Genomic DNA, 57671 nt, shown 5'->3' with positions numbered 1-57671 from the left:
AGTCGACTGGCGACGACTCTGATCAGCGCAAACGCCCCGCTGCTGCCGCTCGTGCTCAACCGTGCCCGTTCGGCAAATACGGCATCGGATCGACAGGCTTGCCGTCGCGGCGCACTTCGAACAGTACCGCGACACGCGCACTGTCGACGTCGCCCATCTCGGCGATCTCTTCGCCTTGCTTCACGACGTCGCCCGTCTTCACGAGCAGCTTGCGGCTGTGCGAATAGGCAGTCAGAAAATCGGCGTTGTGCTGCACGATGATCAGGCTGCCATAGCCGTTCAAGCCCGTGCCGGCGTACATCACGCGCCCGGCCGCTGCGGCGCGGATCGGATCGCCCTCGTTGCCGCCGATTTCGATGCCGCGATTGTGGCCGGGTTCAAATGGCTCGATGACGGAGCCGTTGGCGGGCCACGCAAGCGTGACGTGCTGCGTGTGGCGATCGAGCGTCTGAGCGGAAACCGCACTTCCGTTCCCCGCGCCGCGAACGGCAATCCGCAGCGATTCGCCTTTTGCCAAGTGCGGCTTGCGCTTCAAATGATTCCATGCGATCAGGTCCTTGACCGCACAGCCGTGGCTCTTGGCGATGCTGCCAAGCGTATCGCCGCGCTTCACGACGTAGCTGATCCACTGCACTTGCGTCGACTGATCGCTCGCCGAATCGGCCGTGTTGTCCGCAGCGGCGGCTGCGCTCGGGGGCGTCGTGGTCGCCGTTGCGGCGGCAGGCGATGCGCCAGCCGCCACCGTATCGCTCGATGCGGGCGGCGCGACGGTCGCGCAACCGGCCATGATGGCCGCCATCGCGGCGCCGGCAATGAGCGCCATGCTTCTGTCGAAATGACCTCGTCTCATCTTCGACTCGAACTCCATTATTTCAAGGGTATCGCTGGTCAAGCGGCACCTGCGTGGCGCCTTCTGAACGCTATGCACACAGCTTCATCGCGACGGCGCCACGGTTACTCCGTATACGGCATGACGTATTCGAAATACAAAATGCGAAGTACGTCACCCCTCAAAATCCGCTGCTGCATTGTAAAGGCAGCATCTCAAAATTGACGCAGCCGGACTTGTAACCGACTGCAATCATCATTACAAATGCAACAGCCCCTTCTTGCGCGGCTCACATGGCGAATGCCGCTTACGCCGTTTCAAGCGAGGCTTCCGTCAAGACCGGAGCAACGCGTTCGCCTCCCATGCGATTCGCGACCGCACGCGCCGGCCCCGAACTCCCCGAAACGCGGAACACCGCGACGGCCGTCGTCAGCCTGCGCGCCTGCTCTTCAAGCGAACTGGCAGCCGCTGCTGCCTGCTCGACGAGCGCCGCGTTTTGCTGCGTGACCTCATCCATCTGCGACACGGCGACGTTGACTTGATCGATACCCGTGCTCTGCTCGTGCGCGGCCGTCGCGATCTCGTTCATGATCGTGCTCACACGCGCAATCGCCGCGACGATTTCATTCATCGTCGAGCCCGAGCGCTCCACAAGTTCAGCGCCCGCTTCGACACGCGCCGACGATTCCCCGATCACGGTTTTGATTTCCTTCGCGGCCGCCGCGCTGCGCTGCGCAAGCGAGCGCACTTCGCTCGCCACCACGGCGAAGCCGCGTCCTTGTTCGCCCGCGCGCGCCGCCTCGACCGCGGCGTTGAGCGCAAGAATATTGGTCTGGAATGCAATGCCTTCGATCACGCCGACGATATCGGCGATCTTGCGCGAGTTGTCGACGATCTCCTGCATGGTGCCGACGACTTCCTGCGTGAGTTCGCCGCCTTGCGCCGCGAGATCGGACGCGCCCTGCGCGAGCGAACTCGCCTCCTGGGCGTTTTGCGCGGTCTGCTTGACCGTCGACGTGAGCTCTTCGATGCTTGCCGCCGTTTGCTCGAGCGAAGCCGCCTGCTCTTCGGTGCGCTGCGACAGATCCGTGTTGCCGGACGCAATTTCGCTCACGCCAGTGTCGATCGAATCCGCGCTGCTGCGCACGGTGCTGACCGTGGCCACCAGCGACGCCTGCATCGTCTGCAGCCCTGCGGCAAGGCGGCCCATTTCGTTGTCGCTCGCGACCTCGACGCGCCCCGTCAGATCGCCGTGCGCGATGCGCTGGAACTGCGCGATCGCCGCGTCCACCGGATGCACGATCGCGCGCACGAGCATCGCGCGCCCGAGCCACGCGCACAGCAGCGACACCAGCATGCCCGCCGCAACGACGATGCTCACAATCTGAAAGCGATCCTGCGCGGCCTGGAAACGTTGAGCGCCACGGTCGAGCTGCACCTTCTCGAGCGCTGCCGTTGCCTTGTCGTAAGCGTTGTAGAGCGCGGGCAGCTTCTTGCCCTGCAATTGCTGGAAGGCCGCCTTGTCGCCCGATTTCAGCGCAGCGAGCGCGGGATCGATGCCGTCGTGCAGGAATGCGTCGCGCGCGTCCTGCAGGTCCTTGACGAGCGATTGCACGTCGGAATCGCCGCCGGCATGGCTCAGGTAGTGAGCAAGACGCTCGTCCGATACGCGGCGGTAGTCGTCCGCACGCTTGAGCACGGCGGCCGCGCCGTCCTGGTCGTTGATATCGCTGAGCGATGCGTACGTCGCCAACGCGAGGCGCAAGCGCAGCAATTGCCCGGCGCTGCCGTCTAGGTCGGCGACGGCCGGCGTATCGACCGTATACATCTGCTGCAGCGATGCGTTGCCGGCGCGCATCGACAGCAGCCCCATCGCCGCGCCTGCCACGAGCACGACCGCAAAGCACGAGACCATGAGGGTCAGCCACGCGCGAATCGAAAGGTTCTTCAGCATCAAATGATCTCCACGATGTGGTGGGAACGGCGGGTCCGCCGCTCCTCTCACGTTGCTCGCGCGCTGCACGCCCGGCACATGCGTAGCCGGCGTCCAAATTAAATGGGCGCCACATGGAATGGACTACGGCCGTTGTCAGGAAAACTTTACGGGCCATAAGCGTGGCGTTCTGCCACAGGGTCGCGCGCACCCCGGCGCATGACGCCATGCGCCGGGGTGCGGCTAGGGGAACCGGAGCAGCAAACCGCCGAGCCGGTCAGGCGATCTCGAACTCGATGCTGCCGATGCCTTCGATGCTCCCGCGCACGATATCCGGCCCCTCAGCCATATAAATGCCGGTGTACGAGCCGGTGGTGAGCAGCGTGCGCGCGGGAATGGTCTGCCCGCTCTGCAGGGCGCGCGTGACGAGCCAGACGACGAGCCGTCGCGGATCGCCCGCGGGATTGCTCGCCTGACCGCTGAAGATCTCCTGATCGCCGCAATGAAAACTGACCTTCGGCGCGACGAAATCGAAGCGCCGGTCGTAGCGCTTCGTCTCGCCGATCACGAGCGCGCCGTTGTTCTGCAGATCAGCGAGCTGAGCGAGCTTGTCGACTTGCGGCCAAGCCTTGAAGCGGCTGTCGACCACCTCGACCACGACCGACATCGAATCGATCGCGTCTAGCACGTCGTCGGTGCGCTCGGCGAAGGTGTTGTCGATGTCGGTGGCGAAGCTGAAGGCGATCTCGAGCTCGAGGCCGACGCGCGCGTAATCGGCGCGGCGTACGCCGGTCTTCGCGCCGAACACCCTCGACGCCGGCAGCGGTGCGCACTGCGGTTCGTCAGTGGGTGTCTTCGCGCCGATCTTGTAGCCGGCGCCGCCGCCGAGAGCGGCGATCGTCAATTGTTGAGCGAGATAAGCATCGGCGGGGCTGGCGGGAAGCAGGTCGTCCGCCAGTGTGTCGATCAGGGTGTGCGTGCGGCGTGCCTCGACGAGTCGCGCGGCGAGAGCTTGCATAGAGGCCATGGTGTGAGGTGTCTCCTTGCCTGCGTCGGAATCGAACGCGGATTGCGCGCCATCCGTTCGGTCGAATTGGCGCCTGGATACGAAATGATAGACATTGGATGCAAGTTCGGCTCCAGGGGTTCTCACTCCGTCGCGAAATTTTGCATTTGGTATACCATAAACGCGACATTTTCCGGGCGCAAACACTTTCTTTTTGGTCGCCAGAAATGGACGATATGCCTCGGGAGGCTTATAGTATCTGGGGTTACCCGGTCCTTGACGCGTGTATTCAAAATATGGCATCTAGTATATTGCATACCAAAATCGACGAGAGTCTGACCGAATCGGCCGCGTCCGGCACCGCTGAATTCGCCGTCACCCGCCCGGTTCTGCACGAATCGGTGACCAGCGCGCTGCGCAAGATGATCGTGGAAGGATCGCTTGCGCCAGGCGCGCGGCTCAACGAGCGGGAGTTGTGCGCGGTGCTCGGCGTGTCGCGCACGCCGTTGCGCGAGGCGCTGAAGGTGCTCGCCGCGGAAGGCTTGATCGACCACCAGCCGAATCGTGGCGCCGTGGTCGCCGTCATGACCGAGGAGGAGATCGGCAATACGTTCGACCTGCTTGGCTGCCTAGAGAGTTTCGCGGGCGAACTGGCTTGCGCAAAGATCGCCGACGCCGATTTGAACGAGTTGAAGGCGTTGCATTTTTCGATGCTGGCCTGCCACTCGCGCGGCGACTTGCCCGGCTATTACGAGTACAACCGGACGATCCACGACACGATCAATCTGCTTGCGGACAACGAAGTCCTGCGGCAAACCTACCTGGCCCTGAACCGCCGCGTGGAAGGATTGCGCTTTCGCTCGAACCATGACTCGCAGAAATGGGCGCGCGCCGTGGCCGAACATGGGCAGATGATCGAAGCGCTGGAGGCGCGTGACGGGGCGCGCATGGTCAGGCTGATGCGCCAGCACCTCGATGAGAAGAAACAGGCGGTGCTGAGTGCGATGCGAGCTGCCGCCGAGTCCGCCGCGTAACGCCCCCCGTCGCCTCTCCCGTTGAACGCTGACCGTCGCGCATCGGCGTGACGAATGTGACGCCCCGCCCACTCCTTCTATTTCGCGATCAATGCGACGAAGCCCCCTCGCTGTCGAGATGGTCCATCTGTGCCTGCGGATAACGCGTCCCCGCTACCGCGTCGGACGGAACCGCCGCTTCGATACGCGCCAGCTCTTCAGCCGAAAGACGCAAGTTGGCGGCCGCGATCGCGTCGGTCAGCTGGGTACGGCGCCGCGCGCCGACTAACGGCACGATGTCGTCGCCGCGGGACAGCGCCCAGGCAATCGCAATCTGTGCCGGATTGCTGTTGCGCTCGTCGGCAATCACGCGTAGCGCCTCGACCAGCGCCAGATTGCGCTCGAGGTTCTCGCCGCTGAAGCGCGGGCTGACGCTGCGGAAATCGCGCTGTTGCCCGCGCTCCTTCGACCACTGCCCACTCAACAAGCCACGCGACAGCACGCCATACGCGGTCACGCCAATTCCGAGTTCGCGGCAGGTCGGCAGGATTTCGGCCTCGATGCCGCGCGACATCAGCGAATACTCGATTTGCAGATCGCCGATCGGTGCGACCGCATGCGCGCGGCGAATCGTGTCCGCGCCCACTTCAGAGAGGCCGATCTGCCGCACATAGCCCTCCTTCACGAGATCCGCAATCGCACTGATCGTCTCTTCGACCGGCACGCTCGGATCGAGCCGCGCGGGGCGATAGACGTCGATATAGTCGGTGCCGAGGCGGCGCAGCGTGTAGGCGAGGAAGTTGCGGATCGCAATCGGACGGCTGTCGTATCCATTCCATGCGCCGGAAGGATCGCGCAGCGCGCCGAACTTGACGCTGATCTGCACGTTTTCGCGCTCGCGGCCGCGCAGCGCATCGCGAATCAGCATCTCGTTTGCACCCATGCCGTAGAAGTCGCCAGTATCGAGCAGCGTGATGCCGGCGTCGAGTGCGGCGTGTATCGTTGCTATGCTTTCGTTTTGGTCGGCGGGGCCGTACAAGTCGGACATACCCATGCAGCCGAGGCCGATTGCGGAGACTTGCGGGCCGTTGCTGCCAAGACGTCGGGTGTTCATGCGAATCGCTCCTTGCGGTTGAGAGAGGCCGATGCCGCAAGTCTAGGAGACTTTGAAACGGCACCGCACTAGAACGGCATTCTGCCGAGCGGTCGCCCCCGGATAAATCCGCGCCGCTGGAACAAATTGTTCGAGCGACATGACCAATCATCGGCCAAGAAGCTCGTTACGTCAGCGCCGAAACGAATCGATCGAAGGAACCCCTGCGCGTATGGACCATTTGCAGGCGATGAGAGTGTTTGCGCGCCGCGCAGTTGGGCAGCTTCACGAAGGCCGCCGAACAGCTGGTGGAGGTCTTGCCGGAGTGGAAAGCGGCGCCCCTGCCGGTGTCGATCGTGTTTCCGCATGGCAGGCATCTCGCGCCGCGTGTGCGGATTTTCATCGATTGGGTCGCGCAGTTGATCAAGGAGGCACACGCTGGGATGTGACTCTGCTGCGCGGTGCACTGCGCAAAGACCGCAACGGAGGCGCAAAAGTAAAAAGGCCCATCCGAGCCGTGCTGGGATGAGCCGAATCGCCGTCTAGCGGCGCAGATCGAAGGCACGCTGCAGCGCGAACGCCGCTGATTGCGCATCGATTTATTAGAAACTCGCGCGGCGCAAGAAGCGCCGCGCGTTGTCGCGTCAGATTAGAACTTGTGGCGGACGGCCACGCGGAACGCAACTTGGTTCTGCGTCGACGACGCGTACTGCGTACCCGGGATGAACGCGTTATCCAGAACCGTGCCCGTGCTGCTGCTCGAAGCGTGCTGGTAAGCCGTTTGGAAATAGAAGTCCGTACGCTTCGAGATGTTGTAGTCAGCCATCAGGCCAACCGTCTGGTACTTCGGATGCTGAATGCCCAGCGCCGCGTTGTAGTTCGTGTAGGTGTAGATGTATTGCGCACCCACGAAGAACGCCGGCGTGATCTGGTACTTGCCGTTGATTTCGAAGTTCTGGAAGCGCAGCGAGTGCAGCGGGTTGCCCGCCACCGCGAGCGGCGCGAGGTCGTTGGTGTTCGACAGGAGCGGGAGATAGCCGGTGCCGGTCGGATTCTGCATGTACGAGTTGGTGTACACGAAGCCAGCCGTTGCCGGGCCGAACGTATAGTTCACGCCACCGCCGAAGATTTGCACCTTGGTGGCCACGAAGTTCTCGTCGCCGCCGTTGTTGACCGCGCCGCTAGAGCTGCTCGACGGGTTATTCAGCTGCATGTAGGCGCCCGCGACCTGCAGGCCGCCGAACGAGTACGTCGCGCCAACGCTATACGCGTTGTTTTGCTTGAAGTTCGTGCTGTTGCTGAAGCTATACGTCGCACCGCCCTGGAAACCGGCGATGACCGGGCTCGCGTACTTGACCGTGTTGTTCAGACGGAACGAGTTATCCGTGTTGTCGTTGTCGTACGGGTGCGAGAGCAGATAGCCGCCCCAGTTGCCGTTCGCGGTGAGCGGCGCCAGGTAGTCGACCACCGAGTCGTATTGGCGACCCAGCGTCAGCGTACCGTACTGGTCGTGCGTCAGGCCGACGTAGGCTTGACGGCCGAACTCGAGGCCGCCTTGGCCGAGCTTGCCGGTGTTCACGTCAAAGCCGTTTTCCAACTGGAAAATTGCCTTCAGACCGCCGCCCAGATCTTCACTGCCCTTCAGGCCCCAGCGGCTGCCCTGCGCATAGCCGCTTTGCATTTCCCAAACGGAGTGGCCACCGGTGGTCGTGTTGACCTTGTTCGTGAAGTCCAGACCTTCATCGATCACGCCGTACAGCGTGACGCTGCTTTGTGCGAAAACCGGAGCGGCAAATGCGGACAGCACTGCGAGCGAAATGACGTGTTTTTTCATCAAAATCTCCAAACCTTTTGACTTGTTGAAAGTTCTTTACAGTCTGCTTATTTTTATGGCAGAGCTTTTAATGGCCGGTTGCCGTAATTTCATGCAACGCTGGAAGGATGTTTGCACGAGGAAAAGGTGGCGTCCATTCTGGTGCGTGTTTTCGCGCCGAACCGTTGCGATTTGCCAACTAAAGCCACATCAATCAGACGGATTGACGCGCCAATGGTCAGCCAAAACACTTAATCAATAAGGGATAACACTTAGTCGTGAGTTGCCCGCGCTACGGAGGTCTTGCGGGAAAACGAGACCAACCCAAAGTGCATTGCGGCCCGCCGCGGCGTAATGCCGGAGCAATAATTGCAATGACAGAATTAAGCAATTCGCATTGAAGCAATGCATTAACGAAGTCAAATCAATCCGGATTGCAAAATATTGCCGTGATATGTGGTGCGACTTTATGAACGACCGCCGGACTGTTTGCCGCGGTGACCGCTTTCTGGACGTCGTCCAGCCAGCCGAACACGACTGCCCCATACGCCGAATTGCCGATCGGCTTGCCATCGCCGGTGCGGAACATCGGATCGTCCTTCTGGAATCCGACCAACGCAAACACGTGGAAGCCGTATGCCGTCAGGTTGGCGCCGCTCGTGGGCCGGAACGCGTTGATCGAATTCGGCTCGACGCGGGTCGGCGTCGGGTCGATCAGATACTGCTGCTCGAGCGTGCCAATGAACTGGTGCGCGGAGACACCGCATTTCAATGGCTCGTCGAGCGCGGCAGCCGTACAGATAGCGGGAATAAGAGCGAAAAAGACAGCAAATAGCGTGCGTTTCATTGCGTTGTGAGGTCACTACAGTACATGCGCCCCCCCGGTACCGCTTGCCACGGCGCACGCCAATTTTTGAGATGAAAGGTCTGAGGCCGCACTTTACAGATGTTTACCACTCCATGCATGCCGTAAGCACGGCGCGCTTGCCACCGCCGCTAGCCGGACCTGCTACCTCGACCTCGGACGCCTCGCGCCCCTAGCTCACATTGAAATGCACGCGCACGTCCCGCTGGCTGCCGACCGCGCGACCATTCTCCATCGCGGGAAAGAAACGCCATTTGTGCAGCGCTTCGAGGAGGATCTGATTGAGCCGCGGATTCGACGTCGGCTTCACCAATTCGACTTCCGTGCTGCCATCCGCGTGAATGTCGAAACGCGCGACGGCTTCGGCGCGGAAGGCGTCCTCGCGCAAATCGTCGGGCAACATCGGTAGCGGTTGGGACAGCAGCCGCGCCTGCACGGTGCCGGCCGATGACGAAGCCGGCGACGCCTCCGAAGCACTTGCCGCCGCTCTGACCCCGGTTGCGGTCGCATCGGCAGCCGGCGCAGCCCGTGCCGGCGCGGCGGGCGACTCGACCGGCGGCGGCACGTTTCTTTGCGGCACGTTCACCTGCTTCGCGGGCTCAATCGCTTCGCGGCGGACGACGGGCGGCGTGGCTCGGCTTGGCTGTGGTTTCGACACTTGATGTTGCAGCGGCTCGCTCGCTTGCGGCACGACTGAAACCATGCGCTCAGGCGCAGGCGGCACAACTTCGACCAGCTTCATTTCGATCGTCTCAGGCGCAGGCGGCGGCCGCTCGTCCTGCACGAAAAGCCGCGCGAAGTGCGTGAGAAAAACCACCCACACCGCCGCCGCTATGGCAAACGCGAACGCGAGCCGAACCTTCGGCGCATCGCCCGCCGTCAACAGCCGCCTAAAACCGCTATTCACGATGCACGGCCACCAGAAAATGCTCGACGCCCGCGCGGCGCGCCGCCAGCATCGCCTGCACGACGACGCCATGCGCCGCGCCATCGTCGGCGGCTACGACGATATTGCCGTCGCGCGGCAACTGGCGCGCCACGGCCTGCGTCACCTGATCGACCCGCACCGCCTGCTGATTGACGAACACCTGGTTCGTGCGGCTGACGCTGAGCGTCAACGGTTTGTCCTCCGCCATCCGCTCGGCCACGCCTTGCGGCAGATTCACGCGCACCGCGTCGAGCCGCTGCATCGCCTGCGACGTCAGCATGAACGTCGCCAGCAGGAAGAACATCACGTCGATCATCGGAATGATCTCGATGCGTCCGCGCCGGGCGGTGCGAGCACGCCGCAGTTTCATGGCGCGCTGCTCCTAAGCTCTTGCTTGACGCGCACGTCCGCCAAGCGCGCGTTCGCGAACGATTCGAGTTCGTCCGTGAGCGCGTCGATGCGGCGCGAGAAGAAGTTGAACGCGAACAACGCGACAACGGCGATCACGATCCCGATCGCCGTCGCGACCAGCGCCTGCGCGACGCCGCCTGTGATGCCGGCCGGATTCAACAGCCCGCCGCCGATCAGCTTGAACGACTGCATCATGCCGACGATCGTGCCGAGCAGCCCGACGAGCGGCGCCGCCGTCACGATGGTTTCGAGCAGCCACAAGCCGCGGCCCATCTCGCGCTGGATCTGCGCGGCCGCCGCGTCGATCTTCGCTTCGAGCCGCCATAGCGGCGCGCCCCGGTCATCGAACAAGCGTCCGACGCGGCGAAGCGCGTGCCGCGCCGGCAGGCGCGCAAGCGTTGCCGCCAACCCGTCGTTCGCGGTCGCTTCGCCGGCGCTGTTGCCGGCTTGCTCGATCACATCCGCAAACCCCGCCGGCACGCGAGCAAACCGCCAGAACGCGTACGCGCGATCGAGCACGATCGCGAGCGCCGCAATCGCCAGCACCGTCAGCGGATACACGGCCCAGCCGCCCAGCCGCGCGGCCTCGGCCAGATTGGTCCATTCGTTCAAGGGTGTCCTCCTTTCTATCGATGCGCGCCGCGCGTCAGAACGTCTTCGTCAGGCCCGCGTAGATCGCGCGCTGCGGACCGTATTGCGGCGCCTGGACGCCGATGCCCGAGCCGCTGCGCAATTGGTAGACGCGGTCGAAGGCATTGACGAGCACGAGACGCGCCGAGAATTTGCCGATGATCGGCTCGTTGAAGCGCTCGATCGCGGCGAGATTGATCTGCGCATAAAACGGCTCTTTGTCCGTGTTCGCAAAGCCGCTGCGCAAGCCGCTGCCGACGGTCCCGTCGGCTGTCAGCGTCGTGTTGCCGAACGTGTAAGCGCCGCCGAAGGACGCCGTCACGCGCTGATCGTGATCGAGAAACACCCAGTTGCTGGCGATATAGCTGAGTTCCTGCGGCGTGAAATTGAACTGTGCCGACTCCACGTTCTTCCCCTGCGCCCGGCTGTACGCGACGTTCAGGTAGGCGGAGACGTTGTCTTTCTTGTAGCTCGTCGTGAATTCGACGCCGTACACGCGGCCATATTGGTAGTTGAACGGCGTGAAAATCAGCGCCGTGCCGAACTGGCCTTCGTCGAGCAGGTCGTGCGCGATCTTGTAGTACGCGTCGAGGCCGACCGTCAGGTTCTGCGTGAGCTTCTGCTCGACGCCGACATCGAAGTAATGGTCGCGCTCCGGCTTCACCGGATCGTTTTGCGTGTTGGCGCTCTGGTTGGTCGTGCCGTTGAAGAGGCCGATCGTCGACGGCGAAACCAGCTCGAACGACGGCGGCGTGAAATAGCGCGCGTAGCCGGCATGCAGCGTCGTGGCGTTGGTCGGCTGATAGACGAGGCCGATGCGCGGGCTCAACTGGCTCGCGTCGACGTACTCGTTCATCTTGTCGTAGCGCACGCCGTAGTTCAGCGTCAGCTTGTCGGTGAGCTTCCACTCGTCCTGCAGATACGCGCTGTACAGATACCCGGTCTTGCTGCTCGCATCGTTGATCGTGAACGGCACGTCGGAGGTCTGGTTGCCGTTTGCGTCGGCAGGAAAGACCGAGACGCTGTCGTTGAAGTCCGCGTGCTCCTGCTGGACCATTACGCCCGCGCGCACCGTGTGCTTTTCGTTAAGCCGATAGACGAAATCGGTCTGCAGGCTATTCGCCTGGTCGCTATGGAAATCCGACGACGCCACGCCATTGAACAGCAGGTCGCCGATCGGATCGGGATTGAACTGCGTGCGCGAATAGCGCGTAGAGAGCGCGATCTGATAGTCGAGCTTGCCGCCATTCGTGCCCTGCAATGCAAGCACCGCGAAGTTGTTCAGCTCCGACTGCGTGTCGTTCAGATTCGTCGAATCGAACGTCGGGACACCTTGCAGAGAGAATTGAGTCGGCAGCCCGGGCGTGTTCGGCAGTTGGAACCAGTTGGTCGACGCGCCGAACATCAGGCTCACGCGCGTAAGCGGGTTGATCACGTACGACAGGTACCCGAAACCGTTGCTTTGCTGCGTGTGATCGTGCGGCGGACTGCCGTCTGCCGTCGGCGACTCGATGCCGAGGTTGTTCACGCCGTGCGACCCCGAAAAATAGTAGCTGAGCGGCCCTTGCGAGCCGAACACATCGGCGCTTTCCTGCAGCGTCTGATGGCTGCCGCCATAGACGTCGATCGATCCGCCCTGCCCGAGATCGCCCGACTTCGTTTTGATGTCGACGATGCCCGCTGTCCGATAGCCGTATTCCGCGGGCAGCGCGCCCGTCACGAGATTGAGCTGGTCGATGATGCGCGTGTCGAACGACTGGCCAAAGCCGCTGATCGGCTCCGGAATAAGGATGCCGTTAATCCGGTACTGCAGGTCCGCGTGATCGCCGCGCACGTGAAGCTGCCCGTACGAATCGTTCGCGACGCCCGGCATTTGCAGCATGACCTGGTTGAGCGGGGTGTTCTGACCTTGCGGCATGGTGTCGATGTCTGCCTGCGTCACGTGATAGACGCTCGCGCCGATATCGGGCTGAAAGCCGTTGCGCGCGCGGTCGAGGCGCTGCGCATCGACGTTCACGTCGAGCGCGCTGTCGTCCCCGTCCGTTACGACGCCGGTTTGCGACACGTTGTCCGGTGCAGCGAGTGCATGCAATGAAGCCATCTGCGCCGACACCAGCCATGCCGCGCGCGCTATGAATTTGCGGTGGTTCATCTTTCTTGTTCTACGTGATGGGAAATCCTCTTGCCGCTATGGCGCCTCCGCATCGAGAGACGATATAACGTATCAATCAGGCGATGATATAACGTATCAAATTTGATCTGCAACAAGGTTCTTGTGCACCTTGGACTATGCAAAGCCGACCCCAAGCCGGTCCCCAGTCAAATTCTGTAATAATTTCGAAATACTTTCGCAAGCTGACACGGAACCATGGCTCGCCGGGCCGGTCCTTCAGACTTGTCTCGCAGATCGCTTATCTCGTCTGCCCCGCCGGCTTGGCGCGAACCGTTTCGGACGTACGCCGCCTAGCAACCCCCAATTCCCAGCCGGTCCCCAAGGTCGCGCTCATCGAGCGGCCCATGGGGACCGGCCGTTTCGAACAGCATGCAGAAATCACAACGCCTCGTCGAACTGGACTTCCTGCGCGGACTGGTGCTCCTCATCATCGTCGTCGATCACATCGGCGGCAGCATCTTGTCGCGCTTCACGCTGCATACCTACGCGTTCTGCGACGCCGCTGAAGTCTTCGTCTTTCTCGGCGGCTATGCCACTGCCACGGCGTATCTGTCGCTCGCCAAGAAGCACGACGAAACCGCCGCTCGCCAGCGCTTCCTGCGCCGCGCGCTCGAAATCTATCGCGCGTTCCTCGTGACCGCGGGCCTCATGCTCGTGATCAGCGCGGTCTTCGTCGCGCTCGGCGTCGACGAGGCGCCCAATCTCGCCTACGCCGATCTCGACAGCCTCACGAGCGCCCCGCTCCAGACGCTCTTCGATATCCTGCTGCTGCGGCGCCAGCCCTATCTGGCGTCGGTGCTGCCGATGTACGCGCTCTTCGCGCTGGCCGTGCCGTTCGTGTTGCCGCTCGCGCGCAAGAAGCCGTGGCTGCTCGCCGCCGCGAGCGTGGCGCTGTGGGCGGTTGCGAGCCGCATCCTCCCCTACCTGCCCGCCGCCGAAGACATGCACTGGGACTTCAACCCATTCGCGTGGCAGCTCATGTTCGTGCTGGGCGTGCTCGCGCGCTGCCAGCCGATCTACCAGCGCGTGAGCGCGTCGCACTTCGGGCCGCTCGTCAGCGCAGCGGCGCTCTCATTGCTTGCGGTGTTGTGGATTGCGAAGCTCTCCGGCATTCCCGAAGCGCTGCTTCCTGAGTTCAAGCAGAACCTCGAGTGGCTGCGCGTCGTGAATTTCCTGGTGATTGCGTGGCTCGTGGCGGACCTGATCCGCGCCGGCTGGGCCAAGAAGGCCGCGAATTGGCTGCCGTGGATCGGCACGGTCGGCCGCAAGGGCCTGCTTTGCTTCATCGCCGGCACGGCGATTTCGCTGATCGTCGATTCCGTCCTGTACACGATGACCGACGGCCTGCTCGACGTGCCGCTCGGCCTCGCCGCCGACGCCGTCGCGATCGCCGCGCTCTTGGCTGTCGCGAAGGTCTACGGGCCGCTCGTGCGCGTGCTGGCGGTGAAGACCGGCTAAGCGCCTGAGTGCGCCTCGCCGCCAGGGCCTGGCCCATTCACACGACACACGAAAATCGGCCCTGGCCGCGGATCGCCGCTGTTAGCATTAGGCGCGCCAAGCGCTTTGCGGCAGCCCGCTCCCATTTCGACCTCCATGCGCACACTCCTTTCCGCCCTTGCCGTGCTCGTTTGCATGACTGCGCAAGCGCCTTCGTTCGCGAGCACCGTCGCGGCGCGCTCGTTCCACTCGGAAGCGCTCGGCCGCGAATGGCCGTACACGATCTACCTGCCGACCGGCTATCGCGATAACGGCCCGCGCTACCCGGTGCTCTATCTGCTGCACGGCAATCACGGCGACGCCAACGACTGGATCACCCAAGGCCAATTGCAGGTCACGGCGGATCAGCTCATCGAGCGCAAGGAAATTCCGCCCGTCGTGATCGTGATGCCGCAGGCCGGCACCGATTGGTACGTGGATCGCAAGGAAAAGATGCAGACGGCGTTTTTCAGCGATCTGCTGCCCGAGATCGAAGCACACTACGCGGTCTCAAACCAGCGCAACGGACGCGCGATCGGCGGGGTCTCGATGGGCGGCTTCGGCGCGTTGCGCTACGCATTGCTCGCACCGGATGAATTCTGCGCGGTGATGCTGCTGAGCCCTGCGATCTACGCGGACGTGCCGCCGCTCACGTCGGCGGCGCGCTACGTCGGTGTATTCGGCGACCGGCAATTCGATCCGCGCATCTGGCACGAGCTCAACTATCCGGCGCTGTGGAGCGGCTATTTGAACCGTCCGTGGCGACTGCCGTTCTTCATTGCCGCCGGCGACGACGACCTCGTGATTCAGGCCGAAGCCGACGCGCTGTACACGCATCTGCGGCAGGCGAACAATCCGGCGGCACTGCGGATCGTCGACGGCGGGCACACGTGGGATGTCTGGCGCGGACTGATCGGCGCCGGGCTCAAGTACACACTGGCGTGTGTGAAAGGCAGCGTGAAGTAGGCGCCAGTGCCGGCGATATCGATTGCGCGCGGCGCATGAGCCAAGTCTTTGGGGGGGCGATAACCATAGTTCTTTGACGCCTGACAACTGGGGTTATATCGTCTCGCCGATGAAAGAAAGCGAACTGAACACCCTCGCCGTCCGCGTGCGTTTTGCCCGAGCCAAACTCCGGCTGACGCAGGCCGCCTTGGCAGAAAAGGTCGGGTTGTCACAACCCATGATTCGCAAGATCGAAGCGGGCTCTGAAACGGCGAAGGTGGTCGAGCTGGCAGTCGCTTTGGAAGTCCGCCCGGAATGGCTTGCAACCGGAACCGGGCCCGTCGCCAATGCCGATACCGCCGCAGATGAAAGCGGCGACGCACTCGAAGCCGCACTCTGTCGTCTCGCCAAAGCCGTCAAGGGTCTGACAGCCGCGCAAATTGAACACCTTGCCGCGGCTGTCGAGGCGCGAATGCCCGATGAGCCACTCGAGGCAAATAGCCAACAAGCCGCGCCAGCGGCTATTTTTAGAACGACTCAATAGTTTTTAATAATCCAATCTGGATCTTGAGATAAATCCTATATTTAAGGGAGTAAACATGGCAGTCCTAAATCGTATCGAAAACGGCTATCTACAAGTTCTTCGTGTCCTGACCGTGGCCGGCGCCACCATTGGCTTAGTCGGCGCGGTTGGCGCCGGGATCTATGCCGCATCCAACTTCAACTCGGAACCGAAGCCCGTTTCTCAGCACGTGAGCATCGACGCTGCTTCGTACAAGTTGCCCGCAGCGGGCAACATCGCTGATGAACAGGCGGATGCGGCAACCGACGGCACCCCTCCTTCCGCCCGTGATACCACCGATTCGCTGGCGGACAAGCTCGCCGGACAATGGACGCAGATGATTACCGCGCAAGGCAAGAAAATCGTCGGACCGGACTACGCGCCCCCGAGCGGGGCCAAAATGAGCGAGTTCTACTCGACACTTCTGCAAAAACCCAAATACGGACAAGAATTCATTGATGGCTGGCGCAACTACATCGATGCCGTTCTCACACGGCCCGACGTCGTCAAACACATCAATAAATCTAGGGAGACGTTTGTTGAAGTCGTCAACGAGGCTTCACAACACTACTTATTGACATATGAATTGGAACAACAACGAATCAAGAAGGAAAAGGAAGACGCGCAAGCCGCTGCTCAAGCAAAGAGGATTGACGCGATTGCGTCGTTGCCCGTACTCGGCGCCTTGTTCGGTGCGTTTGTCATATTTGCGCTGCTCCTGCTGCAGATTCGCGCCGAGCGCAGCCTTCGGCAAATCGCAGCGGTTCACGCGAATTCCGCAAGGTAACCCGCAAACCGGCTCCGCGACTCAGGGCCTGTTCACGTCAATCACAGGCCCTAGCGCACCCACTCGCTCCACAGCACGGTCAGCACGGTCATCAACGCCGGGCCGATGAAAAGGCCGATAAAGCCGAACGTCTGCGCGCCGCCGAGGATGCCGAACAGCACCAGCAGAAATGGCAGGCGCGTCGATCCGCCGATCAAGATCGGCCGCACGAAATGCTCGGCGATGAAGACTACGACGACGCCGAACACCACCACGCCGATCGCCCCGACCGTCGCGCCTTGCGCGAAGAGCCACAGGGCCGCGCCGCAAAAGACGAGCGGCGCGCAAAACGGCAGCATCGCCGCAATCGCCGTCAAGAGGCCGAGCACTGCCGCGTGAGGCACGCCGCTCACGAGATAGGCGACGCCCAGGAGCGCGCCCTCTCCCAATCCAACCACGACCAGACCGCTGACGGTCCCGCGCACCGCCGCCGCCATGCGCACCGCCAGGAGCGCACCATGAGGACCGAACGCGCGGCGCGTGCCCTTGAGCAAGTTGCGGCTCAATTGCGGCCCTGCCTGGAAAATCACGAACAGCGTGACGAGCGTGAACGAGAACACGACGAGCCCGTGCGCCGCCACCGTGCCAAAACGCCGGCCAAGCGTCACGACGGTGCCGCCGTGCAGCGCCTGCATCGCCGGCGACCCGTGCAACGGCAGCGCGAGATTGTCCTGCCACCACGACGCGACCTGCGATGAGCCGAACGGCAAATGGCCAACGAAGTCCGGCACCGGAATGCCGCTGGCCTCGACCGTTCTGAGCCACAGGACAAGCTCGTGCGTTTCGCTCACAGCCTGCGCAAACACGAGCACGAATGGCAGCACGACGAGCAGCCAGACCGCGGTGGTCACGATGATCGCGAACAACGTCGTGCGAAAGTGCGAACCGCAAAACGCCTCGAAGCGCCCCAACAGCGGCCATAGCGTGATCGCAATCACCATGGCCCACGCGACAGCAGGAATGAAATCGCGCATCACCCAGAGCGCGAGCAAGACGAGCGCCGCGTAGAGCACCGTCGAAGCGATGCGCTGGAACCTACGGTGGTTCGGTTCGATATCGGCGGGATTTTCTTCAGCCATGACCTTTCTTCAAGCGATTTTGTTTTGTTGCGATGACAACCGTTCGGCGACTGCGCGCGGGTTTGCGATAGCGCAGCGCGAACGGTCCGTTCGCGACATCTTAAAGGATCGCTTCAGATAGCCTCGTCTCCCGCTTCAGACGCCCGCCCCCAGTTCGCGGTCGAGCTCGACGATCGTCTGATACAGCACGCGCGTGCCGTCGAGCAGCTGCCGCGGCTCGATCCATTCTTCCGGGCAGTGGCTGCGCCCGTTCAGGCAGGGAATGAAGATCATGCCGATCGGGCCGGTCGCCGCGACATACACCGCATCGTGTCCCGCCCCGCTCGGCAGTCGCATGCTCGCGTAGCCGAGCTGGCCCGCCGCACGTTCGACGGCGTCCATCACGAGCGGCTGGCAGTCGGTCGGTTTCGCCCGGCTGACGTGCACGGCAGCCGCCGATACGCGCAACGCCTCCAGATCGCCGGCGGCCGATGCCATCAGGTCTTCCGGAAAGCGATCGAGTATCGCGTCGCTGTCGCTGCGCACTTCCAGCATCAGCTCGACGTGGCCCGGCACCGCGTTGGGCACGTTCGGCGTCATCGCGATGCGGCCTATCGTGGCCACCACATAATGCGGCGCGCCGTTGAGCGCCGACGCCATCCGGTACGCGCCGTCGATCAGCCGCGCGGCGCCGACCAGCGCATCGCGGCGAATATCCATCGGCGTGGTGCCCGCGTGGTCCGGCTGCCCCGTCACCGTAATCAGCACACGGCGAATGCCGACGATGTTCGTGACCACGCCGATCGGCAGCCCGCGCGCCTCCAGCACCGGCCCTTGCTCGATATGCAGTTCGACGAACGCCGCGGTGCTGCCCGGCGCACGCAGCGGCCGGTTCAGCGCGGCGGGTTCGCCGCCGATGCGCCGCAGCGCTTGCCCGAGCGTTTCGCCCGCCGCGTTCTTCGACGCGAGCATGCCCGCGTCGAGCACGCCCGAGAAGGCCCGGCTGCCGACACACGAAATGCCGTAGTCGCTCGGCTCCTCCGACAGAAAGTCGATCACCTCCAGCGGATGGTCGAGCGTGATGCCTTGCTCGTTCAGCGTATGAGCCACCTCGATGCCGGCCAGCACGCCGATGATGCCGTCGAAGCGCCCGCCGCCGACCACCGTGTCGCAATGCGAGCCGGTGACGATCGGCTTGGCGCGCCGCCCCGAGCCGGCGCGCCGGCCGATCAGGTTGCCGCCCGCGTCCTGCGTCACCGCAAGGCCGGCCGCGGCGAATTCCTCGGCGAGCCACGCGCGCGCTTCGGTGAACAGCGGCGAGAAGGCGCGGCGGGTCCACGGCACATCGGGCAGCGTGAAGCGAGCCAGCCGTTCGACGCGCGCATTGAGCCGCTCGGCGTTGAGCGGCGGAAACGGTGTAAGCGGTGGAAGCGGGATAGAGGTCATGAAATGTCCGTTCAGGCAAATTCAGGCGAATAAGGAAGCAGCCGAGGCGGCCACGTTCGTGTGCGGCTCCGGACGCAGGAAACGCCCATACCCCCGCGAATTGACGATCCTGGCTCCGTCGAAGACCTGCACGCCACGGCAATACGTGGCGGCGATCCGCACGCTGAACTCCATCCCTTCGAACGAGCTCCACTGCACCGCGGACAAGCTGTTCGACGGATCGAACCGATAGCGCTCGGGTTTGAGAATCACGATGTCCGCATCGGCGCCGACATCGAGCGAGCCCTTGCGATCGTGCAGCAGGAAGTGGCGCGCGGGGTTCAAGCTCAGTTGCCTGGCGACCATCGTCGGCGCGATGCCGTGCGTTTCACAGCCGGTCCAGAACGCCGGCAGCAGCGTCTCGAGCCCCGGCCCGCCCGATGAATTCTTGAACACATTCGGATTGCCCTTGCGTTCGAGCCCCCAACTGACGTGATCCGACGAGACGAACGTGCAGGCATCGTTGGCGATGTGCGTCCACAGCAGCTCGGTCTCCGCCTTCGGCCGGATCGGCGGATAGTGCTTGGTCTTCGCGCCGAAGCGCTTCGTATGGTCTTCGTGATTGAGCATCAGGTATTGGACGCAGGTCTCGATGCTCGCTCGATGTCCGGCGCGCCGGTACATCCCGCACAGCTCGAAGCCGCGCGAAGTGGAGACATGAACCGCATGCGCGCGCGCGCCGGTTTCCGCGCCGATCTCATAGATGAGTGCGGTCGCGAGATTCTCGATGAGCGGCGTATGCGCGCGCATGAACGCGTCCCAGCCGGTGTCGCCCGCTTCGATCATGCGCGCGACGTTCTTGCGCGTGAGCTCCTGCATCTGGTTGTGCACGCCGCACGCGAGCCCCGACGGCGCGATCAGCCGGAACGCTTCGTAAAGATCGTCTTCTTCGACGCGCGGAAAGCGTCCGGGCGTCGCCTCGAAGGTCGAGAACTTGAACGCGCACACGCCGCCTTCGATCAGGCCGGCCGCCGCCTGCATGCCGTGCTGGTCGTTCAGCGTGCCGAAAAGCGCCACGTCCACGTGGCAATCGCGTTCGACCTCGGCGATCTTCGCGTCGAGCTGCGCGCGCGACGCGACCGGCTCCGGGTCGTCGTACGGCATATCGACCATCACCGTCACGCCGCCGGCCGCCGCCGCGCGGGAGGCGTGCCCCAGCCCCTCCTGGTTGGCCTGGCTGCCGGAGTGCACCTGTCCGTCGACGACGCCCGGCATCACCCACTGCCCCCGGGCATCGACGCCATCGCGCGCCTGCGGCGCCGCGCCCGTGCCGCGCGCCGCCACCTTGCCGTCGCGCACCGCCACCCAGCCGTCCTCGACGATGCCCTGCGCATCGACGAGATTGCCGCGCACCACCAGATCGAAATCGCTCATCTTGGCTCCCGCCATGTTTTTGTTCGAAGCAAGTTTAGGCGGCGCTCTGTCAGAATGTCTCATGCCTATTTATCGCATCGACATAACACGGAGTTAATCCCTTGCGACTCAACCTGCGGCAAATCGAAGTGTTTCGCGCCATCATGCTGACCGGCTCGATCAGCGGCGCAGCCAAGCTGCTGCACGTCTCGCAGCCGGCCGTGTCGCGGCTGATCTCCTATGCGGAGCAAAGGCTTGGGCTCGCCCTGTTCGAGCGGATCAAGGGCCGTCTCTATCCGACACCCGAAGCACGCCGGCTCTTCACCGAGGTCAACGCCGTGTACCAGGGCGTCCAGCGCGTCAACGAGGTGGCCGAGGACTTGATCGAGAACCGTATGGGGCACTTGCGCATCGCGTGCAGCCCGAATCTCGGGCAATCGCTGATTCCGCGCGCGATCGCCCGCTTCTACGAGCATCTTCCGGACGTCAGGATCATCCTGCACACGATGATTCCCGGCGTGTTGATGCAGGCCGTGCTCACGCAGCAGGTCGAGCTGGGCGTCGCGTTCCTTCAGGAGACGCACCCGAACGTCGAGATCCATCCGCTGCACGAAAACCGCATCGTCGCCGCGCTGCCGGCCGATCATCCGCTCGCGAAGCGCGAAACGCTGCGCGTGCAGGATCTCGTCGATCAGCCGCTGATCGGCTACGGCAGCGACATCCCCCTCGGGCAACTCGTGCGGCGGCTCTTTCATGACGCGCAGTGCGTGCCCCAAATCAAGATGGAAGTGCAGCAGTCGCATGTAGCATGCGCGCTCGTGCAAGTCGGCGCGGGCATCGCGCTGATCGACGAGCTCACGGTCAGTGGGCCGGTGTGGCCGCAAGTCGTCGTGCGGCCGATCGTGCCGACCGTCACTGCGCCGGTCAGCGTGCTGCATCCGGTGCTCGAACCGCTGTCGCGGCCGGCGCGCGAGTTCATCGCCACGCTCGAAAGCCTTCGCGCAGCGGCCTGAAGGGACGCTTCGGCCGCTCGAGCGGCCCCTCCCAGGGATTACCCCAGTCTTAACACCGCGTTATGGGTCCGCCATAAAAAAGCAATAACGAGCAAAAATAAACGCTCCCTAGAATCCCCTTCAATCCTCGCAGCCACAAGGCTCCGAGCATGCCAATGCCCGCGTCTGGCGCAAGCGCCGCCGGACGCATCGACGCCTTCGCCGTCGACTCTCAAGCAACCGAAAACCAACAGGAAGGAAAACACCATGGGACGCATCTTGTCGTTGAAAGATGTCGAGGCCGCCGTCAAGGGCGGCTCGATCTTCGCGTGCGGCGGCGGCGGCTGGGCCGATCACGGCCGCGAGCTCGGCACGCTGGCGGTGACGATCGGCCGCCCCGAGCTTGTGACGATGGACGCAATCCCCGACGACGCGTGGATCGCGACCGCCGCGGCAATCGGCGCGCCGGGCGGCCTGACCGACTGGGAAATGCTCGGCGTCGACTATGTGAAAGCGGTGCAGCTCGTGCAGGAGGCGCTCGGCGCGCCGATCCACGGCCTGATCATCGGCCAGAACGGCATGTCGAGCACGCTCAACGGCTGGCTGCCTTCGGCGCTGCTCGGCACGAAGGTGGTCGATGCGGTCGGCGACATCCGTGCCCATCCGACCGGCGACATGGGCTCGCTCGGCCTCGCGTCGAGCCCCGAGCCGATGATCCAGGCAGCCGCCGGCGGCAATCGCGCCAAGAATGCGTATATGGAGCTCGTCGTGCGCGGCGCGACCGCGAAGGTCTCACCGGTGCTGCGCAAGGCGTCGGATATGTCGGGCGGCTTCATCGCGAGCTGCCGAAATCCGGTGCGCGCGTCGTATGTGCGCCAGCACGCGGCGCTCGGCGGCATCGGCATGGCGCTCGCGCTCGGCGAGGCGATCATCGCAGCGGAAGCGAAAGGCGGCGGCGCGGTCGTCGATGCGATCTGCAAGGCGACGCGCGGGCAGATCATCGGCAGCGGCAAGGTCGTGCGCAACACGCTCAAGTACACCGATGAGGCGTTCGACGTCGGCGTGATCGAGATCGGCGCCGGCGCGAATCGCCGCCTGATTCACGTGATGAACGAGCACATGGCCGTCGAGGACGCGCACGGCGCGCGCATCGCGACCTACCCCGACGTGATCACGACACTCGATGCCGACGGCCGTCCGGTCAGCGCGGGCCAGGTCCACGAGGGCATGGAGATCCTGCTGTTCCATGTAGCGAAGCACGACATTCCGCTGTCGTCATCCGTGCGGGATCCGGCGGTCTATCCGCCGGTCGAAAAGGCGCTCGGCATCCGCATCGCCGATTACGCGCTCGCTCAGTAAGGGGTACCGGAAACATGAAACGCGAATTCAACGTCACGTCCGGTTCCACGCTGCGCTGCAAGGGATGGCGCCAGGAAGCGCTGCTGCGCCTGCTCGAAAACGTGCTCGCCGTCGGCGAAGCGCCGGAGCAGTTGATCGTCTACGCGGCGCTCGGCCGCGCCGCGCGCGACTGGCCTTCGCACGACGCGATCGTCCATGCGCTCAAGACGATGGACGAGGATCAAACGCTCGTCGTCCAGTCCGGCAAGCCGATCGGCTTGCTGAAGACACATGCGCAGGCGCCGCTCGTCATCATGGCGAACTGCAACATGATCGGCCAATGGGCGAAGGCCGAGCACTTCTACGAGTGGGAAAAGAACAACCTGATCTGCTGGGGCGGGCTCACGGCAGGCGACTGGCAATACATCGGCTCGCAAGGCGTCATTCAGGGTACCTACGAAATTTTCTCGCGCATCGCCGAGCGGCATTTCGGCGGCGACCTGCGCGGGCGCTTCATCCTGACGGCAGGCATGGGCGGCATGGGCGGCGCGCAGCCGCTCGCGGGCCGAATGGCGAACGCGGCGATCCTCACGATCGAAGTCAATCAGGACAGCATCGACAAGCGCATGAAGATCGGCTTCCTCGAGAAGCAGGCGCGCGATCTCGACGAAGCGCTCGCCATGATCCGCGACGCGCAGGCGCGCCGCGAACCACTGTCGGTCGGCCTGCTCGGCAACGCCGCCGATGTCTATCCGGAGATCCTCGCGCGCGGCGTCATTCCCGACATCGTCACCGACCAGACCTCCGCGCACGATCTCGTCTACGGCTACGTGCCGTCCGGCTACACGCTCGACGAAGTGCGCGCGCTGCGCACGACCGATATTCCTCAGCTGATGAACGCGAGCCGCAAGTCGATCGTGCGTCACGTCACGGCCATGCTCGGCTTCAAGGACCGCGGCGCGATCGTCTTCGACAACGGCAACCTGATCCGAACGCACGCGAAGGAAGGCGGCGTCGAGCGCGCCTTCGAGATCCCGATCTTCACCGAGGCCTTCCTGCGTCCGCTGTTTTGCCGCGCGATCGGCCCGTTCCGCTGGATCGCGTTGTCGAACGATGCCGACGATATCCGCAAGATCGACGACCACCTGCTCGAACATTTCGGCCACAACGCGATCGTCGCCAATTGGATCAGGCTCGCGCGCCAACATGTGCCGTTCGAGGGGCTTCCCGCGCGCATCGCGTGGCTCGGCCACGGCGAGCGCACGGACCTCGCGCGCGCGGTCAACCGGATGGTGCGCGACGGCCGTCTGAGCGGCCCGATCGCGTTCACCCGCGATCATCTGGACGCCGGCGCGATGGCGCATCCGAACATCATGACCGAGAACATGCGCGACGGCTCGGACGCCATCGCCGACTGGCCGTTGCTCAACGCCATGGCGGCCTGCTCGTCGATGGCCGATCTCGTCGCGATCCACTCGGGCGGCGGCGGCTACAGCGGCTATATGACGAGCGCAGGCGTAACGGTCGTGGCCGACGGCACCGGAGAAGCCGACGCCCGGCTCGCGCTGTCGATGACCAACGACACGTCGATGGGCGTCATGCGCTACGCCGACGCCGGCTACGAAGAAGCACTCGACGAAGTCCAACGCAAGTCGGTTCCCCATATCCGGCTGTAGCCCTCTCTCCCGTCCATCGCCCATGAGCCAATCAGGAGCCACCTTGGAAAAGGCCGCCGCGTTATCAGTCGATGCGATCGATGCCGCTCGACCTTCGCCGCATGCGATCCACATCGGTCGGCGCGCCGTTGCCGCCGCCTCGATCGGCAACGCGCTCGAGTGGTACGACTTCTCGGTCTACGCGTTCTTCGCGGTCTACATCGCGCAGAACTTCTTCGGTCACGCGAATTCGAGCGTGCAGTTGCTGGAAGCCTTCATGGCGTTCGGCCTCGGCTTCGTCGTGCGGCCGCTCGGCGCGCTCGTGATCGGCGTCTATGGCGATCGTGCGGGACGCAAGGCCGCGCTGACGCTCACCATCCTCGTGATGGCGGCTGGCACCGGCATCATCGCGTTCGCGCCGCCCTATACGGCGATCGGCGTGGGCGCGCCGCTGCTGATCGTCTGCGGACGCTTACTGCAAGGCTTCTCGGCGGGCGGCGAGGTCGGCGGCGCGGCCGCGTTCCTGATCGAGCACGCGCCCGCCAACAAGCGAGGCAAATACGCGTCGTGGCTGCAGGCGAGCATGGCGCTGTCGAACATCCTCGGCGCGCTGGTGGCCACGGTCGTCACGCTGCTCTTCACGCACGAGCAGATCGGGGACTGGGCTTGGCGCATTCCGTTCGTGCTCGGTCTCGCGATCGCGCCGGTCGGTTTCTGGCTGCGCAAGACGCTCGATGAAACGCCGCACTTCCAGGCTGAAATGGAGCGCGCTCATCGCCAACAGGAGGCGCAGAAGGCGCCGCTCATGCAAGTGGTGCGCGACTATCCGCGCTCGCTCGCGATCGGCGCCGGCTTCTCGATCCTGTGGGCCGTCTGCGTCTATGCGCTCGTCATCTTCATGCCGACCTACGCGCAGCGCACGCTGCACTTCGAAGGGCGCGAGGCGTTCATCGCTTCGCTGATCGGCAATTGCTTCATGGCCGTGGTCTGCGTGTGGGCCGGCTCGCTGTCCGACCGCTTCGGCTGCAGGAAGGTGCTCACGGCAGGCGCGCTATTGATGCTCGTGAGCGTCTATCCGCTGCTCGTCTGGCTGCATGCCTGGCACACGAGCGCCGCCCTGATCGTCGTGCAGACCGCGTTCTGTGTGATGGTCGCGATCTTCACGGGCGTGGCGCCCTGCGCACTATCGATGTTGTTTCCGACGCGCGTGCGCTCCACCGGCATGTCGCTGTCCTACAACCTCGCGGCCACCGTGTTCGGCGGCTTCGCGCCGGCGATCCTCACGTGGCTCACGCAAAGCACCGGCAATACCTTCGCGCCTGCCTGGTACGTGATGGCCGCGTGCGTCGCCGCTTTGGTCTCGATCGCTTTCCTGCCCCGGCATGCCCTTCAATAACCGCGCATCACAAACCGTCCATCGTTCAACACAAGGATATCCGCCCGTGCTCCGCTCGATTCCCCGCCTGATCGTGGCCTGTGCGCTGCTGCACGCCACGCATTCCTTCGCCGACGTGCAGTTGGACGGTCGCTCCGCGACGCCCGCCGTCATCGCCCGCATCGCCGACGGCGAACCCGTCAGCATCGCCCCTGCCGCGCACAAGCGCGTCGAGGACGCGCAGCGCGTGCTGCTCGAAGCCGCGCAGGCCGGCCAGCAGATCTACGGCTTGACCGTCGGCGTCGGGTTGAACAAGGACCACGTGATGGTCGACGCCCACGGCAAGCTGACCGACGAAGTGCTCGATGCGTCGCGCCGCTTCAACATCGGCCTGATTCACGCGCACTCGGGCGGCGTGGGACCGGACATGGACATCCGCGTCGCGCGCGCCGCGATGGCCGCGCGCCTGAACGCCATGCTCGACGGCGGAGCGGGCGTTCAGCCTGCGATCGTCGACACCTACGCGCAGTTCCTGAATCGCGGCGTCACGCCCGCGATGCCCTCGGACGGCTCGATCGGCGAGGCGGACATCACGATCCTCTCGCACGTCGGGCTCGCGATGCTCGGCGAAGGCGAGGTCTACTATCAGGGCAAGAAGATGCCCGCCGCGGATGCGCTCAATGCGGCCGGCATCGCACCGATCAAGCCCTACGGCAAGGATGCGCTCGCGATTCTCAGCTCCAACGCCTACGCGGCCGGCATGGCGGCGCTCGCCCTCGACGACATGGCGCGCCTCGCGCGCACGACGAAGCTCGTCTACGCGCTCTCGCTTCAAGCGCTGAACGGCAACGTGTCGCCGTTCCTGCAAGACACCCTCGCGCTTCGCCCGTTCCCGTACACCGCGCGCGCGGGCGACGAACTGCGCACGCTGATCGCGGGCGGCAGCCTCTGGAATCGCGACGATCAGCGCCCGTTGCAAGATCCGCTGAGCTTCCGCTCGGGCGTGTATCTGCTCGGCGAAGAGGATCGCGTCTACGACGAGACCCGCGCGCTGCTCGGCGTGCAGCTGAATTCGTCCGACGACAACCCGGGCGTCGCCGTCGGGGTCAAGCCGAAATCCGAGCGCTATCAGGACAAGCGCGGCTATGTGGAGGCGAAGCCGGGCGGCGCGGTGCTGCCGAGCGCGAACTTCGAGCCGCTGCCGTGGGTGCTCGCCTTCGAGGAACTGGGCCTCGTGCTCGCGCACAATTCGCTCGCGTCGGCGCAGCGCATCGTCAAGCTGGACGATCCGCATCTCACCGGCCTGACGCGCTATCTCGGCACCGATAAGACCGTCCACGCATTCGGCGCGATGGAAAAGCCCGCGATGGCGCTCGCGATGGAGAACAAGCAACTGGCGATGCCGGTCTCGATGGACTACCTGCCGGTGGCGGGCGGCATCGAAGACATCGCGACCAACGCGCCGCAAGTGGTCGAGCGCGTGCAGAAGCAGATCGACAACAGCTACGCGCTGCTCGGCATCGAGCTGATTCACGCCGCACAAGCCGTCGACCTGCGCAAGCAACAGCAAGCCGGCTTCACGCTCTCGCCCGCCGCTCAGGCGCTCTATGCGGCGTTGCGCCGCCAGGTCACCTTCCTCGATCAGGACCGGCCGCTTACCATTGACTTCCGCGCGGCGGCGGACCTGCTGCGCAACTACCACGAATGATTGAGGCAAATGAAGTGAAACCCGTGATTCAGGCGTTCCACGATCCGGCGACGTCGACGATCAGCTATGTCGTCTATGCAGCACCCGGCTCGCCGTGCGCGATCATCGACTCCGTGCTCGACTACGATCCGCACGCCGGCCGCACGGCCACGCATTCGGCCGATCGCATCATCGCGTTCGTGCGCGAGCAGCGGCTCGAGGTGCAATGGCTGCTCGAAACGCATGCGCATGCTGATCACGTGTCGGCGGCGCCGTATCTGAAGGCGCAGCTCGGCGGCAGCATCGCGATCGGCGAGCAGATTCGCTCGGTGCAAAAAATGTTCGCTCCGGTCTTCGATTTCGAGCCGGGCTTCCGTCTGGACGGTTCGCAGTTCGACCGGCTGTTTCGGGACGGCGACACGTTTCGCGTCGGCGCACTGGAAGCCACCGTGCTGCATGTGCCGGGCCATACGCCGGCCGACGTCGCGTATGCGTTCGACGGCGCGGTATTCGTCGGCGACACGCTGTTCATGCCGGACGTCGGCACCGCGCGCTGCGATTTCCCGGGCGGCGACGCGCACCTGCTGTATGCGTCGATCCGGCGGCTGCTCTCGCTCGCCGGCGACACGCGGCTCTTCATGTGCCACGACTATCCGCCGAACGAGCGCGAACTACGCTGGCAAACGACCGTCGACGAGCAACGCGCAGCGAACATTCATGTGCGGGACACCGTCGTCGAAGCGGACTTCGTTGCGATGCGCACCGCGCGCGATACGACGCTCGGCATGCCGGCGCTGATCATCCCGTCGGTCCAGTTGAATATTCGCGCGGGCGCCCTCCCCGAGCCCGAGGCAAACGGCATTCGCTATCTGAAGATACCGTTGAACGTGCTTTGAGCACATCGACGCGATGAACAGGCAATGACCCAGTCATAACAAGGCAATAACAAGAATGATTCAAACGACCACGCCCGCCAACGGGCGGACCCATTCCAAGCCAACCTTCGATATCGTCGTCGTGGGCGGCGGCGCAGCCGGAATCGGCGTGACGGCAAGCCTGCTGAAGCGGCAGCCGCGGCTGAAGATCGCGATCGTCGAGCCGAGCGACAAGCACTACTACCAGCCCGGCTGGACGCTCGTCGGCGGCGGCGCGTTCGACATCCACAAGACGGTGCGGCCGACCGCTTCCTTGATCCCCGGCGACGCGCAATGGATTCAGGCGCGCGTGACGCGTTTCGCGCCCGAGCGCGATGCGGTGGAACTCGACGACGGGCGCGAGCTCGGCTATCGGCACCTGATCGTCTGCCCCGGCTTGCAGCTCGGCTGGAACAAGATCGACGGCTTGGAAGCCACGCTCGGCAAGCACGGCGTCACGTCGAACTACCGGTTCGATCTCGCGCCCTACACGTGGCAGCTCGTGCGCGCGACGCAGCGCGGCCGGGCGCTCTTCACGCAGCCGCCGATGCCGATCAAATGCGCGGGCGCGCCGCAAAAAGCGCTGTACCTCGCCTGCGACCACTGGCGGCGCCAAGGCGTGCTCGGCAACATCGACGTCGAGTTCAACAACGCCGGAGCCGCGCTGTTCGGCGTAGCCGCGTTCGTGCCGTCGCTGATGCGCTATATCGAGCGCTACCAGGCGGAGCTCGCGTTCAATTCGAATCTGGTGGCGGTCGACGGCCCGAAGCGCGTCGCCACCTTCGCCATCAAGGACGCCGACGGCAACGTGACCCGCGTCGACAAGCCGTTCGACATGCTGCACGTCGTCCCGCCGCAAGCCGCGCCCGACTTCATTCGCACGAGCCCGCTCGCGAACGCCGACGGCTGGTGCGAAACCGATCCCGCCACCCTGCGCCATCCGCGCTATCCGAACATCTTCGCGCTCGGCGACGTGTGTTCGACCTCGAATGCGAAGACGGCTGCCGCCGTGCGCAAGCAGATCGTGATCGTCGCCCGCAACCTGCTGGCGGCGCGCGACGGCCAGGCGCTGCCGGCTGTCTATGACGGCTACGGCGCGTGTCCGCTCACCGTGGAAAAAGGCAAAGTCGTGTTCGCCGAATTCGGCTACGGGGGCAAGCTGCTGCCGACGTTCCCGCTGGACGGAACGGTCGCGCGCCGCTCGTCGTGGCACATGAAGACCACGCTGCTGCCTTGGCTCTACTGGGAAGGCATGCTCAAGGGCCATGAGTGGCTCACGCAGACGAAGGCCGGCTGACCCATGGCGATGATTGAATTGACCAGCGTGTTGCTGGGCTCGGTCGTCGGCCTGATTCTCGCGCTGACCGGCGCGGGCGGCGCGATCATCGCGGTGCCGCTCCTGGTGTTCGGCTTGCACCTCGCCGTCGCGCAGGCCGCGCCGATCGGCCTCCTGGCGGTCGCGCTGTCCGCCGCGCTCGGCGCCGTGCTGGGCCTGCGCGCGGGGATCGTCCGCTATAAAGCCGCGAGCTTCATCGCCGTGAGCGGGATGCTGATCTCTCCCGCCGGCGTGTGGGCCGCGCAGCGCCTGCCCAATGCGCCGTTGACGCTGCTGTTCGCGGCGGTGCTGATGTTCGTGTCGTATCGGATGTTCCGGCAGCCAGCGGCACAGCACGACGGCGAGCGAACCAGCGCCAGCGCCAGCGCCATCGCCGACGTGCCGTGCGCGCTCAACGGCGCCACCGGACGCCTCGTCTGGACGCTGCCTTGCGCGCGGGCGCTGGCGGCGTCCGGCGTGGGCGCGGGTTTTCTGTCGGGGCTCCTTGGCGTCGGCGGCGGCTTCGTCGTCGTGCCGGCGCTGCGCCGCGCCACGCGGCTGCCGATGCAGTCGATCGTCGCCACGTCGCTCGCAGTGATCGCGCTCGTATCGATGTCGGGGGTCGCGTATTCGGTGGCGAGCGGCCACATGAACTGGTCCATCGCGATTCCGTTCGCAGCGGGCGCGCTCGGCGGGCTGATCGCCGTCCGGCCGTTTGCGCGGCGTCTCGCCGGACCCCACTTGCAGCGAGGCTTCGCGGTGATCGCAACGGTCATTGCGATAGGGTTGGCGATCAAGGTCGTCGTTCAATAAGCAGCCGATTGACGTTGACTCGTGGCGCGACATTGAGAAGAATCGGAGCCAATTCAGTCTGCGCCACATTCAATCGGACCGACCATGCGCTATCGCTTTGCAATCTCGCTGCAAGGTTTCATTGCAGCGTCGGCAGCCACGATCGCCGTCACACTGTCCTCGTCCCCGAGCTTGGCCGCGAATGCGGATTCGTCTGCGATAGCGGCTTCGAATTCCGTTGCAGCGAGCGCAGCCGCGCCGGGCGTCGAAGCATCAGCTCCCGGCGTCGACACGGGTCCGGAACCCGTCAAGCGCCACGCACAAGGCGAACCCCGCGAAGCACGCGAACGTGAAGCGCATGCCGCCGAACCGGCGAGCGAAGTCTCACCGGCCAGCACCACAAAAGCCGCAGCCGAGCCCGTTCCGCCCGAGACGTCGAGCGTCACGCATCATTCGATTCGGATCGACGGCCACAAGCTCGACTACACCGCGACAGCGGGCAACCTGCTCCTGCGCAACAACGCAGGCGACGCCGAAGCCAGTGTCTTCTACGTCGCCTACACCCTGGACACGAAGCACCCCGCCCAGCGCCCCATCACGTTTCTGTTCAACGGCGGCCCCGGCGCGGGCAGCCTCTTTCTGCTGATCGGCTCGGTTGGACCGAAACGCGTCCGCACCACGAGCCCCGCCGCGACCCCGCCCGCGCCCTACGTCCTCGCCGACAACCCCGACAGCCTGCTCGACAAGAGCGACCTCGTGTTCGTCGATGCGGTCGGCACCGGCTTTTCCAGGACCGTCGGCCACGCAACCGGCAAGCAGTTCTGGGGCGTCGACGAAGATCTCGACGCGTTCGCGCATTTCATCGAACGCTATGTGACGGTCAACCAGCGCTGGAACTCGCCGAAGTTCCTGATCGGCGAATCGTACGGCACGGCGCGCGCCGCGATGCTCGCGTACAAGCTCGATCAAGAGAACCTGGCGCTCAACGGCGTCGTGCTGCTGTCGTCGGTATTGAACTCGGGCCTGCACACGCCCGGCTACGACACCCTCAACGAGCGCTACCTGCCCACCTACGCCGCGATCGCCTGGTATCACGACAAGCTCAACCCGAAGCCCGCCGATTTGCCGGCGTTTCTCGACGAAGTCCGCGCGTTCGCAACCGGCCCCTACGCGCAGGCGCTCGCAAAAGGCGATGCGCTCGGCGACGCGGAACGCGATGCCATCGCCGCGCAGGTCGCGCGCTACACCGGGCTCGATGCGCAGTACGTGAAGGAAACGCGTCTGCGCATCTGGCCGTCGCGCTTCCGCAAGGAATTGCTGCGCGGCGAGTCGCGCACGGTGGGCCGCTACGATGGCCGCTTCGAAGGCATCGATATCGACGACGCGTCGGACAGCCCCGATGGCGACGCGTCGGTGAGCGGCGTCTCGAGCGCGTTCGACGCCGCGCTCCATCAGCATCTCGCGCAGGATCTGCACTACGTCGCGCAGGATCGCTACCGCGTATTCAACGATGCGGCGCTCAAGCAATGGAACTGGAAGCACCGCGAATGGTGGGGCGAAGAGCTGACCGAGCCGTACGCGGCCGGGGATCTCGCGCAAGCGATGCGGCAGAACCCGCGCTTGCAGGTGCTCTCGGCGAACGGCTACTTCGACCTCGCGACGCCTTTTTTCGCGACGGAATACGACTTGTCGCACATGGAACTCGATCCGTCGCTGCGCGCGAACGTGCACATCACGTACTACCCGACCGGCCACATGATCTATCTCGACGACGCGGCGCTGCACGCCTTGAAGGGCGACTTGGCGCGGTTTTACGACGCCGCGACGGCTCCCGCTGCAACGCGTTGAAGTCCTTCCGGGACCGCTTTCCCGATATCTCCGCAGCGACGGAGCGCCAGTGTGTTGCAAGGCGCGTCATTCAAAAATAACAAATTATTCAAAATAAATAGCTGCAATTAATTTAGAACCCATCCTCCATTTCACTCAAAGAAAAATACCAATAAAAACGATCCGATATTTTCGAATTTAGACCCACTCGCCCCGGCTTACCATTCATTAGACTTTCAATTTGTAAATCGCGCGCCGGATAGCCGAGAAAAATTCCCGCCTCCACTGCCAAACCTGACAGTACCGGCGAAATCCTTGCCACTGCTAGGTTAGCGGCGCGCATCGCTCCACCAAGCGCTAACAATCCATATCAACGAAAATACGCCCGAGCCGGCTTGAAATACCAATCCGTCGATGCATCGAGACTCGACGGATTTGCCTGGCTCTGGCGTTTCGCTTTAGGAGGTTAAATGAAGTCGACGTCAAATACGAAACGTTCTGCATTCGCTTCTTTTAAAGGCGCGGCATTGATTCTGCCGCTCGCTGTGGCATCAGCCGCGCAGGCGGCCGCCCCCGCGCAGACGACATGGGTCAGCACCGAAACCAAGGCGTTCATCGCCCCGGCGACGCGCACGCTCGCCGCCACCCCGCTCGTCGAACTGGCGGCCGGCTCGCCGACGCACGTCGTGATCAGCTTGAAGCTGCGCAATGCGAGCAAGCTCAAGCAGCTTGCGCACGACGTCAACGACCGCACGAGCACGCGCTACCGCAAGTTCCTCACGCACCAGCAATTCCTCGCGGACTACGCGCCGACCGAAGCGCAAGTCCAAGCCGTCGTCGCCCATCTGCGCAACAACGGCTTCATCAATATCCGCGTGGCGCCGAACCGCCTGCTGGTGTCGGCCGACGGCACGGCCAGCTCGGTCAAGAGCGGCTTCAATACGCCGCTCGTCCACTTCCAGCGCAACAACCGCGATGTCTTTGCCAACACGGCCCCCGCGCAAGTGCCCGAAGCACTCAGCGACACCGTGCTGTCCGTGCTCGGCCTGCAAAACGTGACGCGCGCCCACACGATGCTGCACGCCGGCCCGCGCACGCAGGCCAAGACGCTCGCCGCCGCCGGCACCGCGACGGGCCACAGCCCGACCGAATTCCCGGCGCTCTACGACGTCGGCAATACGCCCAGCGCGGCGAACACGACGGTCGGCATCATCACGCAAGGCGGCGTGAGCCAGGCGACGCAGGACTTGAACCAGTTCACGAGCGCCAACAACCTGGCGACGGTGAACGTCCAGGCGATCCAGACCGGCGGCCCGAACGGCGACTACAGCGACGATCAGGAAGGCGAAGGCGAGTGGGATCTCGACAGCCAGTCGATCGTCGGCGCGGCCGGCGGCGCGGTGAACCAGTTGCTCTTCTACATGGCCGACAACAGCGCATCGGGCAACACGGGCTTGACGCAGGCGTTCAATCAGGCCGTCTCCGACAATCTCGCGAAAGTGATCAACGTGTCGCTCGGCTGGTGCGAAGCCGACGCGTACTCCGATGGCACGATGGCCGCCGAAGACCAGATCTTCACGACCGCGGTCGCCCAGGGGCAGACGTTCTCGGTGTCGTCCGGCGACGAAGGCGTGTACGAGTGCAACAACCGCGGCTACCCGGACGGCAGCACGTACTCGATCTCGTGGCCGGCGTCCTCGCCGAACGTGATCTCGGTCGGCGGCACGACGCTCTATACGACCGCGAGCGACGGCTACGCGAGCGAGACGGTCTGGAACGAAGGCCTCGACTCGAACGGCAAGCTATGGGCGTCGACCGGCGGCTTCAGCTCGTATGAGGCGGCCCCGACGTGGCAATCGAGCCTCTCCGTGAGCCCGGCGCCGGCCGGCCGCGCGGTGCCGGATATCTCGTTCGACGCGGCGCAGAGCACGGGCGCGCTCGTCTACAACTACGGGCAGATCCAGCAGATCGGCGGCACGAGCCTCGCGTCGCCGATCTTCGTCGGCTTCTACGCGCGCCTCGAATCGGCCAACTCGAACTCGCTCGGCTTCCCCGCCGCGAGCATCTATAGCGCGGTCAAGTCGACGCCAACTCTCGTCCACGACGTGACCTCCGGCAACAACGGCTACCAGGGCTACGGCTACAACGCGGGCAAGGGCTGGGACTATCCGACGGGCTGGGGCAGCTTCGATATTTCGAAGCTCGCCACCTACGTGCAGGGGCATAAGTTTGCGCAATGAGGTTTGCACAGTAAGCGCGTGAACTAGCGGCAACGCCCGCCTCCCTATGCAAACGGGGAGGCGGGCTTGCGAACCATCGAACTCTGCTGTCAAAGCGCCGCGAAACAGCACGATCGTGTTGCGAGACGCGCATTCCCCCTCCCCAATGCGATTGAAGTAGGCGCATAATCATCGCTTTGCCGCTGGCGTCGTTCGCGCTGTCTTCCATGCCGCTTGCCATCAAAGCTTTCCTCGTCCCCCTCATCGTCGCGTGCGCGATGTTCATGGAAAGCGTCGATGCCAACATCATCGTCACCGCACTCCCCTCGATGGCCCGCGATTTCGGCAGCGATCCGGTCGCGCTCAAGATCGGCATCATCAGCTACGTGATGGGGCTCGGCGTCTTCATCCCCGTGTGCGGCTGGTTCGCCGACCGCTTCGGCGCCCGCACCATCTTCCGCACGGCAATCGGCATCTTCGTGGTCGGCTCGCTGATGTGCGCGGCTTCGCGCTCGCTCGATACCTTCTCGCTCGCACGCTTCATTCAAGGCGTGGGCGGCGCGATGATGGTGCCGGTCGGGCGCATCATCATTTTCCGCGTCGTGCCGAAGTCGGAATTCGTGCGCGCGATGAACTACCTGAGCATGCCCGCGCTCCTCGCTCCGGCGGTCGCGCCGCTCCTCGGCGGGTTCATCACCACTTACCTGCACTGGCGCCTGATCTTCTTCATCAACGTGCCGGTCGGCGTGCTCGGCATCTACCTGACCAACAAGCACATCGTCAATTCGCACGAGCCGCATCCCGGTCCGCTCGATTGGGTCGGCTTCCTGCTCTCCGCGATCGGCGCGTCGGCGTTGCTGCTGGGGCTGTCGCTGATCGACGGCGAGCTTGTTTCGGCACGTACGGCCGTCGAACTGTGCATCGTGGGCGCGCTGCTGCTCGTGCTCTATGTGCTGTATGCGCAGCGCGCGGCGCGTCCTCTCCTCGATCTCGCGTTCCTGCGCATCCCCACTTATCGCGCGAGCGTGCTCGGCGGCTCGATGTTCCGCATCGGGCTCGGCGCGGTGCCGTTCCTCTTGCCGCTCTCGCTGCAGGAGGGGCTGGGCATGTCGGCGTTTCAGTCGGGTGCCATCACGTGCGCCTCGGCGTTCGGCGGCATGTTCATGCGCTCGCTCACCTCGACCGTGCTGCGCCGCTACGGCTTTCGCACGGTGCTGATCTATAACGCGGTGTTCGCCGGCATCGCCATCGCGGCCTGCGGCAGCTTCGTTCCCGGCATGCCGGTCTGGGTGATCTGGATGATCGTGCTGTTCGGCGGCTTCTTTCCGGCGCTGCAGTTCACGAGCCTCAATTCGATGATCTACGCCGATATCGACAGCCGCGACGCCGGCCGCGCCACGAGCCTCGGCAGCGTCGTGCAGCAGATGTCGCTCGGGCTCGGCGTGACGGTCGGCGGGATCGTGCTGCATATTTCGCGCGCGGCCCATGGGCACGCGCACATCATGTGGTCGGATTTCTGGCCGGCGTTCGTCGTGGTCGGATTGTTTTCGTTCGGCTCGATTCCGATTACGCGGCGGTTGGCGCCGAATGCGGGGGATGAGATTGCGAGAGGGGCGCGGGGGTAAGCAATCCGCGCGAGCGCTCAGTCGAGTCCGCTCGCGCCCACCGCCGATCCAGCCGGCTTGGCCGGCATCGGCCCGAAGAACATCGCCCTCAGCTTGTCGCGTCCGACGAAGCGCGCGATCTCGGCAATCACGCAGTAGTTGATGATCAGCATCACCAGCAGGATCTGGATCGCCCAGAACTGTGGCCAGTTGAGTTCCGCAAGCAGCTTATGGTTGGCGGCGACAAAGCCGGGCGCCTCTTTCCAGTATTCCCACAGACGCTCCAGATAGTGAATGCACAGCGCCACCAGGGTGTACATCGCCGTCTTCCAACCCACGTTCCAGATCAGCGGCTTCTCGGGAAAGCGGTTGATGAACGGCAGCATGTTCGCGATCAGCACCGACTTGCCGAGCACCAGCGCAGCGAGGGTCACGGAGGCCGACGACGGCACGGTAAGTCCAGTGCCTTTCGTCATCAGCGCTCGAACGAGCGCGACGACGTGCAGGATGATGAAAAAGAAGATCGTCGGCGGCAGCAGTTCCATGAACTCGTGTTTGATCCTGGCGGTCAGCTTGCTCATGCTCTTCTCTCTGGAGCGTTGGCTTGGGCTGCGCCACAGAATACCGCAGCATCGACGCCAATCCTCATCGCAGATTCGTATGCGCTAGCTCCACCACCTCATCCCCGCGCCCGCTCAACACCGCGCGCAGCATGTAGAGACTGAAGCCCTTCGCCTGCTCCCATTGAATCTTCGGCGGCATCGCGATCTCGTACTTTGACGTGACGACATCGACCAGCGCGGGTCCCGGCTTTGAAAACGCGAGCTTCAGCGCGTCGGCCAGTTGCTCGGATTCCTCGACACGCACGCCGAAGATCCCTGCCCCATTCGCGATATCGGCGAAGTTGGTCGCGGCGAGGTCCGTGCCGTTGTCGAGATAGCCACCCGCCTTCATCTCCATCGCGACGAAGCCGAGCACGCTGTTGTTGTAGACGATCACCTTGATCGGCAAATCGAGCTGGCGCGCCGTGAGCAAATCGCCCAGCAGCATCGACAACCCGCCGTCGCCCGACATCGATATGACCTGCCGGCCCGGATGCGCCGCCTGCGCGCCGAGCGCCTGCGGCATCGCATTCGCCATTGAGCCATGACTGAACGAGCCGTGCAGCGAGCGCTTGCCGTTCATCTTCAGATAGCGCGCGGCCCATAGCGTCGGCGTGCCGACGTCGGCGGTGAAGACGGCGTCTTCGGCGGCCAGTTCGTCGAGGATTTTGGTCAGGTATTGCGGATGGATCGGCCGTCCGGGCGCCGACGGCCGCGCGAGTTCGTCGAGGCCCTTGCGCGCGGCCTGATAGTGCTTGAGCGCACGGCCGATGAAATGACGATTTGCCTTGCGCGCGAGCCTCGGCAGCAGTTCCTGCACCGTCTCGCGCACGTCGCCGACGAGCCCGAGCTTAAGCGGCGCGCGCTTGCCGAGCGCGCTAGCGCGCCGGTCGATCTGCACGATGCTGGCGTCTTGCGGATAGAAATTGCGGTACGGGAAATCGGTGCCGAGCATCAGCAGCGTGTCGCACGACATCATCGCGTGATAGCCCGATGAAAAGCCGAGGAGCCCGGTCATGCCCACGTCGTTCGGGTTGTCCCACTCGACGAACTGCTTGCCGCGCAGCGCATGCACGACCGGCGCGCCGAGCATGTCCGCGAGCGCGACGACTTCGTCGTGCGCTCCGGCGCAGCCGCTGCCGCATAAGAGCGTCACGGCATCGGAGGCGTCGAGCAGCTTCACGAGGCGATCGATATCGGTCGGTGACGGCACCGTGGTCGACTTGCCCGGCGGCGCCCATTGCACTTCCTCCTCGGGCGCTTCGGCAAGCGCGACGTCCCCCGGCAGCACGATCACGGCGACGCCGTGCTCGTCGATGGCGGTGCGCATCGCGGTGGCGAGCACGCGCGCAAACTGCCGCGGATTGCTCACGAGCTCGACGTAGTGGCTGCACTCCTTGAAGAGCGTCTGAGGATGCGTCTCCTGAAAGTAGCCAAGGCCGATCTCGGATGACGGAATGTGCGCCGCAATCGCAAGCACCGGCTGATGATTGCGATGACAGTCGAACAGTCCGTTGATCAAATGCAGATTGCCCGGCCCGCAGCTTCCCGCGCACACCGCGAGCTTGCCGGTTGCCGCCGCTTCGGCGCCGGCCGCGAACGCCGCCACTTCCTCGTGACGCGTGTGCATCCAGCGTATCGAGCCGAGCCGCATCAAGCTGTCGGAAAGGCCGTTCAGGCTGTCGCCCGTCACACCCCAGATCCGCTCGACACCAGCCGCCTGCAACGTCTTCGCGAGATAGTCCGCAATGGTCTGCTTTGCCATGATCGTGTTCCCTTTGAAGGTCCGCCTGCCCGCCTGCATTACGCATCGACTTCGTGCACTTGTCGAAGATAGACGGTTAGCGTCGTCAATGCCAAGTTGGGCTGGCGAGCAGGCCAATGAGCGGACCAATAAAAAAACGCGCCTACGGCGGCGCGTTTCTTCAGGCGTTACAGGCGGATTCCGGGTACGAATCTTGGCAGGGTAAGAACGCGACTCAGTTCACCGCATCGGGGTGCAGGCCGCGCAGCAGCTGACGCACGCGCGACATATCCTTGTCGATCAGCTCCGCCTTCTCGAACAGCTCGGCGAGCCAATCGACGAACGCGCGCACGCGCGGCGACACGCGGCGGTTCTTCAGATACGCGACCGACACCGCCACGGGCACCGGCGTATAGCGCGGCAGCACTTCCGTGAGCAGCCCCGACTCCAGATACGGCTGCGCGGCGATCCGCGACGGCTGGATCAGGCCAAGCCCTTCGAGCCCGCAGGCGAGATACGCGTGCTCGTCGGCGACTTGCACGAAGCCTTCGACCCTTACCGTCGTCACGCGGCCTTCGTCGTCGAAGTCGAACTCGGCGCCGCGCCCGGCCGTGGTGCCGGCAGCGGCCATGCAGTTGACGGCCACATGGCCTTCCAGTTCGTCGAGCGACTCCGGCGTGCCATGCCGCGCGAGGTACTCGGGGCTCGCGCAGGTGACCTGCTCGAGCACGCCGAGACGCCGCGCGACGAGCCCCGAGTCGGGCAGCTCGCCGAGCTGGATGCTGCAATCGACCGCCTCGCCCACCATATCGACCGCGCGATTGCTCAAGCCGATCGCGAGATCGATGTTCGGAAAGCGCGCATGAAAATCGTCGAGCGCGGGAAACACGAGCGCCGTGGCCACCGCGCCCGGCATTTCGACGCGCAAACGCCCGCGCAGGTTGTCGGTGTTGTCGCGCAGGCTCGCTTCCATTTCGTCGATGTCGGCGAGGATCTGCACGCAGCGCTCGTAGTACGCGGCGCCTTCGGCGGTGAGGTTCAAACGGCGCGTCGTGCGTTGGAGCAACTGCACGCCGAGCATGGCTTCGAGGTTCTGGACAATGGTTGTTGCAGTCGCGCGCGGAATGTCGAGCGAAAGCGCGGCGCGCGTGAAGCTTTGGGTATCGACGATACGAACGAAGGTGCGCATCGCCTGGACACGGTCGATCACGGGCTTTTCTCCTGTCGGATGCGGCACGGACTTCCGCGGGAACGAAAGGCAAAGGCGGAGTCCGTCAGGGCTCCCATCGTAAGGACCGGACGCCAGCCGGTGAATACCTGAATATCTCGAAGACTTGCCTATTTCTCTGGCCGCCCACTCATAGATACCGTTTGGTGCTAGATTTCAAGCCTGATCCTCTTGAACACCGAACTAGTCGACGGACCGTTCCCACCATGGCAACCATCACACCAACGACTTACGTGAGCCCCGCGCAGCAGCGGATGGTCGAATTGCTCGCCAAGCTGGCCCCCGCCGAGGGTTACACGCACTCGTGTCTCGACGGCGTCAAGTTCATGCGCTCGAGCCGCGCTCATCCCCGTCAGGCGGCAATGTACGACCCGTGCATCGTGATTCTGTGCCAGGGCCGCAAGCGCGGCTTTATCGGCGACAAGGTCTTCGTCTACGACGCGCAGCAATATCTCGTGTTCTCGGTGCCGCTGCCGTTCGAAGTCGAAACCGAGGCGAGCCCGGAAGAGCCGCTGCTCGGCATCAAGATTCGCGTGGACCTGACGATGGCGGCGGAATTGCTGCTGCAAATCGACGACGGCCACACGCCCGCCATCAGCGAGCCGCAAGGCATCTACTCGACGCCGCTCGACCCTCATTTCAGCGACGCGGTGCTGCGCCTTCTGGAAGCGCTCAAGTCCCCGCTTGACGCACGCGTGCTCGGGCCGTCGATCGTGCGCGAGATCTGCTATCGGGTGCTGACCGGCGTGCAAGGCAACGCGATTCGCGCGGCGCTCACGTATCAGCATCACTTCGGCCGCATCGCGAAGGCGCTGCGCCGCATTCACTCCGACTATCGCAGCGATCTCGACGTCGATACGCTCGCGAGCGAAGCCGGCATGAGCCTCGCCGTGTTTCACGCGCAATTCAAGGCCGTGACGTCGACCTCGCCGATGCAGTACGTCAAGACCACGCGCTTGCATCAGGCGCGCTTGCTGATGATGCAGGACGGCATGAACGCGAGCACGGCGGCGGCGCGGGTCGGCTATGAAAGCGCGTCGCAATTCAGCCGCGAGTTCAAGCGGTTGTTCGGCGTCAGTCCCGTCGACGAGATGCGCCGCATGCGAGCGGCGAACGGCGATGCGTCGCCGCAGCCGGAGCCGGCTCCGGCGCCGCGCTATGTGACGACGTCGTAAGCGCGTCGTGCTGCGCCGGACGCTCGTCCGGCAACGCGCGCGGCGCGTCGATTCGCGCGCTCCAAAAAAGTGTCGCAATGAAGTCCAACTACAATAGCGCACGAGCCGGCGCCCGGCGCGAGCTTGCGCTCGCCGCCCGACCAGCGCGCCACCGGTGCGAAAGCACGCTTTAGCACGCCTTCGCCCGTCAATCCGCTTACATTTCTCGCCGCCACGCGGGCCCTAGCCCCGGGCGCCGAACACCAGGAGCCACCTATGTCTGACTCGAACGAGTCTTTTTTCGGGAGATTGTCTCTCGCAGTCGGAACGTTCTTCAGCCTTCTCGGCGACCGCGAACTCGCCGCCCGCGTGCGTAGCGTGCGCGAGGCCCCGAGCGTCGCGCCAGCGCCCACGGCAGCCCCGCAACCCAAGCCCCAGCCGCAGCCTCAGCCGGTCGTCCGCACGCTGAAGGAAGCCACGCCCGACGCGGCGCTCCAGCTCCTCGGCCTGTTGCAGCGCGAGGCGCGCTTCATCGACTTCATCGAGGAAGACGTCGTCGGCTACTCCGACACCGATATCGGCGCCGCCGCGCGTCTCGTGCATGACGGCTGCCGCCGCGTGCTGCGCGAGCACTTCACGATCCGCCCGGTGCGCGACGAAGCCGAAGGCAGCCGCGTGACCGTGCCCGACGGCTTCGACGCCACCTCGATTCGTCTGACCGGCAATGTCGTCGGCAAGCCGCCGTTTTCCGGCAGCATCAGCCATCGCGGCTGGCGCGTCGCCGACGTCCGTCTGCCGAAGCTCGCCGAGAGCCACGACGCCTCCGTGATCGCCCCCGCCGAGGTGGAGCTATGAGCGACGCCCGCTACGCAATCGGTATCGATCTGGGCACGACGCACTGCGCGCTGTCGTACGTCGACATCACGGCCAGCGACGGCGACAAGACCGCGCAGCAAGTCCTGCCGGTCGCTCAGCTCACCGCGCCGGGCGCGGTCAGCGAACTCGACCTGCTGCCCTCGTTTCTCTATCTGCCGCATGCGAACGAACTCGCGGCGGGCGACTTGAACCTGCCGTGGACCGCCGAGCGCGGCTTCGCGGTCGGCGAACTCGCGCGCAACCGCGGCGCGGGCACGCCGATCCGGCTCGTTTCGAGCGCGAAGAGCTGGCTCTGCCACCCGGGCGTCGATCGCCGTGCGGCGATCCTGCCCAACGACGCGCCCGAGGAAGTCGTGCGCGTGTCGCCGCTCGAAGCGTCGGTACGCTACTTGACGCACTTGCGTGAAGCTTGGAATCACACGCATCCCAACGCGCCGTTCGACGAGCAGGACGTCACCGTCACGATTCCGGCGTCGTTCGACCCCGCCGCCCGCGAGCTGACCGCCGAGGCCGCGCAAGCCGCCGGCTACGCGCGCATGACGCTGCTCGAAGAGCCGCAGGCCGCGCTCTATAGCTGGATTCAGAAGAGCGGCGGACAGTGGCGCAAGCAAGTGAAGGTCGGCGACATCATCCTCGTCGTCGACGTCGGCGGCGGCACCACCGACTTGTCGCTGATCGCCGTGGTCGAGCGCGAAGGCAATCTTGAACTGCATCGTGTCGCGGTCGGCGAGCATATTCTGCTCGGCGGCGACAACATGGACCTCGCGCTCGCGCACGTCGTCGCCCGCAAGCTCGCGGCGCAAGGCACGCAGGCGGACCCGTGGCAGTTGCGCGCCCTCACCTACGCGTGCCGCAGCGCGAAGGAAACGCTGCTCACGCGCGACGACCTCGACGCCGCGCCGCTCGTCGTGCCGAGCCGCGGCTCCAAGCTGATCGGCGGCTCGATCCGCACGGAGCTGACGCGCGCCGAACTCACGCAGACCATCCTCGAAGGCTTCTTCCCGCAAGTCGAAAGCGCGGCGCGGCCGATGAGCCGCGCGCGTGCGGGTCTCACGCAACTGGGCCTGCCGTATGCGCAGGACGCGGCCGTGACGCGGCATCTCGCGGCGTTCCTGTCGCGGCAGGTGGGCGCGCTCGCCGATCTCGAAGGCGTGCGGCTCGAGCAGAAGGAAGGCGCGACGTTCCTGCATCCCACCGCCGTGCTCTTCAACGGCGGCGTGTTCAAGTCGGCGCTGCTCGTCGAACGCATTCTTCAGACGCTCAACGGCTGGCTCGCCACCGAAGGCGCACCGGCCGCGCGGCTGCTCGAAGGCGCGGACCTCGATCTCGCCGTGGCGCGCGGCGCCGCGTATTACGGCTACGTGCGGCGCGGCCAGGGCGTGCGCATCCGTGGCGGCACGGCACGTGCGTACTACGTCGCCGTCGAATCGGCGATGCCCGCCGTGCCGGGACTCGAACCGCCGATTCAAGCGCTCTGCGTCGCGCCGTTCGGCATGGAGGAAGGCACCGATGCCGAGCTGCCCGCGCAGGAATTCGGCCTCGTCGTCGGCGAGCCCGTGCACTTCCGCTTCTTCGGCTCGTCGGTGCGCCGCCAGGATCAGGTCGGCACGCTGCTCGACTTCTGGTCGCCTGACGAATTGCAGGAACTCGAAGAGATCGAAGCGACGCTGCCGCCCGAAGGCCGCACGCCCGGCGAGATCGTCGCCGTGAAGCTGCATGCGCGTGTGACTGAAGCCGGCACGCTCGAACTCGAAGCCGTGCCGCGCGGCAGCAGCGAGCGGTGGAAAGTCGAGTTCGACGTGCGCGGCAGCGCGAACGCTTGAGCGTGATGAAGCAGTACATCGTCGGGATCGATCTCGGCACGAGCAATACCGTCGTCGCGTATGCGGAACGTGGCGGCAACGACATCCGCGTCTTCGACATCGAGCAGTTGGTGAGCGTGGGCGAAGTGGCGGCGCGGCCGATGCTGCCGTCGGTGCGCTATCACGCGGCGGCGGGCGAGCTGAACGAGGACGCGCTGCAATTGCCTTGGCAAGACGCGGAGGCGCAGCTTGGACTTGAGACGCCGCAGCCCGCCGTCGTCGGCCGCCTCGCGCGCGCGCTCGGCGCCCAGGTGCCGGGGCGGCTCGTCGCGAGCGCGAAAAGCTGGCTGTCGCATGCGTCGGTCGATCGTCTTGCGCCGATCCTGCCGTGGGGCGCCGGCGACGAAGTCGGCAAGGTGTCGCCGGTCACGGCCAGCGCGAGCTATCTCGCTCACGTGCGCGCGGCGTGGAACCATCGTTTTCCGCACGCGCGGCTCGAACATCAGGAAGTGGTGCTGACCGTGCCCGCATCGTTCGACGACGGCGCGCGGGCGCTCACGCTCGAAGCCGCGCGCATTGCGAAGCTGCCCGCGCTGCGTTTGCTCGAAGAACCGCAGGCGGCGTTCTACGACTGGCTGTTCCATCATCGCGACACGCTGCGCGACGAACTCGCGCAAACGCGTCTCGTGCTGATCTGCGACGTGGGCGGCGGCACGACCGACCTCACGCTCGTCAAAGTGCAGATCGCGGACGGCGGCGAGCCGCAGTTGACGCGCATCGGCGTCGGCAATCATCTGATGCTCGGCGGCGACAACATGGATCTCGCGCTCGCGCATCTCGTCGAAGCGCGTCTGACGAGTGGCGACAAGCGGCTGTCGGCGGCAAGCCTGTCGCAGCTCGTCGAGCGCTGCCGCGCCGCGAAAGAGCAACTGCTCGATACCCGCGCGCCCGACTCCACATCGATCACGCTGCTCGGCTCCGGCTCGAAGCTGATCGGCGGCGCGCGCTCGGTCGACGTGACCCGGCAGGAAGTCGAGCGCCTGATCGTCGATGGCTTTCTTCCGCAGGTCGAATCGAGCGAGCGCCCGCGACGCGCGCGCGGCGCCATCGTCGAATTCGGCCTGCCTTATGCGAGCGACCCGGCCATCACGCGCCACGTCGCCGCGTTTTTGAGCCAGCACGCCGCGCAGTCGCGCCACGCGCTGGGCTTGCCGGAAACGAGCGACAGCCCCGACGCGCTGCCGATGCCCGACACGCTGCTGCTCAACGGCGGCGTGTTTCGCGCGAAGGCATTGGAAACGCGTCTCGCCGATACCCTTGGCGCCTGGCGCGGCGCCCCGCTCAACGTGCTGCAGAACGCGAACCCGGACGTGGCCGTCGCACGCGGCGCGGTCGCCTACGCGCTCGCGCGCGCCGGCAGCGCGCCGCGCATCGGCGGCGGCTCGGCGCGCAGCTACTTCCTCGTGCTCGACGGCGGCGACAAGGACACGCCGCGCGGCGTTTGCCTGTTGCCGCGCGGCACCGAAGAAGGCCAGGAGATCCCGCTCGCCGACCGCACCTTTGCGTTGCGGCTCGGCTCGCCGGTGCGTTTTCACTTGGCGTCGTCGGTCGCGGATGCTGCGTATCGCCCGGGCGATCTGGCCGATCTCGCGTCGAGCGACTTCGTGCGCCTGCCGCCGATCGCCACCGTCGTCGAGCCGCGCGGCGCGAGCGGCCCCGGCGAGACACCGGTTCAGCTCGCCACCGCGCTGACGGAAGTCGGCACGCTGCAGGTCCATTGCATCGAGACAGCGGACGTCAAGCAACGCTGGCTGCTCGAATTTCAACTACGGCGCGACGACGCCGCACAAGTCGATCTCGCCACCACCGTGCATCCGGCGCTTGGCCATGCGGTCGACGAGATCGACCGCATCTTCGGCTCGCGTTCGCACGATGTCGGCGCGAAAGACGTCAAGCGCTTGCGCGCGCAACTCGAACAGACGCTCGGCGCGCGCGACAGCTGGGACAGCGCCCTGCTCCGCGAATTGTTCGGTGTGCTGTGGGAGCGTGTGCGCCGCCGGCGCCGTTCCGCCGATCACGAACGCTCGTGGCTGAACCTAGCCGGCTATTGCGTGCGTCCGGGGTTCGGCTATCCGCTCGACGAATGGCGCGTCGAACAGCTTTGGTCGCTGTTCGACGACGGCATCCAGTACATCAACGAGAGCCAGGTGTGGTCGGAATGGTGGACGATGTGGCGCCGCGCGGCCGGCGGTCTCGACGAAGAAGCGCAGTTGCGCCTGCTCGACGCGATGGACTATCTGCACAAGATGGCCAGCTCGAAACGGCAGAAGTCGCCGTTCGATCCCGCGAAAGTGGGTTTCGCCGATATGGTCAGGCTCTCCGCGTCGCTCGAGCGGATTCCGGTCGAACGCAAGATCGACATCGCCGAACGTCAACTCACGCAACTGCGCAAGTCCTCCGAGAATCAGCAGAACTGGTGGGCGATCGGGCGCATCGGCGCGCGGCGGCCGTTCTATGGCAGCGCGCATACGGTCGTGCCGCCCGACGTCGCCGGCGAGTGGCTCGACGCGATTCTGGCGCTCGATTGGAAGAAGGTCGACCCGGCCGCGTTCGCCGCCGCCCAGATCGCACGCATGACGGGCGACCGGTCGCGGGACTTGCCGCCTGAGACGCGCGAAACGGTCGCGCGGCGGCTCGAAGCGATCAATGCGTCGCCGGCGTGGGTCACCATGGTTCGCGAAACCGTCGCGCTCGACGATGCCGATACGGGCCGCGTGTTCGGCGAATCGCTGCCGGCGGGGTTGAAGTTGATTGGGGAGTGACGGCACGTGCGGCGCGCTTGGCGCCATCGCTTAGCTGCGAATGAAACAGCAAGCACACTTGCTTGTACGCCGAAACGTTCGCGCGATTAAATAAAGACAATGTGAAGCAGCGAACCGCCGAACCCACCCGAGCCCCTCATGAACGACCACGAAGTTCTCGCGCGCGCCGCCGCGCATGCGCAGCGATATCTGGATCGACTGAACGAGCGCCCCGTGGGCGCGACGGTCACGGCCGACCAACTCCGCCAACGCCTGGGCGGCGCGCTGCCCGGTAAATCGAGCGATCCCGCCGACGTGATCGACGCGCTCGTCGCCCACACCGAAGGCGGCCTGCTCGCCTCGACCGGCGGGCGCTTTTTCGGCTGGGTCATCGGCGGCGCGCTGCCGGTCGCGCTTGCCGCGGACTGGCTGACATCAACGTGGGATCAGAACGCGGCATCGGTAGCGTGCTCGCCTGCCGAGGCGGTGATCGAGGAGATCTGCGGCGCGTGGCTAAAAGAACTCCTCGGCTTGCCCGCGACCGCCTCGTACGCGTTCGTGACCGGCTGCCAGATGGCCCACACCACGGCGCTCGCCGCCGCACGACACACACTGCTCGCCAAACGCGGCATCGACGTCGAACGCCAAGGCCTGGCGGGCACGCCGCCGCTCAGGCTCTTGATGAGCGAAAACCGTCACGAATCGATCTCGCGCTCGGCGCGCCTGCTCGGCATCGGCACGGATGCGATCACGCTGCTGCCCGTCGAAGACGACGGCGCGCTCAAGCTCGATGCGCTCGCTGCCGCGCTGCGCGCATCGGATCGCCCTACCGCGGTCTGCTTGCAAGCCGGCGACCTGAACACCGGCGCATTCGACGCGTTCAACGAAGCCTGCGAACTCGCGCATTCGGCGGGAGCGTGGGTGCACGTCGACGGCGCATTCGGCCTGTGGGCCGCCACCAGCGAACGACATCGCCACTTCCTCGCGGGCGTCGAGCGCGCCGACTCGTGGGCCACCGACGGACACAAATGGCTGAACCTGCCGTTCGACAACGGCTTCGTGTTCGTCGCCGATTCCGAGGCGCACCGCGCGGTGTTCACGATGGAAACGAGCTACTCGGCCGCTTCGCAAGGCGCTCGAGAGCAGCGCGACTGGACCCCGGAATGGTCGCGGCGCGGACGGGCCGTCAGCTGCTACGCGGCGATCCGCGCGCTCGGCCGCGAAGGCATCGGCGAGATGGTGGCGCGCTGCTGCGAACACGCGACGCAATTGGTCGACGGCCTCGCGGCGCTGCCCGGCGTCGAAGTGTTGGCGCGTCCGCGGATCAATCAAGGGCTCGTGCGTTTTCTCGATCGCGACGGCGCACACGACGCGCGCACCGACGCGACGATCGCCGCGATTCAAGCATCGGGCGTCGCGTGGTTCGGCGGCACGACTTGGCGCGGCAAGCGGGCGATGCGTATCTCCGTCTGCAACTGGCGCACGACGGACGACGATGTACGGCGCACGCTTGACGCGGTCGCGCAAATCGTCAGGCGACAGGCGCAATAGCGAACGCGGGGGCGTCGAAGCGCTGACTCACGCTTCGACGCCCCCGCGTCTGCCGAGATTGAAAGCGTGAATGCCTAGCGCCGCGACAGCACCCGATACCACCAATCGTGGTGATCGAGATTTCTAAGCAACTGCTGCCTGCGCTGTTCGCGGCGATAGTGGATGACCACGTTCAATGCCGCGAAGACGAGGGCCGCCGAGCCCCCCACGATGCCCCACCACGACGTGCTCATTGCTGCCTCCATACCAGTCATTGCGACTGCAGCTTCGGATTCGCGTCTCATTGGCCGGGCTTCGGCCTTTGTGCCTGCGCTACTGCTACACAAGGCACGTTATTTACCGGCGCCTCGTCCCGCATTCCCGGTGCTGGAAATCGCGGCAAGGTTCGATTCGGTCGCATGCACCGCTTGCTGCGCGGTTTTGCGCAGGGTCTCCATCAGCGTGCTGGTGGTCGTGATCGCCGATTTCCAGGCTGCAATCGTTGCTTCGGAACCGGAGGGGGCGTTCTTCGCAAGATCGTCGACGAGCGTCTGCACGCGGCGATTGTAGGCATCGGCCTGCCCCTCGCCGACCTTGACGAATTCCGCGAGCGTGGCCGACGCGATGTCGGCGAACTGGCGGCCATAGGCCTGCGCCTGCTCCGGAATCGATGCCGCCAACTCGGCGGCTTGCTTCGTGCTCGACTCAGCCGTTTGCGGCGCGGCGAGCCCTTGCAGCAGGCTTGCTTGCGAGCTGGCCAGCCACGACTTGGTCAACTGCAGATTCAAAACGGCCAGCTTTTCGAAGCCATCGGCGACCGATCGGGCAAGACCGAACGCCGTATCGAGGTTGGCTTTTTGCATGGCGACGAATTGCTCGGGGGTGAAAAAGGTCATCATCCAGCTCCTAAATGAGAGTTTCTCTATCGGCCGCACCGCCGGAAGACGGCGCGCACAGGACGATCGAAAGACACGGTCAAGGAAACGGCAGGCAAGTTTTGAAGCAGCCGGGACGCCTTGTGACATCGTCTCGCGACAGCGAAACGTACCGGCTTGATGAAAGTTGGAGCCACTGCCAGTGCGGCTTGTCCCGAGGAAGGGTTGCAAGTGCGGCGACAGGCGGCAACGTCGAATCGCTGACTACAGTTCGCGCATGCCGCATTCGAGACTAGCGCATCTTAGAATCAGATCAAGTGAATATCAATATGTGGGATTTCTTACTCGCTCGCATCGCGGGGTACTGGCAATTTTGGCCTGGTCTTCGGGACGGCGAAGCAAACGTTTTCGTCTGACGTTCTCGGCTCAATTACCGCATCGAAGCAGCAAGTCCAACTGTATTGTCCGCTTCCTATACTGAGCTTCTTATCTCGACGATACGGAGGGCGCCATGGCCGACCATTCACTGAACGGGAAGGTGGTGCTGATCGGAGGCGGGGCGAAAAATCTAGGCGGCTTGATCGCGCGCGAGTTTGCCAAGGGCGGCGCGGCGGCGGTCGCCGTGCACTACAACAGCGAGTCGACGAAAGGCGCCGCGCAAGAGACGGTCGCCGCCATCGAAGCAGCGGGCGCGAAAGCGTTTTCAGTGCAAGGCGATCTAACGAAACCCGCCAACGTCACGCGTCTTTTCGACGAAACGCTGCAGCGCTTCGGCACGATCGACATCGCGATCAACACGACCGGCATGGTGATCAAGAAGCCGATCGTCGACGTGACCGAAGCCGACTACGACACGATCTTCGCCGTAAATTCGAAAGCGGCGTTTTTCTTCTTGCAGGAAGCGGGCAAGAAGCTCGCGGACAACGGCAAGATCGTGACGATCGTCACGTCGCTGCTCGCCGCGTACACGCCCTACTACGCGATCTATCCGGGCAGCAAGGCGCCGATCGAACACTTCACGCGCGCGGCGTCGAAGGAGTTCGGCGAGCGCGGCATCTCCGTGAATGCGCTCGGCCCGGGGCCGATGGATACGCCGTTCTTCTATCCGGCCGAATCGAAGGAGTCGGCGGCCTACCACGCAACGGCCGCCGCCCTCAGCAAGCAGACAAAAAGCGGACTGACCGAGATCGGCGACATCGTCCCGATCATCAAATTCCTCGTGACCGAGGGATGGTGGATCACCGGTCAGACGATTTTCGCCAACGGCGGCTACGTGACGCGCTAGGCGCCACGCACCGGGTGCTCCGCGACGTGAACGGCGAGCGGTCTTACTCGACTACGACGCGCGGCGCCCCTTCCGCCATCGAGCCGATCACCGCTGCCTGCTCGAAACCGCCGGCACGCAGGCAATCGAGGACCGCGGACACGCTGCCCGCGTCGCACGATACGAGCAGGCCGCCGGAGGTCTGCGGATCGGTCAGCAAGGCTTGGGCAATCGCTGGCAGGCCCGGCGAGAGTTCGACCTGCGCGCCATAAGCGGCCCAGTTGCGCCCCGACGCGCCCGTCACCAAACCGGCGCTTGCGAGTTCTGGCGCCGACTCGATCCATGGCAGCGACGCGTAGTCCACGCGCGCCGCGAGTTGCGCCCCCCGGCACAATTCGAGCAAGTGGCCGAGCAGGCCGAAGCCGGTGACGTCGGTCATCGCGTGCACGCCGTCGAGCGCGGCGAGCGCCGTGCCCGGCCGGTTCAGACGCGTAGTGGCCGCAATCATCGCCGCGTAGCCCGCGTCGTCGAGCTTCCCCTTCTTCAGCGCCGCCGACAGAATCCCCACGCCGAGCGGCTTGCCGAGCACCAGCACATCGCCGGCATGCGCGCCGGCATTGCGCGCGACGCGCTTCGGATGCACGACGCCGATCGCCGCGAGCCCGTAGATCGGCTCGACCGAATCGATCGAATGACCGCCGGCCACCGGGATGCCGGCCTCCGCGCACACCGATTCGCCGCCCTGGAGCACGCGCGCGATCGTCTCGTGCGGCAGCACGTTGATCGGCATGCCGACCAGCGCCAGCGCGAAGAGCGGCTTGCCGCCCATCGCGTAGATGTCGGAGAGCGCGTTCGTTGCGGCGATGCGGCCGAAGTCGTAGGGGTCGTCGACGATCGGCATGAAGAAGTCGGTGGTGGCGACGATCGCCTGCTCGTCGTTGAGCCGGTAGACGGCGGCGTCGTCGGCGGTTTCCGTGCCGACAAGCAGATCCGGAAAGACCGCCATCGGCGCGGCGCGCTTGAGCAGTTCGGCGAGCACGCCGGGCGCGATCTTGCAGCCGCAGCCGCCGCCGTGGGACAGCTCCGTCAGGCGCGGTGCGGTGCTGTTTTGCTGGGAGGTCGAGTTCATAACAAGCCTTCGTCGATTCAGAAATGGAGCGCCACGGCGGCCAAGCCGGCCACGACGCCGATCACCACCACCATCAGCACCAGTGTCGCCTGCACGCGCACGCCGAGCGCGCGGGCCGTCATCGCGAGCGACGGCACGCTGATGGGCGGCAACGTCATCAACAGCGCGGCGGCCGGACCCGCCGCCACGCCGAACGACAACATCGCCTGCACGATCGGCACTTCGGCCGCTGTGGGAATCACGAACAACGTGCCGGCGATCGCGAACGCGAGAATCCACCAGATCGCGTTGTCCACTTCCGGCCCGACGTGCGGAAACAGCCACGCGCGCGCCGCGCCAAGCAGCAGCACGAGCACGACGTATTCGGGCACGAGACGCACCGCCATCCGCGCGAGCAGCTTGAGCCATTGCGCGAAACGGTTGCCCTGTAGCGATGCCTCAGCAGCGAGCGCCTCGAGCTGTTCGCGCGCGGCCGACCGTTCGGCCGGCGTCGCTTGCCGGTTGACGAGCCAGCCGCCGCCGAAGACGAGCAGCGCGCCTAGCGTGAGCCGCAAAGCGGTCCAATGCCAGCCGAGCACGAAGCCCATGAAGACCAGCGTCGCCGGATTGAGCACGGAGTTGCCGAGCCAAAACGCGACCGCCGCGCCCGGTGACGCCTGCCGCGCGCGCAGGCCCACCACCACGGGCGCCGCGCAGCACGTGCACATCATGCCGGGCAGCGCGAGCAAGCCGCCCGCGGCGACGCTGCGCATGCCGGCGCCGCCCAGCAGGCGCGCGACCCAGTGCGTCGGCAGCAATGTCTGCACCGCCGAGCCGAGCAGCAGGCCGAGCACGAGCGCCTGCCAGATCGCCTTCGCATAAGCGGTCGCATAGCCGAGCGCCGCGTGCCACGACGCCTGCGGCGGCATGGCCTCGGTGCCGCTCAGGATCGAGTGGCCGATCGAATGCGTGTCGGCGGCGACGAACGCGCGGTGATAGTACGGCGACCACTTGACGTAGTAGAGCCCGAAGATTGCGATCAGCGCAAACAACGTAATAGCGAACGCCGAACCTGGGCGGCGCGGCGTTTGGATGAGAGATTCCATGGTCTCGAATAAGTTAGTTTGAATGTGCGAGATCAGCGCATTGGGCGATCAATTCGCGCGCCTGAGCGAGCGGCTCTGGCGCGCAAGGATCGAACGCGAACGGCAATGGCCCCCCTGCCGCACCGAACGAACGCTGGCTGCTGCGAGCGTACGCCGGATCGTAGTGCTGCTCGATCAGCTCGGTGCAAAGTTGTTCGAGCTGCCCGTTATCGATGAGCTCGTGCCAGCGCGTGACCGTCTGCCGGCTGTGGAGCCCGATCAAACGCGTCAGCTGATCTTTGAAGAATTGCGGCGTGTCGAACAAGTGCCGATAGTCGTTCAACAGATACCGCACCCGTGCGTCGAGCGGCGCCGACACCTTCACATAGCGCCCCGCATGAAACGCATCGAGCAGCGACAGAGGCAGCGAGATATTGCCGATCCGACGGCTTTCCGCCTCGACGAACACGGGCTGATTCGCATCCAATTTCGACAGTGCGACGGCCAATGCCGTATCGAAGGCTTTCTGCGTCGGCTGGTTGGAATCGGGCAGCGCGCCCAGAAGCGATCCGCGGTGCCGGGCCAGTCCCTCGAGATCCAACACCTGCGCGCCCGCATCGGCCAGCGCGTGCAGCAGGCGCGTCTTGCCGGTACCTGTGTGCCCGGTCAGCGCAATGTAATCGAACCGCGACGGCAAGCCCTCCAGCTGCTCGAGCACGTGGTGCCGATACGACTTGTAGCCGCCGTCCAGTTGCCGCGCCTGCCAGCCGATCATGTTGAACCAGACGGTCATCGCGCCGGACCGCTTGCCGCCGCGCCAGCAATAGATCAGCGGACGCCAATTGCGCGGACGGTCCGCAAAGACCGTGTCGAGGTGGTGCGCGATGTTGCGCCCCACCATCGCCGAACCGACGCGGCTCGCCTCGAACGGCGAGTTCTTGTACAGCGTGCCGACGATCACGCGCTCTTCGTTGCTGAGCACCGGCGCGTTGATCGCACCGGGAATGTGGTCTTCGGCATATTCGAGCGGCGTGCGCACGTCGACGATTTCGTCGAACGATGCGAGCTGATCGATGGTGACAACGAGGTTTTTCACAATGGCTGACCGGACGCCGGCGAGACCCGCGCGTTACCGGCTGTATTCGAGTAATTTCCTATTATTCCATGCGGCGGCATTGTCCGATCATTCAGCCAGATGGGGGATGCCGGACGACTACCCGTTTCGACCGTTCGCTGATCGAGAGCCTACGCCATGACTCACCACGAAACCGCGCTCGCGGACCCCGGCATGTCCGCGCTCTCGGCGAGCGACGATCGATTCGCCTTCGGCAACGCAGCGATCGCATTGACTTGGACCGTCGCGCATTCGCGTTTGACCGGCTTTGCGATCGTCGATCGCGCCCATTCGCGGACGCTGCCGGTGATCGCGCCTTTCACGTTGACGTTCGCCGATGGGCGCACGCTTGGCGTTGACGAGCTGAGGTTGCTCGCGCCGTTGCGCGACGATCTGCTGACAGCGGACGCGCGCGCAGCCAGGCTTGCCGATCGACTGGCAGGCCGGCGCGTGAGCGCCGTTCTTCACGACGAGCATGATCGCCTGCGAGTGGAGTTGTTTATCGAACAGCGCGAAGACTCGCCGTATCTGCGCTTGCACTTGGCGATCACAGCGCTTGCGCAAGACGAGCCCATCGTCGCGGTTTCGATGCTTCAGACGCAAGCCGCAAACGCGCGGGCAAGCAGCCCATTGAACGGCACACCCGTGATCGCCGGTCATGTCTACCTTGGCTTAGAGCTTCCGAGGTCGGAAAGCGAGGTGCGCGACGACGGGGTCCGCTTCACGGTGACACGTGCGTTGCCGCTGGAAAAAGGCAAGACGCTCGCTTACTCGACGGTTGCGGGCGTGGTCCGCGAAGGCCAATTGCGCCGCGATTTTTCGGCTTATCTCGAACGCGAACGCGCACGTCCTTATCGCCCGTTCCTTCATTACAACTCGTGGTACGACATCGGCTTCCTCACGCGTTATACGGAAGCCCAAGCGCTCGAACGCATCGATGCGTTAGGCCGCGAATTGCACGACAAGCGCGGCGTGCAGCTCGACTCCTTCCTCTTCGACGACGGCTGGGACGACTACAGCGGCAGTTGGCATTTCAGCGAGAATTTCCCGCGTGGTTTCGTGCCGCTACGCGACGCCGCAGCGCGATATGGCGCGGCGCCCGGCGTGTGGCTGTCGCCATGGGGCGGCTATTGCGAGCCTCGACAGGAACGGGTCGCGCGCGGGCTTGCGTCGGGGTATGAGGTCGCCGATGACGGGCTGGCCTTGTCCGGGCCGAAGTACTATCGACGCTTTCATGAAGTCGTGATGTCGCTGCTTCGCTCGCACGGCGTCAATCATTTCAAGTTCGACGGCACGGGCAACGCCGATAAAGTGATTTCCGGCAGCCGTTTCAACAGCGATTGGGACGCGGCGATCGAACTGATCGACGACATTCGCAGCGCGCGGCCGGACACCTTCATCAACCTCTCCACCGGCACCCTTCCCTCGCCGTTCTGGCTGCGCTACGCCGATTCGATCTGGCGCGGCGGCGCCGACGACGGACTCGCCGGCGTCGGCAGCAACCGCGAGCGCTGGATCACGTATCGCGATGCCCAGACGTACCGCAATGTCGTGCTCGCAAGCCCGCTGTTTCCGCTGAATTCGCTGATGCTGCACGGGATCATTTACGCGCAGGAGAATCCGCGTCTTAGCGGCGACGCGGGGCAGGCGTTCGCCAACGAAGTGCGTTCGTACTTTGCGAGCGGGACGCAATTGCAGGAGCTGTACGTCACGCCTTCGCTGCTTGAGGAACGGGATTGGGACGTGCTCGCGGAGTCGGCTAAGTGGGCACGCGCAAACGCCGATGTTCTGCGCGACAGTCACTGGATCGGCGGTGCGCCGGATGAGCTTGAGGTGTATGGATGGGCGGCTTGGTCGCCATCGAAGTCCATTGTCACGCTGCGCAATCCGGCCGATCACGTGCAGCGCTTTGATCTCGACTTGCGAGGGCAATTGGAGTTGCCGGACGGTGCTGACGGTCGATTCCATGTGCTCTGCGCTTGGAGCGGACGTGATGCGTCTGTTCCTGCGATGTTGGCTGCGGACCAGCCGCAAACGATTCGCCTTGCGCCATTCGAAGTGCTTACTTTAGAACTGTTGCCAGTGGACGCCGATGCTTAGCGTTTGCGTTTATTTCGTTACGCCAACGTGCGCGCAAGTTCGATCGGCTTCGCTTCGATCTGATGCAAGTCGAAGATCGTGACCACGTTCTCGCCCTCTCGGAGCCATGGAGCCGGACAATACAAGCGCCTTTGCGGACCGATATTCCAGTAGCGTCCGAGGTTGTGTCCGTTGACCCAGACCATGCCCTTGGTCCAGTGGCTCATGTCGAGATAGGTATCGCCCACGGTATCGAGCGATATCGTCGCTCGGAAAAACAATCCGGCCTTGCGCGGATTCGAGCACACGTTCCGCAGGTTTGTGATGGTGTCGGTGCTCATCGGCAACAGGAACACCTCCCATTCCTTCAGAAATTCGCTCACGCCCGTCGCATCCTGCAGCGTGACCGCGCCGACGATGCCTTTGCGGTCGATCATCGCGTGCCCATAGTTCACGCGCCCCATGCCTTCGACGAGGATGTCCAGATTGACAGTGCCATCTGGTGACGAGGCCGCTACTGGAAGAGCGATCGGCACATCGTGCATGACGTTGAGCGGTTGCGCGCATCGGACCGGCATCGGAGCTCTCGATACACCGCCCACATATTGCTCGCCGACGAAAACGGTCGCGTAGTCGTGAACGTCGCCGAGATTCAGAACACCACCTCGATAGTCCCGCAGCTTCTTGCGATAAAGCGCGAAACCGAACGCTTGCCCATACGTCTCGAAGGGTTGAGGGTCAGCGGTTTGCGCAGCGGGGAGCGCGGCAGGCAGGTTGTCCCAAACGGACGCGTAGCGTTCAGGCATCAAAGCGTCTTTTCCCGAGCGCTCGATGGCTGCGATCGGTTCTGGTACGTCCGGTAACGACGTCGGAAGATATCGGGCGATGATTTCGCGGTACTGCATGTATTTCGAAGTCGCGACACCTTGCTCGGTGATGGGCGCCGCGTAGTCGTAGCTCGTGATGTCGGGCTGGTATGCGACGGAATCCGGATCGACGTTCGCCCCCGCATAAAAACCGAAGCTCGTGCCGCCATGAATGACGTAGAGGTTGAACGAGAGGTTGTGTTGCATGAACGCGTCCAGCGTGCCGGAGATGTCCACGGCCGTCCCCTGCAGCGCCGCGTCGCCCCAGTGCGTGAGCCATCCTGGATACACCTCGCCGGCCATCACCGGAACGTCGGGAAACGTCTGCCGCGCCGCCGCGATTTGCGCGGCGTTGCCATTGCTCAACGCAATCGCGCCGCCCGTGACGTTCGAGCGATTCTGCTGGAGTTGCGTGATGCCATCCTCGGTGTAGAACGGGCCGTCGATTCCGCCTCTAAGCCAAAGCTGCCGGATTTCTTCGAGGTAGGCCGGATTGCAGCCGTATGAACCAAATTCGTTTTCGATCTGAATCATCAGGATCGGGCCGCCGATGCACGCCATCAGGGGTTTGACGCGCGGGATCAGTTCGTCGATGTAGCGCGCGACGGCGGACATATAGCGGGGATCGGTCGCCGAGTCGGTCCTAAGCGCGATGTCCGGGTAACGCAGCAGGTAGGACGGCATACCTCCCAGATCCCATTCGGCGCAGACGTATGGGCCCGGTCGCAGCAGAACCCACATCGCTTCCGATTGACACAGGCGGATGAACGCTTCGATATCGCGGTTCTCGCTTTGGAAGTCGAAAACGCCTGGGCTCGTTTCGTGGTAGTTCCACATGACGTAGAGCGCGATGGTGTTCATGCCCATCGCCTTCGTCATTTGGATGCGATGCCGCCAGTATTCGGCGGGAATGCGAGCGGGGTGGAGTTCGCCGCTGCGGATTTGGAACGGTTGGCCGTCGAGGAGGAAGCGGTTGTCTTGCTGGGCGAAGGAGAAGATATGCGGGCGGCTTGGGCTTGGGGAGGTTGCGGTTGTCTTCATGCAGTCGAAGTTCGCGAATGTAAGCCGGGTTGAAAACAAAATCGGCGCGGTCAACAGACCGCGCCTTGGACGTCGATGATGGCTCTGCGAAACGGCAATCGCGTTGCCGTGCAGATTTCACTATAGGCGAGTGACGGGCGAATTTAGTGAGAACTGCCGCCGCCGTGGCCGCCGTTTCCGCCGTTACCTTGGCCGCCTTTGCCTTGGCCGCCGTTGCCCTGGCCTCCGTTGCCCTGGCCTCCGTTGCCCTGGCCTCCGTTGCCTTGGCCTCCGTTACCCTGACCGCCGTTACCTTGGCCGCCGTTACCTTGACCGCCGTTGCCTTGGCCTCCGTTGCCTTGGCCTCCGTTGCCTTGGCCTCCGTTGCCTTGGCCTCCGTTGCCTT

At 64.6% G+C, this 57671-nt stretch carries 46 protein-coding genes and 1 pseudogene; 24 read left to right on the top strand and 23 right to left on the bottom strand.

Features of this window, described 5'->3' with window-relative positions; genetic code table 11:
• Positions 1-55: 55 nt before the first annotated feature.
• From AAHK20_RS17605 to AAHK20_RS17595, 3 genes are all read right to left on the bottom strand, one after another.
• Positions 56-850 carry a peptidoglycan DD-metalloendopeptidase family protein gene (locus tag AAHK20_RS17605; RefSeq protein WP_449182778.1) on the bottom strand — a complete coding sequence of 265 codons (795 nt, stop codon included), beginning with the start codon at positions 848-850 and terminating at the stop codon, positions 56-58.
• Positions 851-1136: 286 nt separating this feature from the next.
• On the bottom strand, positions 1137-2783 hold the full coding sequence (locus AAHK20_RS17600; RefSeq protein ID WP_449182777.1) for a methyl-accepting chemotaxis protein: 1647 nt from the start codon (positions 2781-2783) through the stop codon (positions 1137-1139).
• Between the two features lie 256 nt (positions 2784-3039).
• Positions 3040-3789, bottom strand: a complete 750-nt coding sequence (locus tag AAHK20_RS17595) for a 2-keto-4-pentenoate hydratase (RefSeq protein ID WP_449182776.1) — start codon at positions 3787-3789, stop codon at positions 3040-3042.
• Between the two features lie 98 nt (positions 3790-3887).
• Between AAHK20_RS17595 and AAHK20_RS17590 the strand changes: the two genes are divergently transcribed.
• Positions 3888-4802 (top strand): GntR family transcriptional regulator, encoded by a 915-nt coding sequence (locus AAHK20_RS17590; RefSeq protein WP_449182775.1) that lies wholly within the window; start codon positions 3888-3890, stop codon positions 4800-4802.
• A gap of 88 nt (positions 4803-4890) precedes the next feature.
• Here AAHK20_RS17590 and AAHK20_RS17585 read toward each other — a convergent pair whose 3' ends face one another.
• Positions 4891-5895 carry an aldo/keto reductase gene (locus AAHK20_RS17585; RefSeq protein WP_449182774.1) on the bottom strand — a complete coding sequence of 335 codons (1005 nt, stop codon included), beginning with the start codon at positions 5893-5895 and terminating at the stop codon, positions 4891-4893.
• Between the two features lie 284 nt (positions 5896-6179).
• On the opposite strand from AAHK20_RS17585, the pseudogene AAHK20_RS17580 reads away from it, so the two are divergent.
• Positions 6180-6323, top strand: a pseudogene (locus AAHK20_RS17580) (LysR family transcriptional regulator); the annotation flags it as partial.
• Positions 6324-6523: 200 nt separating this feature from the next.
• On the opposite strand, the gene AAHK20_RS17575 reads toward AAHK20_RS17580, so the two are convergent.
• From AAHK20_RS17575 to AAHK20_RS17550, 6 genes are all read right to left on the bottom strand, one after another.
• A complete protein-coding gene (locus AAHK20_RS17575) occupies positions 6524-7708 on the bottom strand; it encodes a porin (protein ID WP_449182773.1) in 1185 nt (394 codons plus the stop codon).
• A gap of 403 nt (positions 7709-8111) precedes the next feature.
• Positions 8112-8534, bottom strand: a complete 423-nt coding sequence (locus AAHK20_RS17570) for a hypothetical protein (protein WP_449182772.1) — start codon at positions 8532-8534, stop codon at positions 8112-8114.
• A 190-nt stretch (positions 8535-8724) separates the two neighbouring features.
• Positions 8725-9459: an energy transducer TonB gene (locus AAHK20_RS17565; RefSeq protein ID WP_449182771.1), complete on the bottom strand. Its 735-nt coding sequence runs from the start codon at positions 9457-9459 to the stop codon at positions 8725-8727.
• Positions 9452-9850, bottom strand: coding sequence for an ExbD/TolR family protein (locus tag AAHK20_RS17560; protein WP_449182770.1), 399 nt, complete (start codon positions 9848-9850; stop codon positions 9452-9454). The genes AAHK20_RS17565 and AAHK20_RS17560 overlap by 8 nt, the downstream gene beginning before the upstream one ends.
• Positions 9847-10503 carry a MotA/TolQ/ExbB proton channel family protein gene (locus AAHK20_RS17555; protein WP_449182769.1) on the bottom strand — a complete coding sequence of 219 codons (657 nt, stop codon included), beginning with the start codon at positions 10501-10503 and terminating at the stop codon, positions 9847-9849. The genes AAHK20_RS17560 and AAHK20_RS17555 overlap by 4 nt, the downstream gene beginning before the upstream one ends.
• A 34-nt stretch (positions 10504-10537) precedes the next feature.
• Entirely contained in the window at positions 10538-12673 is a 2136-nt protein-coding gene (locus tag AAHK20_RS17550) for a TonB-dependent receptor (RefSeq protein ID WP_449182768.1), read from the bottom strand.
• A 390-nt stretch (positions 12674-13063) separates the two neighbouring features.
• Here AAHK20_RS17550 and AAHK20_RS17545 point away from each other — a divergent pair, with 390 nt between their 5' ends.
• The 4 genes from AAHK20_RS17545 (at position 13064) to AAHK20_RS17530 (ending at position 16464) form a co-directional block, all read left to right on the top strand.
• Complete coding sequence (locus tag AAHK20_RS17545; protein WP_449182767.1) at positions 13064-14152, top strand: OpgC domain-containing protein; 1089 nt, start codon at positions 13064-13066, stop codon at positions 14150-14152.
• 174 nt (positions 14153-14326) lie between these two features.
• On the top strand, positions 14327-15136 hold the full coding sequence (locus tag AAHK20_RS17540; RefSeq protein WP_449182976.1) for an alpha/beta hydrolase: 810 nt from the start codon (positions 14327-14329) through the stop codon (positions 15134-15136).
• A 73-nt stretch (positions 15137-15209) separates the two neighbouring features.
• Positions 15210-15659, top strand: coding sequence for a helix-turn-helix domain-containing protein (locus tag AAHK20_RS17535; protein WP_449182766.1), 450 nt, complete (start codon positions 15210-15212; stop codon positions 15657-15659).
• A 55-nt stretch (positions 15660-15714) separates the two neighbouring features.
• On the top strand, positions 15715-16464 hold the full coding sequence (locus tag AAHK20_RS17530) for a hypothetical protein (RefSeq protein WP_449182765.1): 750 nt from the start codon (positions 15715-15717) through the stop codon (positions 16462-16464).
• A gap of 50 nt (positions 16465-16514) precedes the next feature.
• On the opposite strand, the gene AAHK20_RS17525 is transcribed toward AAHK20_RS17530, so the two are convergent.
• From AAHK20_RS17525 to ertD, 3 genes are all read right to left on the bottom strand, one after another.
• Positions 16515-17582: an AI-2E family transporter gene (locus tag AAHK20_RS17525; RefSeq protein ID WP_449182764.1), complete on the bottom strand. Its 1068-nt coding sequence runs from the start codon at positions 17580-17582 to the stop codon at positions 16515-16517.
• A gap of 135 nt (positions 17583-17717) precedes the next feature.
• Positions 17718-19007: an N-carbamyl-l-glutamate amidohydrolase ErtE gene (gene ertE / locus AAHK20_RS17520; protein ID WP_449182763.1), complete on the bottom strand. Its 1290-nt coding sequence runs from the start codon at positions 19005-19007 to the stop codon at positions 17718-17720.
• A 21-nt stretch (positions 19008-19028) separates the two neighbouring features.
• The gene (gene ertD, locus AAHK20_RS17515; protein ID WP_449182762.1) at positions 19029-20420 is read right to left on the bottom strand and encodes a hydantoin-5-propionate amidohydrolase; all 1392 of its coding nucleotides are present in this window, start codon (positions 20418-20420) and stop codon (positions 19029-19031) included.
• A 101-nt stretch (positions 20421-20521) separates the two neighbouring features.
• Here ertD and AAHK20_RS17510 point away from each other — a divergent pair, with 101 nt between their 5' ends.
• The 11 genes from AAHK20_RS17510 to AAHK20_RS17460 all read left to right on the top strand — a co-directional run bounded on the left by AAHK20_RS17510 (position 20522) and on the right by AAHK20_RS17460 (position 36138).
• Positions 20522-21412, top strand: a complete 891-nt coding sequence (locus AAHK20_RS17510; RefSeq protein ID WP_449182761.1) for a LysR family transcriptional regulator — start codon at positions 20522-20524, stop codon at positions 21410-21412.
• A 246-nt stretch (positions 21413-21658) separates the two neighbouring features.
• A complete protein-coding gene (ertC, locus tag AAHK20_RS17505) occupies positions 21659-22750 on the top strand; it encodes a thiohydantoin desulfurase (protein ID WP_449182760.1) in 1092 nt (363 codons plus the stop codon).
• A 14-nt stretch (positions 22751-22764) separates the two neighbouring features.
• On the top strand, positions 22765-24405 hold the full coding sequence (ertB, locus tag AAHK20_RS17500) for a thiourocanate hydratase (protein ID WP_449182759.1): 1641 nt from the start codon (positions 22765-22767) through the stop codon (positions 24403-24405).
• A gap of 22 nt (positions 24406-24427) precedes the next feature.
• Positions 24428-25780, top strand: coding sequence for an MFS transporter (locus AAHK20_RS17495; protein WP_449182758.1), 1353 nt, complete (start codon positions 24428-24430; stop codon positions 25778-25780).
• A 46-nt stretch (positions 25781-25826) separates the two neighbouring features.
• Complete coding sequence (locus tag AAHK20_RS17490; RefSeq protein ID WP_449182757.1) at positions 25827-27467, top strand: HAL/PAL/TAL family ammonia-lyase; 1641 nt, start codon at positions 25827-25829, stop codon at positions 27465-27467.
• A 14-nt stretch (positions 27468-27481) separates the two neighbouring features.
• Entirely contained in the window at positions 27482-28342 is an 861-nt protein-coding gene (locus tag AAHK20_RS17485; RefSeq protein ID WP_449182756.1) for an MBL fold metallo-hydrolase, read from the top strand.
• A gap of 55 nt (positions 28343-28397) precedes the next feature.
• The gene (locus tag AAHK20_RS17480; protein WP_449182755.1) at positions 28398-29657 is read left to right on the top strand and encodes an NAD(P)/FAD-dependent oxidoreductase; all 1260 of its coding nucleotides are present in this window, start codon (positions 28398-28400) and stop codon (positions 29655-29657) included.
• A gap of 3 nt (positions 29658-29660) precedes the next feature.
• Complete coding sequence (locus AAHK20_RS17475) at positions 29661-30488, top strand: sulfite exporter TauE/SafE family protein (protein ID WP_449182754.1); 828 nt, start codon at positions 29661-29663, stop codon at positions 30486-30488.
• Between the two features lie 84 nt (positions 30489-30572).
• Positions 30573-32315: a S10 family peptidase gene (locus AAHK20_RS17470; protein WP_449182753.1), complete on the top strand. Its 1743-nt coding sequence runs from the start codon at positions 30573-30575 to the stop codon at positions 32313-32315.
• Positions 32316-32764: 449 nt separating this feature from the next.
• Positions 32765-34534 (top strand): S53 family peptidase, encoded by a 1770-nt coding sequence (locus tag AAHK20_RS17465; RefSeq protein ID WP_449182752.1) that lies wholly within the window; start codon positions 32765-32767, stop codon positions 34532-34534.
• A gap of 206 nt (positions 34535-34740) precedes the next feature.
• Positions 34741-36138 (top strand): MFS transporter, encoded by a 1398-nt coding sequence (locus AAHK20_RS17460; RefSeq protein ID WP_449182751.1) that lies wholly within the window; start codon positions 34741-34743, stop codon positions 36136-36138.
• A 17-nt stretch (positions 36139-36155) separates the two neighbouring features.
• Here the strand turns inward: AAHK20_RS17460 and AAHK20_RS17455 are convergent, their stop codons facing one another.
• The 3 genes from AAHK20_RS17455 to AAHK20_RS17445 form a co-directional block, all read right to left on the bottom strand.
• The gene (locus AAHK20_RS17455) at positions 36156-36698 is read right to left on the bottom strand and encodes a hypothetical protein (RefSeq protein WP_449182750.1); all 543 of its coding nucleotides are present in this window, start codon (positions 36696-36698) and stop codon (positions 36156-36158) included.
• 64 nt (positions 36699-36762) lie between these two features.
• A complete protein-coding gene (poxB, locus tag AAHK20_RS17450; protein WP_449182749.1) occupies positions 36763-38484 on the bottom strand; it encodes a ubiquinone-dependent pyruvate dehydrogenase in 1722 nt (573 codons plus the stop codon).
• Positions 38485-38698: 214 nt separating this feature from the next.
• A complete protein-coding gene (locus AAHK20_RS17445) occupies positions 38699-39673 on the bottom strand; it encodes a LysR family transcriptional regulator (RefSeq protein ID WP_449182748.1) in 975 nt (324 codons plus the stop codon).
• A 224-nt stretch (positions 39674-39897) separates the two neighbouring features.
• On the opposite strand from AAHK20_RS17445, the gene AAHK20_RS17440 reads away from it, so the two are divergent.
• From AAHK20_RS17440 to AAHK20_RS17420, 5 genes are all read left to right on the top strand, one after another.
• On the top strand, positions 39898-40866 hold the full coding sequence (locus tag AAHK20_RS17440; protein ID WP_449182747.1) for an AraC family transcriptional regulator: 969 nt from the start codon (positions 39898-39900) through the stop codon (positions 40864-40866).
• Between the two features lie 255 nt (positions 40867-41121).
• Positions 41122-41700, top strand: a complete 579-nt coding sequence (locus tag AAHK20_RS17435; protein WP_449182746.1) for a DUF2760 domain-containing protein — start codon at positions 41122-41124, stop codon at positions 41698-41700.
• Positions 41697-43544 (top strand): Hsp70 family protein, encoded by a 1848-nt coding sequence (locus AAHK20_RS17430; protein WP_449182745.1) that lies wholly within the window; start codon positions 41697-41699, stop codon positions 43542-43544. Before AAHK20_RS17435 ends, AAHK20_RS17430 begins: the two co-directional genes overlap by 4 nt.
• Positions 43545-43549: 5 nt before the next feature.
• On the top strand, positions 43550-46345 hold the full coding sequence (locus tag AAHK20_RS17425) for an Hsp70 family protein (protein ID WP_449182975.1): 2796 nt from the start codon (positions 43550-43552) through the stop codon (positions 46343-46345).
• A 138-nt stretch (positions 46346-46483) separates the two neighbouring features.
• Positions 46484-47875 (top strand): pyridoxal phosphate-dependent decarboxylase family protein, encoded by a 1392-nt coding sequence (locus tag AAHK20_RS17420; protein ID WP_449182744.1) that lies wholly within the window; start codon positions 46484-46486, stop codon positions 47873-47875.
• A gap of 74 nt (positions 47876-47949) precedes the next feature.
• On the opposite strand, the gene AAHK20_RS17415 is transcribed toward AAHK20_RS17420, so the two are convergent.
• A complete protein-coding gene (locus AAHK20_RS17415; protein ID WP_449182743.1) occupies positions 47950-48108 on the bottom strand; it encodes a hypothetical protein in 159 nt (52 codons plus the stop codon).
• A gap of 99 nt (positions 48109-48207) precedes the next feature.
• Entirely contained in the window at positions 48208-48750 is a 543-nt protein-coding gene (locus tag AAHK20_RS17410) for a phasin family protein (protein WP_449182742.1), read from the bottom strand.
• Positions 48751-49240: 490 nt separating this feature from the next.
• Between AAHK20_RS17410 and AAHK20_RS17405 the strand changes: the two genes are divergently transcribed.
• On the top strand, positions 49241-50014 hold the full coding sequence (locus AAHK20_RS17405; protein WP_449182741.1) for an SDR family oxidoreductase: 774 nt from the start codon (positions 49241-49243) through the stop codon (positions 50012-50014).
• A gap of 43 nt (positions 50015-50057) precedes the next feature.
• Here the strand turns inward: AAHK20_RS17405 and selD are convergent, their stop codons facing one another.
• Genes selD through mnmH form a run of 3 tightly spaced genes read right to left on the bottom strand, consistent with a single transcriptional unit; the run spans position 50058 to position 53282 of the window.
• Entirely contained in the window at positions 50058-51122 is a 1065-nt protein-coding gene (gene selD / locus AAHK20_RS17400) for a selenide, water dikinase SelD (RefSeq protein ID WP_449182740.1), read from the bottom strand.
• Positions 51123-51139: 17 nt separating this feature from the next.
• Entirely contained in the window at positions 51140-52207 is a 1068-nt protein-coding gene (locus tag AAHK20_RS17395; protein ID WP_449182739.1) for a permease, read from the bottom strand.
• Between the two features lie 13 nt (positions 52208-52220).
• Positions 52221-53282, bottom strand: coding sequence for a tRNA 2-selenouridine(34) synthase MnmH (gene mnmH / locus AAHK20_RS17390; protein ID WP_449182738.1), 1062 nt, complete (start codon positions 53280-53282; stop codon positions 52221-52223).
• 156 nt (positions 53283-53438) lie between these two features.
• On the opposite strand from mnmH, the gene AAHK20_RS17385 reads away from it, so the two are divergent.
• Positions 53439-55400, top strand: coding sequence for an alpha-galactosidase (locus AAHK20_RS17385; protein ID WP_449182737.1), 1962 nt, complete (start codon positions 53439-53441; stop codon positions 55398-55400).
• Positions 55401-55417: 17 nt separating this feature from the next.
• Here the strand turns inward: AAHK20_RS17385 and AAHK20_RS17380 are convergent, their stop codons facing one another.
• Positions 55418-57286 (bottom strand): beta-galactosidase, encoded by a 1869-nt coding sequence (locus AAHK20_RS17380; protein ID WP_449182736.1) that lies wholly within the window; start codon positions 57284-57286, stop codon positions 55418-55420.
• A 143-nt stretch (positions 57287-57429) separates the two neighbouring features.
• The coding region (locus AAHK20_RS17375) for a hypothetical protein (protein ID WP_449182735.1) at positions 57430-57671 on the bottom strand (242 nt) is incomplete at its 5' end.

The organism is Trinickia camelliae (assembly GCF_053525655.1).
This window is presented reverse-complemented; position numbering and strand designations above follow the sequence as displayed.

Bases quoted from the DNA above. Each gene is read 5' to 3' on its own strand.
- AAHK20_RS17605 (WP_449182778.1), bottom strand. From the start codon at position 850: ATGAGACGAGGTCATTTCGACAGAAGCATGGCGCTCATTGCCGGCGCC.
- AAHK20_RS17600 (WP_449182777.1), bottom strand. From the start codon at position 2,783: ATGCTGAAGAACCTTTCGATTCGCGCGTGGCTGACCCTCATGGTCTCG.
- AAHK20_RS17595 (WP_449182776.1), bottom strand. From the start codon at position 3,789: ATGGCCTCTATGCAAGCTCTCGCCGCGCGACTCGTCGAGGCACGCCGC.
- AAHK20_RS17590 (WP_449182775.1), top strand. From the start codon at position 3,888: ATGCAAGTTCGGCTCCAGGGGTTCTCACTCCGTCGCGAAATTTTGCAT.
- AAHK20_RS17585 (WP_449182774.1), bottom strand. From the start codon at position 5,895: ATGAACACCCGACGTCTTGGCAGCAACGGCCCGCAAGTCTCCGCAATC.
- AAHK20_RS17575 (WP_449182773.1), bottom strand. From the start codon at position 7,708: ATGAAAAAACACGTCATTTCGCTCGCAGTGCTGTCCGCATTTGCCGCT.
- AAHK20_RS17570 (WP_449182772.1), bottom strand. From the start codon at position 8,534: ATGAAACGCACGCTATTTGCTGTCTTTTTCGCTCTTATTCCCGCTATC.
- AAHK20_RS17560 (WP_449182770.1), bottom strand. From the start codon at position 9,850: ATGAAACTGCGGCGTGCTCGCACCGCCCGGCGCGGACGCATCGAGATC.
- AAHK20_RS17550 (WP_449182768.1), bottom strand. From the start codon at position 12,673: ATGAACCACCGCAAATTCATAGCGCGCGCGGCATGGCTGGTGTCGGCG.
- AAHK20_RS17545 (WP_449182767.1), top strand. From the start codon at position 13,064: ATGCAGAAATCACAACGCCTCGTCGAACTGGACTTCCTGCGCGGACTG.
- AAHK20_RS17540 (WP_449182976.1), top strand. From the start codon at position 14,327: ATGACTGCGCAAGCGCCTTCGTTCGCGAGCACCGTCGCGGCGCGCTCG.
- AAHK20_RS17530 (WP_449182765.1), top strand. From the start codon at position 15,715: ATGGCAGTCCTAAATCGTATCGAAAACGGCTATCTACAAGTTCTTCGT.
- AAHK20_RS17525 (WP_449182764.1), bottom strand. From the start codon at position 17,582: ATGGCTGAAGAAAATCCCGCCGATATCGAACCGAACCACCGTAGGTTC.
- ertE (WP_449182763.1), bottom strand. From the start codon at position 19,007: ATGACCTCTATCCCGCTTCCACCGCTTACACCGTTTCCGCCGCTCAAC.
- ertD (WP_449182762.1), bottom strand. From the start codon at position 20,420: ATGAGCGATTTCGATCTGGTGGTGCGCGGCAATCTCGTCGATGCGCAG.
- ertC (WP_449182760.1), top strand. From the start codon at position 21,659: ATGGGACGCATCTTGTCGTTGAAAGATGTCGAGGCCGCCGTCAAGGGC.
- ertB (WP_449182759.1), top strand. From the start codon at position 22,765: ATGAAACGCGAATTCAACGTCACGTCCGGTTCCACGCTGCGCTGCAAG.
- AAHK20_RS17495 (WP_449182758.1), top strand. From the start codon at position 24,428: ATGAGCCAATCAGGAGCCACCTTGGAAAAGGCCGCCGCGTTATCAGTC.
- AAHK20_RS17480 (WP_449182755.1), top strand. From the start codon at position 28,398: ATGATTCAAACGACCACGCCCGCCAACGGGCGGACCCATTCCAAGCCA.
- AAHK20_RS17475 (WP_449182754.1), top strand. From the start codon at position 29,661: ATGGCGATGATTGAATTGACCAGCGTGTTGCTGGGCTCGGTCGTCGGC.
- AAHK20_RS17470 (WP_449182753.1), top strand. From the start codon at position 30,573: ATGCGCTATCGCTTTGCAATCTCGCTGCAAGGTTTCATTGCAGCGTCG.
- AAHK20_RS17465 (WP_449182752.1), top strand. From the start codon at position 32,765: ATGAAGTCGACGTCAAATACGAAACGTTCTGCATTCGCTTCTTTTAAA.
- AAHK20_RS17460 (WP_449182751.1), top strand. From the start codon at position 34,741: ATGCCGCTTGCCATCAAAGCTTTCCTCGTCCCCCTCATCGTCGCGTGC.
- AAHK20_RS17455 (WP_449182750.1), bottom strand. From the start codon at position 36,698: ATGAGCAAGCTGACCGCCAGGATCAAACACGAGTTCATGGAACTGCTG.
- poxB (WP_449182749.1), bottom strand. From the start codon at position 38,484: ATGGCAAAGCAGACCATTGCGGACTATCTCGCGAAGACGTTGCAGGCG.
- AAHK20_RS17440 (WP_449182747.1), top strand. From the start codon at position 39,898: ATGGCAACCATCACACCAACGACTTACGTGAGCCCCGCGCAGCAGCGG.
- AAHK20_RS17435 (WP_449182746.1), top strand. From the start codon at position 41,122: ATGTCTGACTCGAACGAGTCTTTTTTCGGGAGATTGTCTCTCGCAGTC.
- AAHK20_RS17430 (WP_449182745.1), top strand. From the start codon at position 41,697: ATGAGCGACGCCCGCTACGCAATCGGTATCGATCTGGGCACGACGCAC.
- AAHK20_RS17425 (WP_449182975.1), top strand. From the start codon at position 43,550: ATGAAGCAGTACATCGTCGGGATCGATCTCGGCACGAGCAATACCGTC.
- AAHK20_RS17420 (WP_449182744.1), top strand. From the start codon at position 46,484: ATGAACGACCACGAAGTTCTCGCGCGCGCCGCCGCGCATGCGCAGCGA.
- AAHK20_RS17415 (WP_449182743.1), bottom strand. From the start codon at position 48,108: ATGAGCACGTCGTGGTGGGGCATCGTGGGGGGCTCGGCGGCCCTCGTC.
- AAHK20_RS17410 (WP_449182742.1), bottom strand. From the start codon at position 48,750: ATGACCTTTTTCACCCCCGAGCAATTCGTCGCCATGCAAAAAGCCAAC.
- AAHK20_RS17405 (WP_449182741.1), top strand. From the start codon at position 49,241: ATGGCCGACCATTCACTGAACGGGAAGGTGGTGCTGATCGGAGGCGGG.
- selD (WP_449182740.1), bottom strand. From the start codon at position 51,122: ATGAACTCGACCTCCCAGCAAAACAGCACCGCACCGCGCCTGACGGAG.
- AAHK20_RS17395 (WP_449182739.1), bottom strand. From the start codon at position 52,207: ATGGAATCTCTCATCCAAACGCCGCGCCGCCCAGGTTCGGCGTTCGCT.
- AAHK20_RS17385 (WP_449182737.1), top strand. From the start codon at position 53,439: ATGACTCACCACGAAACCGCGCTCGCGGACCCCGGCATGTCCGCGCTC.
- AAHK20_RS17380 (WP_449182736.1), bottom strand. From the start codon at position 57,286: ATGAAGACAACCGCAACCTCCCCAAGCCCAAGCCGCCCGCATATCTTC.